This window comes from Vibrio sp. 10N.222.49.C12 (genome assembly GCF_041475025.1).
Classification (GTDB): Bacteria; Pseudomonadota; Gammaproteobacteria; order Enterobacterales; family Vibrionaceae; genus Vibrio; species Vibrio crassostreae_C.
Map to the genome: position 1 here is coordinate 69,632 of NZ_JBFRVF010000019.1, position 41,559 is coordinate 111,190.

38 protein-coding genes, 1 tRNA gene and 2 pseudogenes (1 of these 41 running past the window's edge) are annotated in these 41,559 nt (G+C 44.1%); 17 read left to right on the top strand and 24 right to left on the bottom strand.

The window, feature by feature from the left end; all coding sequences use genetic code 11:
* From AB4583_RS06070 to AB4583_RS06080, 3 genes are all read right to left on the bottom strand, one after another.
* Nucleotides 1-1,228, bottom strand: the 5' portion of a protein-coding gene (locus tag AB4583_RS06070) for a PTS transporter subunit IIBC (RefSeq protein WP_017070319.1). 401 nt of this gene lie to the left of the window's left edge; the window shows 1,228 of its 1,629 coding nt (coding positions 1-1,228); the start codon lies at nucleotides 1,226-1,228; its stop codon lies beyond the left edge, outside the window.
* 59 nt (nucleotides 1,229-1,287) lie between these two features.
* Entirely contained in the window at nucleotides 1,288-3,021 is a 1,734-nt protein-coding gene (locus tag AB4583_RS06075; protein ID WP_102320046.1) for an alpha-glucosidase, read from the bottom strand.
* A gap of 68 nt (nucleotides 3,022-3,089) precedes the next feature.
* Complete coding sequence (locus AB4583_RS06080; protein ID WP_017070321.1) at nucleotides 3,090-4,055, bottom strand: LacI family DNA-binding transcriptional regulator; 966 nt, start codon at nucleotides 4,053-4,055, stop codon at nucleotides 3,090-3,092.
* Nucleotides 4,056-4,195: 140 nt separating this feature from the next.
* On the opposite strand from AB4583_RS06080, the pseudogene AB4583_RS06085 reads away from it, so the two are divergent.
* A pseudogene (locus AB4583_RS06085) lies at nucleotides 4,196-4,537 on the top strand (DDE-type integrase/transposase/recombinase); the annotation flags it as partial.
* Nucleotides 4,538-4,557: 20 nt separating this feature from the next.
* Here the strand turns inward: AB4583_RS06085 and AB4583_RS06090 are convergent.
* Nucleotides 4,558-4,806 (bottom strand): YkgJ family cysteine cluster protein, encoded by a 249-nt coding sequence (locus tag AB4583_RS06090; protein ID WP_248389634.1) that lies wholly within the window; start codon nucleotides 4,804-4,806, stop codon nucleotides 4,558-4,560.
* Nucleotides 4,807-4,965: 159 nt separating this feature from the next.
* Between AB4583_RS06090 and AB4583_RS06095 the strand changes: the two genes are divergently transcribed.
* Nucleotides 4,966-5,403 carry a YcgN family cysteine cluster protein gene (locus AB4583_RS06095; RefSeq protein WP_372050830.1) on the top strand — a complete coding sequence of 146 codons (438 nt, stop codon included), beginning with the start codon at nucleotides 4,966-4,968 and terminating at the stop codon, nucleotides 5,401-5,403.
* 106 nt (nucleotides 5,404-5,509) lie between these two features.
* On the opposite strand, the gene AB4583_RS06100 is transcribed toward AB4583_RS06095, so the two are convergent.
* The 6 genes from AB4583_RS06100 to gap form a co-directional block, all read right to left on the bottom strand.
* Nucleotides 5,510-7,396: a BCCT family transporter gene (locus AB4583_RS06100; RefSeq protein ID WP_017063436.1), complete on the bottom strand. Its 1,887-nt coding sequence runs from the start codon at nucleotides 7,394-7,396 to the stop codon at nucleotides 5,510-5,512.
* 122 nt (nucleotides 7,397-7,518) lie between these two features.
* The gene (locus AB4583_RS06105) at nucleotides 7,519-7,872 is read right to left on the bottom strand and encodes a hypothetical protein (RefSeq protein WP_017070323.1); all 354 of its coding nucleotides are present in this window, start codon (nucleotides 7,870-7,872) and stop codon (nucleotides 7,519-7,521) included.
* 276 nt (nucleotides 7,873-8,148) lie between these two features.
* Entirely contained in the window at nucleotides 8,149-9,102 is a 954-nt protein-coding gene (locus AB4583_RS06110; RefSeq protein WP_372050832.1) for a ChaN family lipoprotein, read from the bottom strand.
* A gap of 75 nt (nucleotides 9,103-9,177) precedes the next feature.
* On the bottom strand, nucleotides 9,178-9,993 hold the full coding sequence (gene rlmA, locus AB4583_RS06115; RefSeq protein ID WP_017059384.1) for a 23S rRNA (guanine(745)-N(1))-methyltransferase: 816 nt from the start codon (nucleotides 9,991-9,993) through the stop codon (nucleotides 9,178-9,180).
* 111 nt (nucleotides 9,994-10,104) lie between these two features.
* Nucleotides 10,105-10,989 carry a D-hexose-6-phosphate mutarotase gene (locus AB4583_RS06120; protein WP_372050834.1) on the bottom strand — a complete coding sequence of 295 codons (885 nt, stop codon included), beginning with the start codon at nucleotides 10,987-10,989 and terminating at the stop codon, nucleotides 10,105-10,107.
* A gap of 242 nt (nucleotides 10,990-11,231) precedes the next feature.
* Complete coding sequence (gene gap / locus AB4583_RS06125; RefSeq protein ID WP_017059382.1) at nucleotides 11,232-12,227, bottom strand: type I glyceraldehyde-3-phosphate dehydrogenase; 996 nt, start codon at nucleotides 12,225-12,227, stop codon at nucleotides 11,232-11,234.
* 319 nt (nucleotides 12,228-12,546) lie between these two features.
* On the opposite strand from gap, the gene msrB reads away from it, so the two are divergent.
* Nucleotides 12,547-12,984 carry a peptide-methionine (R)-S-oxide reductase MsrB gene (msrB, locus tag AB4583_RS06130; RefSeq protein WP_080582205.1) on the top strand — a complete coding sequence of 146 codons (438 nt, stop codon included), beginning with the start codon at nucleotides 12,547-12,549 and terminating at the stop codon, nucleotides 12,982-12,984.
* A gap of 175 nt (nucleotides 12,985-13,159) precedes the next feature.
* On the opposite strand, the gene AB4583_RS06135 is transcribed toward msrB, so the two are convergent.
* Nucleotides 13,160-13,966, bottom strand: coding sequence for a DUF2989 domain-containing protein (locus tag AB4583_RS06135; protein WP_017059380.1), 807 nt, complete (start codon nucleotides 13,964-13,966; stop codon nucleotides 13,160-13,162).
* 113 nt (nucleotides 13,967-14,079) lie between these two features.
* On the opposite strand from AB4583_RS06135, the gene AB4583_RS06140 reads away from it, so the two are divergent.
* The gene (locus AB4583_RS06140; protein WP_010437067.1) at nucleotides 14,080-14,361 is read left to right on the top strand and encodes a YeaC family protein; all 282 of its coding nucleotides are present in this window, start codon (nucleotides 14,080-14,082) and stop codon (nucleotides 14,359-14,361) included.
* Nucleotides 14,362-14,504: 143 nt separating this feature from the next.
* Here the strand turns inward: AB4583_RS06140 and ansA are convergent, their stop codons facing one another.
* Together ansA and sppA are read right to left on the bottom strand one after the other, a co-directional pair.
* Complete coding sequence (gene ansA, locus AB4583_RS06145; protein WP_017063439.1) at nucleotides 14,505-15,521, bottom strand: asparaginase; 1,017 nt, start codon at nucleotides 15,519-15,521, stop codon at nucleotides 14,505-14,507.
* A 118-nt stretch (nucleotides 15,522-15,639) separates the two neighbouring features.
* Nucleotides 15,640-17,490, bottom strand: a complete 1,851-nt coding sequence (gene sppA / locus AB4583_RS06150) for a signal peptide peptidase SppA (RefSeq protein WP_372116780.1) — start codon at nucleotides 17,488-17,490, stop codon at nucleotides 15,640-15,642.
* Nucleotides 17,491-17,769: 279 nt separating this feature from the next.
* Here sppA and AB4583_RS06155 point away from each other — a divergent pair, with 279 nt between their 5' ends.
* From AB4583_RS06155 to AB4583_RS06165, 3 genes are all read left to right on the top strand, one after another.
* Complete coding sequence (locus AB4583_RS06155) at nucleotides 17,770-19,779, top strand: FAD-dependent oxidoreductase (protein ID WP_372116800.1); 2,010 nt, start codon at nucleotides 17,770-17,772, stop codon at nucleotides 19,777-19,779.
* A 207-nt stretch (nucleotides 19,780-19,986) separates the two neighbouring features.
* Entirely contained in the window at nucleotides 19,987-20,535 is a 549-nt protein-coding gene (locus AB4583_RS06160) for an NAD(P)H nitroreductase (protein WP_017059376.1), read from the top strand.
* A 115-nt stretch (nucleotides 20,536-20,650) separates the two neighbouring features.
* Nucleotides 20,651-22,645, top strand: coding sequence for a DNA topoisomerase III (locus AB4583_RS06165; protein ID WP_017063444.1), 1,995 nt, complete (start codon nucleotides 20,651-20,653; stop codon nucleotides 22,643-22,645).
* A gap of 18 nt (nucleotides 22,646-22,663) precedes the next feature.
* Here the strand turns inward: AB4583_RS06165 and AB4583_RS06170 are convergent, their stop codons facing one another.
* Both AB4583_RS06170 and AB4583_RS06175 read right to left on the bottom strand, forming a co-directional pair.
* A complete protein-coding gene (locus AB4583_RS06170; RefSeq protein WP_017063445.1) occupies nucleotides 22,664-23,695 on the bottom strand; it encodes a DUF3080 domain-containing protein in 1,032 nt (343 codons plus the stop codon).
* Nucleotides 23,673-24,359, bottom strand: a complete 687-nt coding sequence (locus AB4583_RS06175) for an SDR family oxidoreductase (RefSeq protein WP_017063446.1) — start codon at nucleotides 24,357-24,359, stop codon at nucleotides 23,673-23,675. The genes AB4583_RS06170 and AB4583_RS06175 overlap by 23 nt, the downstream gene beginning before the upstream one ends.
* Before the next feature lie 262 nt (nucleotides 24,360-24,621).
* Between AB4583_RS06175 and AB4583_RS06180 the strand changes: the two genes are divergently transcribed.
* A complete protein-coding gene (locus AB4583_RS06180) occupies nucleotides 24,622-25,542 on the top strand; it encodes a histone deacetylase (protein ID WP_372116782.1) in 921 nt (306 codons plus the stop codon).
* Between the two features lie 193 nt (nucleotides 25,543-25,735).
* The gene (locus AB4583_RS06185; RefSeq protein ID WP_372116784.1) at nucleotides 25,736-27,862 is read left to right on the top strand and encodes a methyl-accepting chemotaxis protein; all 2,127 of its coding nucleotides are present in this window, start codon (nucleotides 25,736-25,738) and stop codon (nucleotides 27,860-27,862) included.
* Between the two features lie 75 nt (nucleotides 27,863-27,937).
* On the opposite strand, the gene AB4583_RS06190 is transcribed toward AB4583_RS06185, so the two are convergent.
* Both AB4583_RS06190 and AB4583_RS06195 read right to left on the bottom strand, forming a co-directional pair.
* Nucleotides 27,938-28,028: transfer RNA gene (locus AB4583_RS06190), tRNA-Ser, on the bottom strand.
* Between the two features lie 787 nt (nucleotides 28,029-28,815).
* A complete protein-coding gene (locus AB4583_RS06195) occupies nucleotides 28,816-28,956 on the bottom strand; it encodes an MbcA/ParS/Xre antitoxin family protein (RefSeq protein WP_081325182.1) in 141 nt (46 codons plus the stop codon).
* 326 nt (nucleotides 28,957-29,282) lie between these two features.
* On the opposite strand from AB4583_RS06195, the gene AB4583_RS06200 reads away from it, so the two are divergent.
* Entirely contained in the window at nucleotides 29,283-30,134 is an 852-nt protein-coding gene (locus AB4583_RS06200; RefSeq protein ID WP_017068687.1) for an SDR family oxidoreductase, read from the top strand.
* Nucleotides 30,135-30,234: 100 nt separating this feature from the next.
* Here AB4583_RS06200 and AB4583_RS06205 read toward each other — a convergent pair whose 3' ends face one another.
* Together AB4583_RS06205 and AB4583_RS06210 are read right to left on the bottom strand one after the other, a co-directional pair.
* A complete protein-coding gene (locus AB4583_RS06205) occupies nucleotides 30,235-31,230 on the bottom strand; it encodes an ABC transporter substrate-binding protein (RefSeq protein ID WP_102320038.1) in 996 nt (331 codons plus the stop codon).
* Between the two features lie 28 nt (nucleotides 31,231-31,258).
* Entirely contained in the window at nucleotides 31,259-31,480 is a 222-nt protein-coding gene (locus AB4583_RS06210; protein ID WP_372116786.1) for a LysR family transcriptional regulator, read from the bottom strand.
* Nucleotides 31,481-31,671: 191 nt separating this feature from the next.
* On the opposite strand from AB4583_RS06210, the gene AB4583_RS06215 reads away from it, so the two are divergent.
* The 3 genes from AB4583_RS06215 (at nucleotide 31,672) to AB4583_RS06225 (ending at nucleotide 33,271) form a co-directional block, all read left to right on the top strand.
* Complete coding sequence (locus AB4583_RS06215) at nucleotides 31,672-32,172, top strand: nuclear transport factor 2 family protein (protein WP_372116788.1); 501 nt, start codon at nucleotides 31,672-31,674, stop codon at nucleotides 32,170-32,172.
* Between the two features lie 296 nt (nucleotides 32,173-32,468).
* A complete protein-coding gene (locus AB4583_RS06220) occupies nucleotides 32,469-32,954 on the top strand; it encodes a DUF4405 domain-containing protein (protein ID WP_032546226.1) in 486 nt (161 codons plus the stop codon).
* On the top strand, nucleotides 32,954-33,271 hold the full coding sequence (locus tag AB4583_RS06225) for a hypothetical protein (protein WP_017068659.1): 318 nt from the start codon (nucleotides 32,954-32,956) through the stop codon (nucleotides 33,269-33,271). The genes AB4583_RS06220 and AB4583_RS06225 overlap by 1 nt, the downstream gene beginning before the upstream one ends.
* A gap of 222 nt (nucleotides 33,272-33,493) precedes the next feature.
* Here the strand turns inward: AB4583_RS06225 and AB4583_RS06230 are convergent, their stop codons facing one another.
* Nucleotides 33,494-34,405 carry a LysR family transcriptional regulator gene (locus AB4583_RS06230; protein ID WP_372116790.1) on the bottom strand — a complete coding sequence of 304 codons (912 nt, stop codon included), beginning with the start codon at nucleotides 34,403-34,405 and terminating at the stop codon, nucleotides 33,494-33,496.
* Nucleotides 34,406-34,549: 144 nt separating this feature from the next.
* Between AB4583_RS06230 and AB4583_RS06235 the strand changes: the two genes are divergently transcribed.
* The 4 genes and pseudogenes from AB4583_RS06235 to AB4583_RS06250 form a co-directional block, all read left to right on the top strand.
* Nucleotides 34,550-35,002, top strand: a complete 453-nt coding sequence (locus AB4583_RS06235) for a DoxX family protein (protein WP_017037256.1) — start codon at nucleotides 34,550-34,552, stop codon at nucleotides 35,000-35,002.
* Between the two features lie 89 nt (nucleotides 35,003-35,091).
* A complete protein-coding gene (locus tag AB4583_RS06240) occupies nucleotides 35,092-36,045 on the top strand; it encodes a glutathione S-transferase family protein (RefSeq protein ID WP_017039294.1) in 954 nt (317 codons plus the stop codon).
* On the top strand, nucleotides 36,042-36,836 hold the full coding sequence (locus AB4583_RS06245) for a class III extradiol ring-cleavage dioxygenase (protein ID WP_372116792.1): 795 nt from the start codon (nucleotides 36,042-36,044) through the stop codon (nucleotides 36,834-36,836). The genes AB4583_RS06240 and AB4583_RS06245 overlap by 4 nt, the downstream gene beginning before the upstream one ends.
* Nucleotides 36,837-36,974: 138 nt before the next feature.
* A pseudogene (locus AB4583_RS06250) lies at nucleotides 36,975-37,329 on the top strand (transposase); the annotation flags it as partial.
* Between the two features lie 320 nt (nucleotides 37,330-37,649).
* On the opposite strand, the gene AB4583_RS06255 reads toward AB4583_RS06250, so the two are convergent.
* The 4 genes from AB4583_RS06255 to AB4583_RS06270 form a co-directional block, all read right to left on the bottom strand.
* Nucleotides 37,650-38,681, bottom strand: coding sequence for a DUF2955 domain-containing protein (locus AB4583_RS06255; RefSeq protein WP_017059067.1), 1,032 nt, complete (start codon nucleotides 38,679-38,681; stop codon nucleotides 37,650-37,652).
* A 60-nt stretch (nucleotides 38,682-38,741) separates the two neighbouring features.
* On the bottom strand, nucleotides 38,742-39,803 hold the full coding sequence (locus AB4583_RS06260; protein WP_017068664.1) for an HlyD family secretion protein: 1,062 nt from the start codon (nucleotides 39,801-39,803) through the stop codon (nucleotides 38,742-38,744).
* Nucleotides 39,804-39,815: 12 nt separating this feature from the next.
* Nucleotides 39,816-40,283 carry a transcriptional regulator SlyA gene (slyA, locus tag AB4583_RS06265; protein ID WP_372052362.1) on the bottom strand — a complete coding sequence of 156 codons (468 nt, stop codon included), beginning with the start codon at nucleotides 40,281-40,283 and terminating at the stop codon, nucleotides 39,816-39,818.
* A 372-nt stretch (nucleotides 40,284-40,655) separates the two neighbouring features.
* On the bottom strand, nucleotides 40,656-41,429 hold the full coding sequence (locus AB4583_RS06270; RefSeq protein ID WP_372116794.1) for a transposase: 774 nt from the start codon (nucleotides 41,427-41,429) through the stop codon (nucleotides 40,656-40,658).
* Between the last annotated feature and the right edge of the window lie 130 nt (nucleotides 41,430-41,559).

Consider the following 41,559-nt stretch of genomic DNA (forward strand, 5'->3'; position numbering starts at 1 on the left):
TGCCCGCTGAAACCATCATAGGTATACGAGTGAGTAACTCAATCAAACCAAAGGCATGTACACGTAGGTCCATCACATCGACCAACGCAAATGCAACTCCTGTTAACACAGCATGTGCAACATACAAAACGGGAGCGATAAACATAAACATGAATTCAATAGGCTCAGTCACACCGGTTAATAACACAGCAAGACAGGCAGATAAGAACATTGGCTTATATTGTGCGCGCTTATCACTATCAACACAGTGATACATCGCAAGTCCAATACCAATCAATGAAGAGGCTGCGATAATAACTTGGCCTGCTTTAAAGCGTGCTGGGTGCACCGTATCTAACAGGTGTTGGTAAGTTGTCGGATCGCTTAATTTAAGATTATTTAAATCGCTGACCCAAGCAAGCCATAATGGATCTTGACCATAAACACTTGAGCCCGCATTCATCCCAGTCAAAAGCTCATAAGTACCACCCAACTCGGTGTAATTCATTGGAATAGTTAAAGTGTGGTGTAAACCAAATGGCAGTAATAAACGCTCTAACGTACCATACAAGAAAGGAGCAGTGATCGGCGCAGTGTCTTTAGAGGTAGCAATCCATTGACCAAAATCATTAAGCGCACCTTGAATTAAAGGCCATATTACAGATAAACCAAACGCAATAATCAGCGAATAGAAAATAACAACAAAAGGTACAAAACGCTTACCGTTGAAAAATGCTAATGCCTGAGGTAAGCGAGCGAAGTCATGATAGCGGTTAAATAAGTTGGCACCTAAATAGCCAGACATAATACCGATAAACACACCCATATTTAGGGCAGGAGCACCCAAAATATTCGTGAAGAATTGAGAGACAGGTAACTCAGAACCAAATAGGCTCATCACAACCGCTTCTGGGTCACTGAGCATAGCGTTATCCACGCCCAATATAACCCCAGTGATACGGTTGATTAAGATGAAGGCAATTAGCGCGGCAAATGCGCCACCTGCACGCTCTTTTGCCCACGAGCCACCAATCGCGACCGCAAATAATAGGTGAAGGTTAACAATGATCCCCCAACCTATGTTTTCCATTATAGCGCCTAGTGTTTCAATGGCACCAAACCCACCCGCATACATTGCGACCACTTTACCTAGTGATATCATGATACCAGCGGCAGGCATCACCGCGATAACAACGATAAGGGACTTCCCAAATCGTTGCCAAAAATCAAACGATAGTAACTTACTCATAAATAGTTCCTTGATTTAAATACAGGCTAACGTTATCAGCGCCTAGCCATAAATATAATTTAGTGCTTTCTTGCAAATATATACGCGGCATAAGCGGGGGCTATTTGCGTTGTTATAAAATCTGAGCGAACGTGTTCATTGTTAATATTCTGATTATCAAGCATTAACTCGCCTAATTGGGTGCAGTCGATATCAACAACGCTCTCTTGTGGACTTAAATTGGTAATAATGGTCCATGTCATATCTTGAGCAACACGTTGATAAACATAGATATTAGGATCGTTAGCTAGCAGTAATTGATAACGGCCAACCACTAAGCTTTCATGTGACTTGCGCAAAGCAATCAACTGCTTATAGAAACCTAAGATCGAATTTGGATCTTGCTGTTGTTGCTCAACATTGATATCTGCATACTGTTGATTCACCGAGAACCAAGGTTGCACCTCAGAAAAACCGGCAAAATCCTGGTCATTCCATTGCATTGGCAAGCGACTGTGGTCGCGGGATACTTGATTTAACAAGGCTAAGATATCGGCATCGCTCTGACCTTGTTGCGATAGCTTTTGAATTAAATTTCTCGCAGACACATCGTTAAATTCGTCAAGAGAAGTAAACTGATGATTTACCATACCAATCTCTTGGCCCTGATAAATAAATGGAGTTCCTTTCATCAAGAAATAACAACTCGCTAACGCGGTAGCACTGGCATACCTAGAGTTAGGATCGGCAAAAGTATCAATACTACGAGCTTGATCGTGGTTTTCTAAATAAAGCGCATTCCAGCCTTTACCTTCTAAGGCATCTTGCCAACGCGATAAAATGCGTTTGAACGCCACGAGATCGAAATTCTCGTTGCTTTGTTCTTCCGACCATAGCTTCATGTGTTCAAACTGAAAAATCATGTTAAAAACACCACCTTGATCGTGCTCGGTCGCTTCAGCAACCCAAGGCAATGCGTTGTCGGCCGTCACCCCATTGGCCTCACCAACGGTCACGATATCAAAAGGCGAAAACGCCTGCTCTTTTAACTCATACAGATGTTTTTCAATCCCTGCCACATTCATATGATAATCGAATGAAGAGACATAGTTTTCACCCTTTGGATTGGGTAAAGAGGGTAAACCAGCTTGTTTTTGAATATGGCTAATTGCATCGACACGGAAACCATCAATACCTCGTTCCAACCACCAATGAATCATTTTAAATAGTGCTTGTTTAACTTCAGGGTTTTCCCAATTAAGATCTGGCTGTTTTTTAGAAAATAGGTGCAAATAATATTGTGCAGTTTTGTCATCATATTCCCATGCACTACCATGAAAAATACTTTCCCAGTTATTTGGTTCGCAAGTCGGCTTTTCAGCTGTAGGCTCACAACCATCACGCCAAATATACCAATCACGCTTAGGGCTATCTTTGTTATCTCGCGATTCGATGAACCATGGATGCTCATCGCTAGTGTGGTTTATCACTAAATCCATAATAATGCGAATGCCACGTTCATGAGCAGCAGTGATTAATTTATCCACATCCTCAAGGGTTCCAAAGTCAGGATGAATCGCTTGATAGTCACTGATATCGTAACCGTTATCATCATTCGGTGATGCGTAGAATGGGCAGATCCATATTAAATCAATGCCCAAATCAGCAAGATAATCTAGCTTAGCAATGATCCCATTGATGTCACCAATACCGTCCTGGTTTGTATCATAAAAACTACGGGGATAAATTTGGTAGGCAGTTGCTTTCTTCCACCACGCGAGTGGTTTTGAGTGTAGATTATTAGCGAGTGTCATCGGTTATACTATGTATGTTATCGTTAACACATAGTGTTAAATGGAACCTATTTGGACTCAATACAATTTCAGAGAAACTGTGAACTTTCTCTCATTCTTATGTCGAATGTGCCTTCAACGGAACTGAAATCGCGCTTGAGCAATTTTTTGACAGCTTGGTAGCCCACTTGATAGTAGTTAAAAGCGACAGTAGTCAGGCTTGGGACTAACAAATCGCTGTAGTCATAGTCACCCATGCCTACAATCCATAAGTTATGACCAATCTTGAGTTGCTGTTCTTTGGCGCGACGATATAAACGAATAGCAATATTATCGGTGGCACAAAAGTAGACATGATTAGGCTGTAATTGAATTGCCTGGTAGCCGGCTTTGTCCTCCGAGTTGGCTAGAGCTTGTAGTGAAAAATTCAACTCAGGGACGGTGTCAGTAATGGTGGCTTGCATCAACTTAGTACGGCTGGAAAGCATACGCTCATCATAAATATAATGTACGGCTGCCAGCGGTGCCTGCTGTTGTTTTAACTGAGTGATGGTTTGGGAAACGAGTGCTTTAATTGCAGCATGGTCGGGGTAATATAAACAGCAATGGTGGGGTGTGTTTTTACCAATAAATAACACATTGTCTAAGGTTTGATAAAACGTCTCTTCGACACTGTGCTTTGAAGCAATAATAATAGTGCCCAATGCATTTAAGCCATTAAACTCTCTCACAGCTTGGCATTCTGACTCATGGTTAAACCCTGAGGCATGAAAAAGCATTCGTACTTGTGATTCATTGGCAGCCGCCAGTGCCCCTTTAATTACTAAACTAGTTGTATATGACTCAATGCGAGGAGCAACGAAACCAATAATATTAGATTGGCTACGAATGGAACGAGCAAATATATTAGGGGTATAATGATTTTCTTTGACGATAGCATCAATTTTAAGGCGATTTTCAGCCGAGACATAACCGTCATTAAAGTAACGTGACACGGTCATTGTTGAAATTCCAAGCTGTCTTGAAATCTCCGCCATGGTCATTTTTTTACTCATCACATTTTCCTTCCATAATGTATTATTGCCATATTATCCAATATATTGGCTGACAACAAAGTAAATAAAAACGCTACCTGATGATATACACATAGTACTTCAAGTTTATAAGATATTGTCCACTTCTTGACCTGAACTGAATACCCGTAGTTACGGCCTTGCTCGCTCAGGTCTTCAGTGCAACGACTGCTAATTTAAAAATGGGCAGGAGATATCACCGACGTAGCTACAAACAAATATTGGCTATAATTAGTTGCCATTATTGACCTTTATTCAAGGCAAGTTATTGGTTGGTTTATGGGTACGAGAATAAAGGCCTCATTGATCTGTGATGTCTTATCGATGGCTTTATTTCGCCGAGAGTTTCCTGAAACGGTTATTACTCATAGCGAGGTAGTCAGTATTGTTTGAAAGACTATTGAGGCCTCATAAGCACCTATAACCTAAAGCAAAGTATGAGTAGGAAAAGAAATTGCTGGGATATAGAAAAGGGCTAATACGCTTAGGTAATAGCTTCTAACTCGATCAGGTTATCAAGGGCTTCTTGGTCGGTTTTACCACAAATGACAGGGCAAGCTTTGAATTGGTGACATACCTTCGGGCGTGAAGGTTGACCAAATAATTTGCAGAGATCTTGCTCATTTAATTGGATGCAGCGTATCCCAGCAGGCTTACCATTAGGCATTCCAGGAATAGCAGATGTAATACTTGGAGCGATACAGCATGCTCCACAACCTAGGCGACATTCCATCAAATTAAACTCACTAAATAACAGGGTGCGCGATAGTAGCAAAAAATGATGAGAGTGACAGCTGTTGATTGAATCAAAGAATGAACAATTATTATCCTTGAACTTTTTATGGGCTAGCGGTATAACACGCACCCCAGTAAAAGAGTAAGAAGTAATCCTATGGCGAATCCATTTTGGCAAGAAAAGACACTAGAACAGATGACCGAGAATGAGTGGGAATCACTTTGCGACGGTTGTGGTAAGTGCTGCCTACATAAACTAATGGATGAAGATAGCGATGAAGTTTACTACACCAATGTGGCGTGTAGCTGGTTAAACGACAAAACATGTTCGTGTAAAGATTACCCGAACCGCTTCACTTCAGGTGAAGAGTGTTTGAAGCTGACTCGTGACAAGATCGATGAGTTTCACTGGCTACCAGACACTTGTGCTTACCGCCTTTTATCAGAATCTAAGCCGATTCCTGAATGGCACCCGTTGATCACCGGATCAAAAACAGAGATGCATGCAGCAGGTGAAAGCGTTCGTAACAAAGTGGTATACGAAATCGATGTTGTCGATTGGGAAGATCACATCTTGAACCACCCGAACCGCTAGTTAACGAAGACTAGTCAATCACCCGAATAAAAAAAAGGCTCACATTTCTGTGAGCCTTTGTCGTATTTAGGAGGGTCCAAATCAATGGACTGTGTCATGGCTAATGTCAAGCAAGCGGTAAGTCTGCAACCACCTGATTGAACGTGATACGAGCATTCTGAGCTTGCTCAGATAACTCGATCTTTTTCGCTTGTGCGGCACTAAGATTACTCTCGGCCTGCTCAAGTGCTTGTTGTAGGTTCTCTGGTAACTCGTGAGTTTCCATTTGTGAACCTTGTTCTAACACATAAGCGCGAATTTCTTTCTTCACTGCGGCAAGTTCTGTGTAAGCAACACGCTCAAGTTCTGCGGCTTCTTGTGCTGCATCTCTTTCTTTCTCAAACTGAGCCAACGCCATACCTTCAGCAGACCAAGGGTCCATGTCTGGCAGTTCTTCGATGTTGATCGTTGGCTCGATATACGCATCTTGATGGCGTAGGTCGAGGTTAGTCGCACGAACCGCTGAAATCATCAGCATCACAGAGATAGCAAGCAGTGGTAAGCCACCAACAATCGCCGCCGTTTGTAGCGTACTTAGACCGCCTAAGAACATTAGAATCGTTGGTAAGAACGACAGAGTAAATGCCCAGAACATACGGTTCCAGCGCATTGGCTCTTCGGTCACGTTGTTTTGTACAACAGACGCTAGGATGTATGAGATAGAGTCAAATGTTGTTGCCGTGAAAATGATACACAGCATTGTAAATACAGCGATAACCAGCGTGCTCATTGGCAATTGTGCAAGCATCGAGAAGATAGCTTTGGTTGCGCCTTCCGCATTCAAAATGGCAACGACATCTAGCTCACCAGAAAGCTGCAGTGATAGGCCGTAGTTACCTAAGATCATGAAGAACAGGAAACAACCTAGAGAACCAAAGAAGATCGACCCTGACACCATTTGTTTGATGGTTCTGCCGCGAGAGATACGCGCAACAAACAGACCCATACTCGGTGCAAATACTAGCCACCATGCCCAGTAGAAAATCGTCCAGTCTTGTGGGAAGTGAGTGTTTTCGAATGTACCGTAACCACCAAATGGTTCAGCCCACGTTGCCATCACGAAGAAGTTAGACAGTAGACGACCAATTGAGTCTAAGCCTGTTTCTAACATGAAGATTGTTGGACCCGCGATCAGAACGAAAGCCAGTAGACCCATCGCACCCCAGAAGTTGATGTTACTTAGGATCTTGATGCCTTTTTCCAATCCAGCATAAGATGAGTAAGCAAAAATCGCAGTACACACTAAAAGCACCATCACTTGCGTTAGGTTATTTTTAGGTAGACCAAATAGGTGATTTAGACCTTCAGTGATCAGAGGAGCGGCTAAACCTAATGTTGTTGCAGCGCCGCCTAATAGACCGAAAATGAATAGGATATCAACGATCTTTCCTGGTACGCCTTTACTACGGTGTTCACCAAGAACAGGCATTAATGCACTTGAGATCTTTAGAACAGGTTGTTTACGTACGTAGAAGAAGTAAGCGATAGGAATTGCCGGGATTAGGTAGATAGACCATGCGATTGGTCCCCAGTGGAATAGGCCGTAGGTCGCAGCCCAGCGTACTGCTTCTTCACTGCCAGGTTCTAGTTGGAAAGGCGGTGATTGGTAGTAGTAAGCCCACTCAATACAGCCCCAATACAAGATACTTGCACCGATACCGCCACAAAATAGCATGGCAGCCCATGATGCAGTTTTAAACTCAGGCTCTTCATCAGCTTCGCCTAGTTTAATTTGTCCCATATCACTGAATACTACGTACACCATAAATGCACAGGCTGCGAGACCTAGAGCAAGATACAGGAATCCGAGTTGATCAGTCATGAATGTTTTCGCAACCGCAATCCAGTCTGCGCCCTGTGCAGGGAACAAAATGAGCGGGAAAACTATCGTGAGTAGGAGTGCTATAGCACCAAAAAAGGTTGGCTTATCGATAAGCTCAAAAGTGTTTTTCACGAGTATTATTCCATTAAAATGAGAGCGGAATTATGGAATGAACTCGTTTTTTAGACCTAATCGGGTCTATTGTCGTAACGATAAATCGCTTTTATTCTAGAGAATGCGATAGGTTGGCAAGGCTAAATGAGTGCGAGAAGAATACCGCCTACGGTTGCCGCTGCGGACAGGTATTGCCCCGCTGAATAAGAACCATCATCTTCTTCTTCAATCTTATCTGGGTGATCCATACCCAAGGCACCATGAGCGAATGACTCAACTTTATCGGTAACTGTCGCGTTTTCTGCTTCGACTTTCTTCGCTTCTTTATCAATTTCTTTTAGGGCAGATAAGAGTGCTTTGCCTTCATCAGAAAGCCTAACCGTATTTTGCTCAACCTTAAGCGGTTTAGGCTTTTCAGCTTCGTTAGCTGAACTCTTAGCGTTCATCTGCGAAGGCGAATACAGCTGAGTATTACTCGTTCCTACTGGCGTCATATAGCTCTCCTTACCTATCCTTAAATATAGTATCGGCAGAGGTGTGAAAAACTTGTGCAATTAATCATCGATAGTGATGTTTTTTTATTCGCACATTACATTTTCGTCTGCTTGGTTAAATCGTCTATTTACTAAGCAAGTCTTGTGCCGATAAGAATGTTTGATTTTAGATAGAGTTAGGATGAATGACGGGAACGTGATCAAGTTGTGACGATGGGCTAATTATCTAGGATTAGCCCATCGACTCTTTAGCTTAGAAGAGTGGATCAACAGATCCTACTCACACTCTAGGCTAGCACTACGTTTTGACAGATGCTTGTATGCCTTCATTCGGTTCTCTTTCTTTACAAAGCGAGCCGGCGGCGAAAGCACTTCAAGCTGATAATCACCGCTATCCGATGAGATCGCTTCAACCGGGCTGATGATGGCGATTTTTAAATCAGGGTTACGACGTAGAATTGATGCCGCCGTCCCTAAACCACCCTCGGTGTGAAACTTGCCAGCCACGTGAATCACTTGTTTATCAGGGTTTGATGCTAGGTAATCCACAATCGACTCAGCCATGGTTTCGTCCCAGGTAACCTGAGCGGCAAACTGCTTTTCTGTTTGCTCTGGCGTACCGTGATGCATAGAAGCCATGAACTTTTCTTTGTAAGGGCTATCGCCAGTATCCACTTCGGCAGCAATCCATTGGCGTTGCTCGGTCGATAATTGGTCTAGGTAAGGCAATCCTTTACGGCCAATACACTGCACGAATGGCTTTGGTGCATTTGCCGCAATAACATCGACGTCGTTGGCTTTTGCGAACTCAACTAACGCGCGGTAATCACTTTCGTAATTTGGCCAAGCTGCCGCTTGAGACATGAGAATTTGTTCGCCAATTTCGCCGTTTAAGTATTGGTCAAGTGTGGCTTGGTGCTCTCGAGTGAACTGTTCCATTGAAAGCGCAATGTTTGATGTTGCGTTGCGGCGCGCTTTTAAGAAGTCGGTTTGGAAGCGGTGAATGGCAGAATGCGTGTGCCATTCGCCAATTAGAAACACATCAGCGTCAATCAGCTGCTCGGGTAATGCATCGAGAGAAAGTGTTTCGCCTTGTGGAGAAGCGAACTGGTAGTCATAGAATGTGGAAACGGATTCCGTTTGAGCCACTTTTTGAGAAGTGTCTTTTGCAGGTTGACTAGCACAAGCCGTGAGAAGAGTAGCTAATCCGATAAGAATAATACGTTGCATGAAATGCCTCCTTGAAGAACACGCATACTAAAGGAGGCAAGATAAGATTTCAATGCAAACGATAATCAATATCAATTAAATTTGTTTGCGGTACACTCGCAGCATAAAGTCAGCTTCACAGTTGAATTGCTCTGCCTCGGTGAGTTGTAGTTTAAACTCTTCACTCGCCTTCCAAGCAAACGGCGTCATCTGTAGCAGGTCGAATGCATCTGACCCCGATAGTTCCATCATATAGTTTAGTTGCTCTTGATGCTCAAGCGTAAAACCTTCGATCACTTCTGGATCTTCGTCGTGCAAGCGAACGCCATCATAAATTGCATCACGCAGTTGATACAGGTGTCGGCTAGCTGGTGTCACGGTGATCACCACACCATTATCTTTGATGGTGCGTTGTAACTCTTCAGCCTTGCAAGGCGCGTAAATGCGTAGAATTCCGTCTAAGCTGTTTTCAGCAAAGGGTAGGCGATGGCTTGATGCAACTGAGAAGTCGACAGCAGGGTAGCGTTTAGCGGCGTATTTGATAGCAATCTTAGAAATGTCTAGGCCAAAAGTAGCCCCTTTCTTTTCTTGAAGATTCACAGCAATTTCGTTGGTGTAATAACCTTCGCCACAACCAATATCCAATAGGCTAGGCGTCTCTTCTGGTAGATAGCGAGAACACAACGTCACCACCGCTTGGCGCATTGGGTCATAGTGGTTACCTTCAAGGAAGCGACGACGTGCCTGCATCATCTCTTTGTTGTCACCTGGATCTTTTGAGCGTTTGTGGTGCGCAGGCATCAAATTGACGTAGCCTTCTTTCGCTAGGTCGAACTGATGGTTCTTTTCACACTTAAACGTACGATCGTTTTGAGATAAAGGTTGGTGACACAAAGGGCATTGGTAAGTCATGGAGACCTCTAAAGGAGAATAGACAGCGCAAGTGTAACGAGCTAAAACCAAAAAGTAAAAGAGCGACATAAAGCCGCTCAAAAATCGTTTTTTATAACTGTATTTATACGGTTATTGGGCACTAATCACAGTGATCAGTTGGTGGTTTTCACCCGGCCGGAGTGTTTTACCGGCTTCTAGGCTTGGTGCGTGCAGTGTTGATTCAACACACAACATGGTTAGGTAACCGTCGTCTTGCATGTCACCCATACCCGCAGCCCCTTCAGCCCAAGGGTTCCACAGTACTGCTGAATTGTGACCGTGATTTTCAACGGTCAGTGTGCGATCAAATTTTTTGTCAGCAACACAGATTTGTGATTCTGGCTGAGTGTAAACGCGATCAATCGTGTCGGTCAGTACCAGTTCAGATCCACCTTGGCAGATCTTGCCACCTTGCAGGCTATCAATGTACTCAGCACCCATACCAGTGGTGGTTGTGTTGTGGATATCGCCGACGTTTAGGTAAGTGTGTAGTGCACCAGAGAAAGTCCATGGCTGAGAATCAGTGTTCTTCACGTCCAGCGTTACTTTTAGTTGTTCGCCGATCTCAACATTCAAGCGAGCATCAAACTGATGAGGCCATACTGCTAGCGTCTCTTCGCTTGGCTTCAGACCTAAGCTAACAATCACGCCAGCTTCGCTTTCACGGTGTTCAACCAATTGCCATTCACTTGAACGGGCAAAACCATGTGCTGGTGCTGCAATGCGACCAAACCAAGGCCAACATACTGGAATACCACCACGCAGAGCCGTTTTACCATCGAACTTAGCTTGTTGGCTCATCCAAATTAGGTCTTCTTGACCTTGCGGTTGGAATGACACCACATGGCCGCCAAACAGTGAAATCGCTGCGTTTGCTTTATCGTGGATAACGCGAACCAGTTTTACACCTTCGTGTTCAACGATAGTGACGTTGTCAGAAAGTACCGCCAGTGCAGGTAGAGTAGATAAATCCATTACATGATCCTTCTAAGGAAATTGAATTCAAATGCTGACTAGAGTGATGCTTGTGTTTTCATGAGTAACAAGCAGAGTCAGTATTAGAATTGAATTTTGCGTTTGGGCTATCTTGATGAGCTTAGACAGACGCGGTTTAAAAGATAGCAGGCATTAAAAAGGCGACACTAAGGTCGCCTTTTTCAAAGTCTGCTCAAAACAGTCTTCGCTAATGCTTATCTAAAGCGATTTCTAAAAAGAAATTACTTAGAGATGTGAGCGATTAGGTCTAGAACTTTGTTTGAGTAACCGATTTCGTTGTCGTACCAAGATACAACTTTAACGAATTTGTCAGTTAGAGCAACACCAGCTTTAGCATCGAATACTGAAGTTTGAACTTCACCGATGAAATCTTGTGATACTACTTGGTCTTCAGTGTAACCAAGAACGCCAGCCATTTCGCCTTCAGAAGCTTCTTTCATTGCAGCACAAATTTCTTCGTAAGATGCAGCTTCTTTTAGGTTAACTGTTAGGTCAACTACAGATACGTTAGCAGTTGGTACACGGAAAGCCATACCAGTTAGAAGGCCGTTTAGTTCTGGAAGAACAACGCCTACAGCTTTAGCAGCACCAGTTGAAGATGGGATGATGTTTTGAGAAGCACCACGGCCACCGCGCCAGTCTTTAGCAGAAGGGCCATCTACAGTTTTTTGAGTTGCTGTAGTAGCGTGAACTGTAGTCATAAGACCAGACTCAATGCCCCACTTATCGTTAAGTACTTTAGCGATAGGTGCAAGACAGTTAGTAGTACAAGAAGCGTTAGAAACGATGTCTTGACCAGCGTAAGATGCTTGGTTAACGCCCATTACGAACATTGGAGTTGCATCTTTAGAAGGACCAGTAAGAACTACTTTCTTAGCGCCAGCAGTGATGTGCTTACGTGCAGTCTCGTCAGTTAGGAAAAGACCAGTTGCTTCAGCAACTACGTCTACGTCGATAGCATCCCACTTAAGGTCTTCTGGGTTACGCTCAGCTGTAACACGTACAGTTTTACCGTTAACGATTAGGTTACCGCCTTCAACTTCAACAGTACCGTTGAAACGGCCGTGAGTTGAGTCGTACTTAAGCATGTATGCCATGTACTCTACGTCGATTAGATCGTTAATACCTACTACTTCGATGTCTGCACGCTCTTGAGCTGCGCGGAATACGAAACGGCCGATACGGCCAAAACCGTTAATACCTACTTTGATAGTCATTGTAGTTGCTCCACAACTTAATTTCTGATTAAAGATAACTGGTAGTAAAATTACAGAATCCAGTATACATCTGCAATAGATAATCCGACTTAACTTGTTTAATGTCAAAAAAAAGCGACGCTTTTCTTAACAATTGGGTGTAAGTGATTGAAAATTGACCATTGCAAGTGGCTCTGTACCCTTCCAGTTGGGTAAAATACCCCTAAATGATGATTCACTTATGAGTGTATATGTACAATGTTTCCTGGTGAGAAAGTATGTGCTACAAAACGACTCATATGCAAGCCTTTATAGAAAAAAGTAAATATAATAACTGAGAATGTGGAGAGATATTAACGTGATTCAAAAGGGAGGAAATATGATAAAGCCTGATGAATACTGGCGTGAGCGCCTAACGGACGACGAATTTTCAGTGTGTCGTGAGCGTGGTACTGAAGCCCCATATAGCGGCAAGTTACTGCACAACCATAAGACTGGCGTCTATAGCTGCACATGCTGTGAAAGCCCTTTGTTTCTGTCGGATAACAAATATGACTCTGGGTGTGGTTGGCCAAGCTTTGATGCCCCAGTGAATGATGAAGCAGTACGCTATATAGAAGATCTAAGTCACGGAATGAAGCGTGTAGAGATCCGTTGTACCGCCTGTGATAGCCATTTAGGTCACGTTTTTCCAGATGGCCCGAAGACCACAGGTGAACGGTTCTGTGTTAATTCAGTGTCGTTAATTTTCAACAAAAATGACGAAAGTACGAAATAACTTGTAACTATTGTCTAATCCTTACAGGTCGCATTTGTCGATTTAGGAATGCTGAAACGCCCAAGATTTCAGATTTAACTCTAGTACAAATAAAAACAGCTACCAAAAAGGTAGCTGTTTTTATTTGAAAGCAGGTGAATAAGAAGCTTAAGTAAGAACACTATAAATGAAGCGATCAGTAACTCGGGACGATTGAAGGGCTGTAAATTCCATCCTCAATCGCTTCGACGATGTTATCTGCGTCTTTATTTAGCTTCTTATAGGTTGCCTTGTCGAAATGGTACAACACCGTGAGCTCGGCTTCAGAAGCAATCGGCACGTCAAAGTCTTTGGCAACCATTGCCCAAACGTACGCTTTTTCCATATGTCCCAGGCTGTGGTTGATACTGGCCATCGACTTGAAGATTTCAGTGTTGGCTACCGAGCCATTAGAAAGCGTTAGCGCATTATTGAGTAGCTTAAGTGTCTTTATATGATTGCGGGTGGTATAGAAGGTTGCCAAGGCATATTGCATCTCAGCTGTGTTTAACGCTTCAGAGCCTTCTAGTTGTAGGAAACTGCGTCTGGCATTGGTGTCCCCAGTTTGCGACCACAAGAAGTAAAGCGTTTCCGGTGTATCAGATTTCGATAGCTCATCAACAATGCGCTCAGACTCTTCGATACTGTGCATTAAAGAGGTAAAGCGACGCTCTTGCAGCTTAGATTGATCGATCGTTTCGATCTGTGCCGCGAGCTCTAGGCACTTTTTGTAGGCAGTGACTAATTCGAATTCTTTAATTTTGTTGATTTCGGTGGGTTGCTTCTGAACTTCAAATCGATGCCAGATGAGGTCGGTACGTGCGACACGACATTGCCCATCGTTCATGTTCAATTGTTCACACTGAAGACCCGGATTGCTTTGGCACAGTTGATCGGTATTTTTGTTCCCTTCAAGACACCCAACCAGAGTGAAAGGCAATAGGCTAATCGCCAACCATTTCATAATTTTCATATTCCTTCACTTGTGATCAGATGCACTTATTATTGGTCAGGTTCTTGACTCAATTCTGTTACGGGTTATTTTCTGGTGAAAATTGTTAAAACTAAGGCTTTACCATGGATGCAGAACAACTTCTTAGCGCAATGACACCCGAGGTCTACGAACGTTTAACCTACGCAGTTGAAACGGGTAAATGGCCAGAAGGTACGGCGCTCTCAAAAGAACAGCGCGACTCGTGTATGCAAGCGGTTATGTTATACCAATCTAAACATAACTCTGAAGCTCAACATATGACAATTGCAGCTGGTGGTGAGATTAGCTTTAAATCTAAGTCTGAACTAAAGAAACAGTTTAAGTCAGATCAAGAAGACATTGTTAGGGTTAACCCGAATCATTAAGCTTAAATTACAACAAAGGGGTGGCAATGTGCCACCCCTTTTAGTTTAACTCGTTTATTTATAAGCAATAAAACGATTTAGTTCACGTTAAGCCGCCGTTACTTTCATAGAATAACTGGCTTTAACGTGAATCCTTGAACAGGTTATAAGCTCATCTCACCGCGCAATACTTGTTGCATCTGAGCCTTCACTTCTTCGTAGCCTAGGTTTTGGCTTAATAGATAATGCAACTTCGCCAGCGCCGCTTCTGGTGTCATATCGTAACCACTCACCACGCCCGCTTCTGCTAGTGCACAACCTGTCGCGTAACCACCCATGTTGACTTTACCAGCCAAACATTGAGTTAGGTTCACCACAATAACACCGCGCTCTGAGGCATCTTTCAGGTGCTGAAGCAGTTCTGGGTTTTGTGGTGCGTTACCCACACCGAAAGTAAGCAGAATCATCGCGTTAACAGGTTGTAATAGCGTGTTACGGATAACTTCGTGTGAGATGCCTGGGTACATTGTGATTACGCCGATAGGTTGCGGAGTAATGTTATGAACCTTGAAAGCACCTTTAGGTTGTTCGTTTACCTTTACGTTATTGCTAAGTTGGATATTGATACCCGCTTCTAGCAATGGATTCAGGTTTGGAGACGTAAACGCATTGAAGCCATCTGCGTGTGATTTTGTGCTGCGGTTACCACGCATCAACTTGTTGTTGAAGAACAGTGTCACTTCGTTGATAGGGTAGTTTGCGGCAATGTGAAGCGCATTCAGCAGGTTTGCTTGTCCGTCTGAACGAAGCTCTGCTAGTGGGATCTGAGAGCCCGTAACAATCACAGGTTTGCCGAGGTTTTCAAGCATGAAAGACAGTGCAGAGGCAGTGTAAGCCATAGTGTCTGTGCCATGCAGGATAACGAAACCATCGTACTTATCGTAGTTCGCGCGAATGTCATCAGCGATAGTCTGCCAATCAAGTGGCGTCATATCTGAAGAGTCCATTAATGGAGAGTATTCGTGAATGGTGTACTTAGGCATCTCTGGGCGATGGAATTCAGGCATGCCAGCTAGCTGCTTATCCATGAAACCTGCGACTGGAACATAGCCGTGGTCAATAGACTTCTGCATGCCAATTGTGCCGCCGGTGTACGCGATATAGATGTGTTTTCTTTCCATGGCGATTAATACTTAGTGTGATGTAGGGAACAGGGGGGCGATTATAGCGAATTATCATGCAATAAAAAGAGGCACCTCACACAGAGGTACCCCTTAGTCATTGAGTTATTGGCTCAACTTATTGAACTTGGCAATTTAAGCAGAAAGCGTATCGGCCTTGTGGGTCGTTAAAGTTGCCTAACAGCTGGCTATCTTGAGCTAACTGCTGAGTAACAGGCTGTAAACTGCTTGGTATCATCGATTGAATATCTAGGCCTATCGACATCTGAACTTGGTTCATAAATTCTTGAATAAATTGTTCAGTGGCCGAAAGTGGCTCTTCTACCCAGTAGATGTTGTAGCTTTCAAGCTCTGCAAGTGAAGCCGCAGCTGCAACCGCATCATCGAAATCACCAATCTCATCGACTAAGCCTTTCTGAATCGCATCTTGACCTGTCCAAACTCGACCTTGAGCAATCTTGTCGACAGCATCGACTTCCAGACCGCGATTTTCTCCAACTAGGCTGATGAATCGGCGGTATCCGTTTTCAATGCCCATTTGGAACGCGTCTTTCGCGCCATCGCTAAGTCCAGTTGTAATACCAAGACCTGAGAAAGGTGAGGTGCCAACGCCATCAGTGTAAACACCAATATCGTTCAACCCTTTTTCGAAGGTGGTGATAACACTGAAGATACCAATTGAACCCGTTAGTGTGGTTGGCTGAGCTAGGATCTTATCCGCACCCATCGAGATCCAGTAACCACCCGAAGCAGCAAGGCTCGACATCGACACAACAACCGGTTTACCCGCTTGCTTGATCGCTTCTATTTCATTACGGATAACTTCAGAAGCAAAGGCACTGCCACCTGGGCTATCGACACGAAGTACAACCGCTTTCACTTTATCGTCGTTACGTGCTTGGCGCAGTAGGGCTGCTGTGGTATCGCCGCCAACGGTGCCACGTGGTTGCTTGCCATCCATAATTGCGCCGCTCGCTACAATCACGGCAACGTCGTGTGATTCACTAGTCATGTTTGGAAGCATGGTTGTACGGTATTCGTAGTAACCAAACGCGTTGTAGCTGTCTTGGCCGTCACTGCCGAAAACATCGGCAAGCTCTAGTCGAACTTGCTGGCGTGTCGCTAGCTCATCCACTAAGCCAAGTTTCTCGGCCAGTTTTGCAATGTCACCGTCCACAGACTCAAGTTCTTTCAAGAAGGTGTCCATGCTTGGGTTCAGTGTCTTAGCGTCTATTTGACGGTTGTTGCTGACGTCATCAACGTACGCACCCCATAGTTGGCTTAACCAACGAGAAGCGGACTCTTTCGCTGCGTTTGACATGTCATCACGAATGAAAGGCTCAATAGCTGACTTATAAGTGCCCACACGGAACACGTGCGTATTTACGTCTAGTTTCTCTAACAACGTTTTGTAGTAAAGCGAGTAAGCGCTATAGCCTTTAAGAAGAACCCCACCATCTGGTGATAGGAAGACCTTAGTTGCGTAGCTGGCTAGGTAGTATTGGCTTTGGTTGTAAAAGTCACCCACCGCATAAATCGGTTTGCCTGTTGCTTTGAACTCATTCAATGCTTTAGCAATGTAGCGTAGCTTGGTCAGGTTGGTTTCTGGCAGCTCTTTGAGAGCTAAAACGATACCAGTAACCTTGTCATCGTCTTTTGCGTAGCGAATCGTTTCAACGATATCAAACAGGATGTTCTCTTTTGGAAGGTCTTTGCCAAGTAGTGAACCTGTGACCGAATCCATCGGATTGATATAGCGGCTTTGCTCTACGATAGGGCCAGACAGGTTAAGTACTAACGCTGATTCCTGTGGAACCGTCGGTTGGGCAGTATCTGAATGGAAGTACACAAAGTAGATGATGGCGATACTGAGTAAAAAGACTAGGTTAACCAGCGCAAGACGTATAAACGTAATGAGCTTCCAAATCCCTTTAAAGATCATGCCTATAAATTTGAATATTTTTTTCATTCTGTCTCCGCAGTGAGATCACGTCGCTTTAACAAGCCGTAGTACCATTAATCTCAATAATATGAACTGCTTAGTATCCTACGATAATTCCCAAGCTCAAACTACACCAAGAATTGTTAATCGATATATATTCTCATTAAGTGTAGTCAAATTAAGGGCTTCTGAACGATTAATACGTGCAGCATTATGATCGGTGTTACAAAAATGTAAACAGTTGTTTGAACTTTTGGTAATTGAACTATAATGTGGTCAGACCACAAGGATAAAATAATAGAAGTGATGTCTGCCATGTACCCACATTTACTTGAACCACTCGATCTTGGATTTACCCAGTTACGTAACCGTGTATTGATGGGATCAATGCATACAGGTTTAGAAGAAAATAAAGAAGGTCTCCACAAACTCGCCGCGTTTTATGAAGAGCGAGCAAAAGGAGGCGTTGGCCTTATTGTTACCGGTGGTTTCTCTCCTAATTTACGTGGCAGATTAACCCCATTTAGTGCTGAATTCAGTAAACTGAAGCATGCAAAAGCTCACCAAGTTGTTACCGAGGCCGTGCACAAGCATGGCGGTAAGATTGCCCTTCAGTTGCTGCATGCTGGCCGCTATGCCATGCACCCATTCGCGCAAAGTGCTTCGGGTATTAAAGCGCCAATCGCTAAGTTCGCACCGAGTGAGATGAGCCCTCGTCAGATCAAAAAGACCATCGGTGCCTTTGCCAATAGTGCAGAGCTAGCTCAGGTTGCTGGCTATGACGGAATTGAGATCATGGGCTCTGAAGGCTACTTGATTAACCAATTTATCTGTAAACGTACCAACATGCGTTATGACGAATGGGGCGGTTCTTATGAGAAGCGCATGCGTTTCCCGCTAGAGATCGTTAAATCGATTCGCGAAGCGGTGGGTAAAGATTTCATCATTATTTTCCGCTTATCGATGCTGGATTTGGTTGAGCAAGGCAGCACGTTCGAAGATGTTGTACTTTTGGCTCAGAAGCTAGAAGAAGCGGGCGTGACCATTATCAATACTGGTATTGGTTGGCATGAAGCTCGTGTCCCGACTATTGCGACACAAGTTCCAAGAGGAGCATTCTCTTGGGTGACGGAAAAAGTTAAACCATACGTGTCGATCCCAGTGGTGACATGTAACCGTATCAACACGCCAGAAGAGGCCGAACGTATTCTTAGCTCTGGGCAGGCTGATATGGTGTCTATGGCGCGTCCATTTTTGGCAGACCCGGATTTTGTTAATAAAGCAGCTCAAGACCAAGCTCAGTTCATCAATACCTGTATCGGTTGTAACCAAGCTTGCCTTGATAACGTGTTTAAAGGTAAACGTGCGAGCTGTTTGGTGAACCCACGCGCTTGTTACGAGACTGAAATTGTTGTTCAGCCAGCGCAAGCGACTAAGACCATTGCGGTTGTCGGCGCAGGCCCAGCCGGTTTAGCCTGTGCAACGACTTTAGCTCAGCGTGGGCATAAGGTTGACTTGATTGAGAAAAATGACCGTATCGGCGGTCAGTTTAGATTGGCAATGCAGATTCCGGGTAAAGAAGAATTCAGAGAAACGATTCGCTACTTTGCTAACCAAATCGACGCATCAGGCGTGAACCTGAAACTGGATACTGAGGCAACGTTTGAGATGTTGTTGAAGTACGATGAAGTCGTGATGGCGGCTGGCGTAGAGCCAAGAAAGCTCGATATTGAGGGCATTGAACAAGAAAACGTGGTCGATTACCAAACCTTGATTCGTGAAAAGACACCAGTAGGCGAAAAGGTCGCGATTGTTGGTGCTGGTGGTATTGGTGTCGATGTGGCAACCATGCTGACAGAACCGACTTCACACAGCCTAGACGATTGGCTGCATGAGTGGGGCATCGATAAGAATATGGAACACCCAGGCGGACTTTACCCTTACCCTGATTCATTCAGCGATAAAACGGTGTGGGTGATGCAGCGTAAAGCGGGTCGTGTTGGTAAAGGTCCGGGCAAAACTACAGGCTGGATTCACAAACGCACACTAGAAAAACGCGGTGTTAATCTACTGGGTGGCGTGAGCTACAACAAGATTGATGACCAAGGTCTGCATATCAGCGTTGGTAAGAAAGAGCAGGTGCTGGATGCTGACTCGGTTATCGTATGTGCAGGTCAGGTGTCAGTTCGTCCATTCGAAGACATGTGGCAAGAGTTTGGTGGCAAACTGCATGTGATAGGCGGCGCCGATTACGCGGGTGAATTGGATGCAGTACGCGCAATTCGTCAAGGTGTTGAGCTAGCGATTAAGTTATAGAATCAGCTATCAAACTGTAATCTTATCAGTAGATATTGTTACTTAATTTGCTGAGTTAGATTTTGAACAAGGCTCCTAAGTCATAGATTTAGGAGCCTTTATTGTTTCTAATCTAGCCTAAATGGACAGCCGTTGAGATTTATTATCGTTTGTATTCTGTGCTAAAGTTCAAGTATACAAATAATAAAGAAATAGTAAGGACTTCAAATGGATGCTTTGGATCTATTGCTCAACAGACGCTCAATCGCAAAACTCTCTGATCCGGCACCTGAAGGTGTGGCGTTAGAAAACATCATCAAAGCAGGGCTGCGTGCTCCAGACCACGGTGCACTAACACCATGGCGCTTTGTTATCGCGCAAGGTTCAGGCCTACAAAAGCTTTCAGACATCTTGGTGCGCGCCGCTGAAGCGGATGACAGCGAAGAAGCGGTTATCGAGAAAGTAAAAAAAGCGCCGTTCCGAGCTCCGATGGTGATTACTGTGATTGCCAAAGTAACTGAGCACGAGAAAGTGCCTGCTATCGAACAACATCTGTCTGCGGGTTGTGCTGCACAGGCGATGCAAATGGCCGCAGTCGCACAAGGTTTCCAAGGCTTTTGGCGCTCAGGTAAATGGATGTTCCACCCAGAAGTACACCAAGCATTTGGCCTAGAAGGCGACGATGAAATTGTTGGCTTCCTATACCTAGGCACTCCAGGCTGTACACCAATGAAAGTGCCAGAGCGCGACTTCTCTAAGTTCGTTGAGTTTTTATAAAGAAAGCTGAAGCTTGAATAGTGGAATGCTAACTGTATAAACAACCAGTTTTTCTTGATTTATTAGAGCCACATTAGATAATGTGGCTCTAATTGTTTGTAGCATCTGGAAAAACATGTCTCGCCTTATTATTGCTGAAAAACCAAGCCTCGGCCGCGCGATCGCCGCTGCACTACCTAATCCACAAAAGAAAGACCAAGGGTTTATCAAATGTGGCAATGGGGATGTGGTGACTTGGTGTATTGGACACTTATTGGAGCAGGTTGAGCCGGATGCTTATGACGACCGTTATAAGAAGTGGAATTTAGCCGATCTTCCTATCGTGCCGGAGCAATGGCAGCTAAGACCGCGTAAGACTTCAAGCAAACAGCTCACGGTGATCCGAAAGCTATTGAAGGACGCCACTCAAATTGTTCACGCCGGAGACCCGGATAGAGAAGGGCAGTTGCTGGTTGATGAAGTGATTGATTACTGCAAAGTCTCTAAGGCTAAGAAAGAGTCGATGGACAGGCTACTGATCAGCGACTTGAACTTACCTGCCGTAAAACGTGCACTTTCTCAAATGCGCAGCAACCGTGACTTTATTCCGCTTTCTATTTCCGCATTAGCGCGCTCTAGAGCCGATTGGCTGTATGGCATGAACATGACTCGTGCTTATACCTTACTCGGTCAAAAGGCTGGCTACCAAGGTGTGTTGTCGGTCGGGCGAGTACAAACGCCTGTACTTGGTTTGGTGGTAAGGCGCGATGAAGAGATCGAAAACTTTATTCCGAAAGATTACTTCACTTTGCACGCTTTGATCCCTTATCAAAATCACGGCCAGAGCTTTGATATTCGTGCGCGTTGGAAGCCAAGCGAAGCATGTAAACCATGGCAAGATGAAGAAGGGCGCGTGCTCAATCGAAAGCTGGTTGAGAATGTGGCTAACCGAATTGCGAATCAACCCGCGACGGTGACGGAATCAGAGCAAAAGCAAAGTAAACAAGCTGCGCCACTGCCTTACTCGCTGTCAGCCTTGCAGATTGATGCGTCTAAGCGTTTTGGTATGAGTGCTCAACAGGTGTTAGATACGTGTCAGTCATTGTACGAGAAACACAAACTCATCACTTACCCACGTTCTGATAGCCGTTATCTACCTAAAGAGCACTACTCGCAGCGAGAATCGATCGTTGATGCTATCGCTAACAATGCGAAAGAGCTGCAAAGTGGCGCTCAAGGTGCGGACCTTTCTCTTAAATCAAAAGCATGGAACGACAGTAAGGTCGATGCTCACCACGCGATTATTCCTACTCCGAAGAAGTCATCGGTGAACGGCCTGTCTGCCAACGAGATGAAAATCTATCAGCAAATCGCTCGTCAGTATCTAATGCAGTTTTACCCACCTGCGGTTTTTGCTGATGCTAAGCTGGTCTTTGATATCGCTGGTGGCGTGTTCATCGCAAAAGGGCGTCAGCTTATCAACCCGGGTTGGAAGGTGTTGATGGGTAAAACGGATACCGAAGAAAAAGGGGATGGCACGGATACGGTTCCTCCATTGGATAAAGGTACGGTGTTGACGTGCCGTGAAGGCGTGATTGGTGATAAGAAAACTGAGCCACCAAAACACTTCACGGAAGCGACATTGCTTCAAGCGATGACAGGTATCGCGCGTTTTGTTGCGAACAAAGATCTCAAAGCCATTTTGAAAGAAACCGATGGCCTTGGCACAGAAGCAACCCGTGCGGGTATTCTAGATACTCTATTCAAAAGGCAGCTGCTAACGCGCCAAGGTAAGAGTATTCACAGTAGCCCTGCGGGCAGAGGCTTGATTCATGCCTTACCTGAGGATTCTACCTTCCCAGACATGACGGCACATTGGGAGCACCAGCTGCAAGGCATGGCAGAACGAAATCAAGCGTATCAGCCTTTCATGCAAGCGTTAGAAAGCAAGATTGATGGTTTAATGGGTAAAGTAAAAACGGGAGAAGTTCCTGAATCACTCCGCCACCTTCCTAAAGTCGAGAGACCTGCCTTCAAACGCCGTAAAGGCGGTGGGGCGAAGAAGTCTTACGCCAAGACAGGTACGTATGCTAAGAAAGGTACTTCCGCTAAAAAGAGCACTAAAAGCTAAGACTTATTGAGGTTAGGATTAGCGACCGACTTTACGGCCACAACGTTTAAACAGTTGCTGCCAATAGTCAACATGGCGACGAGTGGATGATCGAAAGGCTTGATGTGCATCTTGGATGGGAAAGTAATAACTGTGCAGTTCAGGTTGCGCGTCAAACATTCCTAGTTGCGGGGCTATGTGCTGATAGTAGCCATCCAGTTGCGCCATGTAAGGCTGAACCTTACCTATGTATTGTTGCTCGAACACATTGTTGAGATAGCGGAACTTAGTGGTGTCTCGTTGTTTACCACAGATGATCTTGTCATCAAAAGTTGTCAGCTGTTTGGTGATGGTATCAAGCTCAACTGACGCCCGAGCGAGCGAGTAGTATAAATCCCCAAGGGTCGAACTCTTCTCTAATACTTCTTGAACCTCAGTGGTTTTGCCGGAAACGAGCGATGTGTTTAACGCTTGATTGATGTGTTCTAACGCATCACTGGTTTGTCGTACCTGATCGCCTATATCAGCGCGTAACCACTGACTACCCCGCATTTGTGACTGCATAGCATCGCTGGCATAGATGAGATTCCATTGATGCAGTGGAAACTGTGCGAGTTTCTGTTGCTCAATTTCTCTTAGTAATTCTACGATCTCTGGGTCTAATTCATTACTGGATAAACATTTGCCCACGCCTTCAAGTAGCGCGACTTGATAATCGTAATTACGAAACTCATCCGCGACCTTGCCCAGAACCGAATTTCTTTCTGCAATCAGATTGAACAATCCACACTGACGAAGCTGGTAGCTGTCGATGAGGCCGATAGAGAGTGAGGGCACGTCAAGCAGCAGTTCTCGTTTTCTCGGTAGGCTTTCAAATTCCCATTCCTCTATTATCTCGTCAGCATCTTGTACTCTGGCTATCTTTGTTTGATAGTCGTCGAACAAGTCGCCGGGGCCATCACTGAAACAGCCAGCTAGCATCACTGTTAGACAAAACAGCGTTGAGTGCTTAACTAGGTTTGAGAGATGCCCTGCATTCATCTGTGGATTACCAGTCAATTTCGCTGCCATCGAAATTGAAGAAGTGACCACTCACTTCGGTATTCGCTGACTCGATGACTTCAATCAGGCCGGAAGCTGAAGTGTCGGTGTCGATCAGAGCATTAGGGCCACCCATTTCAGTCTGCACCCAACCTGGATGCAGTGCTAACACCGTAAAGCCATCATCGGTTAAGTCGTTGCTTAGGCTCTTCACCACGGAGTTTAGAGCGGCTTTAGAGGAGCGATAGATGTAACCGCCGCCTGAGGTGTTCTCTGACATACTGCCGACTCTAGAGGATAAACAAGCGACCTTTTTGATATCGCTGTCTTTGAGTAAAGGCAATAGCGTTTCGACAAGCTTTAGTGGAGCGATGGTGTTGACTTCGAATACACGACGCCACTCTTCAACATCGGTATTACCCAGCCCGTAGCCTTTAGGGCCATAGTAGCCAGCGTTGTTGATCAAGATATCAATCGACTTTATTTGCGAAGGGAGTTGGCTTACTGCTTGGTAATCGGTTATCTCTAATTGAATACAGGTAAGGTTGGTGTTGTGGTCTGCGAGTGAGAGCAGTTCTTTTGCTGAATTGTCATCACGATAAGTCGCGTACACCTTGTGATTACTTTCCAAGTATTGTCGAGTCAGGCTTAAGCCAATGCCGCGGTTCGCTCCAGTAATAAAAATAACGCTCATGGTGATTCCTTTTCAGTTCAATTAGTTAAGTTTGATGGCTTAACACGAGAAAATCAACGCTCCACCAACTGGCCATTAGCATTCCTACAAAAATCATTACTGCTGCCGCTGAGCCACAGATCACCCCAAAGATGAGTATTACGTTTTTCATTATGGTCTCTACTTTATAATTAATAACAATGATAACCATTATCATTAATTAAGGTTGTCGCCAAGTTTGAGGCTGTTATGATTTTGAGAAAGATACGCAATTAGCCTGATTATGATTCCTTTAATTTACCACCCAATCTATTCACAGTTACCTTTACCAGAAGGTCATCGCTACCCAATCAACAAATATCAGTTGTTGCATAGTGCTGTTGAGGCGCTGATGAATAGCGAACCTCGATGGAAGTGCAAGTTTGAAGTGTGCCAACCAACGCCGGTTTCGGTTGAGCAAGTAAAACAGGTACATGATAGCGAATATGTTGATTTGCTCGTGTCTGGTAAGTTACCTGCAGCAAAGATGAGACGTATCGGTTTCCCGTGGAGCGAGCAACTTATCGAAAGAACACTCTACTCAAGTGGTGGAACCTGCTTGGCCGCTGAAATGGCAATAGAGAGTGGTTTAGCGATTCATTTGAGTGGTGGTTATCATCATGCGCATCATGATTTTGGCAGTGGCTTTTGTTTGTTGAACGATTTGGTTTTAGCGGCAAAACACGCGCTGACCTTTGAACATATCGATAAAGTGCTGATCGTTGATAGCGACGTTCATCATGGTGATGGCACAGCAACTCTTTGCCAAGACAACGACGACATCATTACTCTGTCGTTCCACTGCGATAAAAACTTCCCTGCACGAAAGCCGCTATCCGATTTAGATGTGCCATTAAGTCGTGAAACAGAAGATGAAGAGTTCCTACGTTGTTTTGAACAAGTCACTAAGTTAGCGATTGCTCACCATCAACCTGATCTGATTATTTATGATGCGGGGATAGATATTCATCAAGACGATGAACTGGGTTATTTGAATGTCTCGACACAAGGGATATTTGAGCGCGACTGTTTCATGATTGAATTAGCGAAATCAGAGTCTATTCCGATGGCCTGCGTAGTCGGTGGCGGATATCGAACTCAACATCAAGATTTGGTGCCGATTCACATGCAGCTGTTAAAAGCGGCCTATCATGTTCACGGTTAACCTCTCAAATTAGCGGCTGATAGTTCATTGAAATGATGGTGTGAAATAAGCGCCTTTTGCACCATAAAAGACACGCTTGCACCATTGTGACTCATATAAAGTACTTTTTTATTAATTAGTTACGTATTTGTGTGGTTAATTGTGGTCTGTAAATTGCTTGACCCATGTGTCTATAAAAACACAAGGGATAAAAATGAACCTGACGGACAAGGAACGTAGTTGGCTTAATTGGTTTGGCGCAACAGGAAAACTGGCTATGCGCAGAGCTTGTTTCCTCAATCGAAGTAGGACGGAGGAGCTTGAACAAGCTTTTGAAAGTATTGCTCACACGCGAGTTCAACTTCTGCATAACTGGGTCAAGAATCAATGGGACTTTTTAGAAGACTCTGCTGTTTATTTGGCAAGTCGAACGGAAGAGCAAGCACAGGGGACGTTATCTAGCCTTCTTAAACGCAGTACGGATTTTTCTGAGTTGGCGATCGTCGATGCTAAGGGGATAGCACAAGCATCGAGTTATCATGAGCATGTAGGGGTTAACCTTGGAGACAAGAAGGCTTTAGTTGAAGGGGCTTCAAAGCGTTATCTGCATGGGCCGTATATGGATCAGCGCACGTTGAACGTAGGGGCTTCGAGTTCATCGTTTCATGACCAAGTAACGCTGATGTTTTATGTCCCCTTTTCTCGGGATGAAGGGGCGCCGCAATTCCTATGTGGTCGTGTTCCAAATGATGTTATTGGTGACATTATTCAAAGAGAAGCGGGGCATATTTATAGCGAGTCGGGTGATAACTATATCTTTATGGTCGACTCCATTCATGATCCTAATACTCAGCCGGGTGTTGCGCTCTCTCGTTCTCGCTTTGAAGATAATACCTTTTCACACGGCGAGAACTTAAAGCAAGGGATTCATACTGATTGGGGAACGGTTAAGATCCAGCACCACACCGAATTTGAGATTCGCTTTACAGACCCAGCCACTAATCAGCTTCACCCAGGCGTAAGAGAAACCATTAAAAATGGCAGTAACCTGTTTATAGGTTATCCGGGGTATTCCGACTATCGCCACATACCGGTTATTGGTAAAGGTATCACCTTTCAATTGGATGGTTCACCAGATACCTTTGGCATGATGTGTGAGTCCGATTTAGAAGAGGTCTACAGAGACCGAAGCCTAAGTTATACCTTATCTAAACACTTCATCAGCTGCATGCTACTGCCTCTATTTATTCCATTACTGTTTGCCAACCTTTATACACTCACACCTTTTATGCAGAGTGGCATTATGTTCGCTTGCGCGTTGATCTCATTGGGCTTATTCCGTTTAGTTAGCGCCAAACCACTAGCGAAGAAGATTCACGAAATGACCGGGGTAATGCAGACCTTAGCCGAAGGTGATGGCAACTTAAGTCGGAGGCTTGATCCCACAACATTCAGTCATAATGAACTTGGCAACCTAGGGCGTTGGACTAATAGTTTTATCGACAATTTAGATAACACGGTGAGTGAGTTGATCCATGCGAGTCACGAAGTTAGAGAGGTTTCGGAATCGATGTTTCGTCGCAGTGTCGTGATGAAGCAAACCAGTGATGATGCATCACAAGCGTTAAGCAATATGCTTCAGTTGAGTCAGTATCAACAGAGCGAAATTACTCATGCGAGTGTCTCAGCAACGCAAATGGACACGGTGATGAAACAAGCCGTCCTGAGCGCAGAGAAGGAGTACAATCAGTCCGTCGAAGGCATGGAGATTGTTCGCAATATCGTAGAAAGCTCGGCGCATAGCGTGAATGAGGTGAATAATGAAATGACTAAGGTGTCTGACATTATAGATATCATTACTGACATTACCGCGCAGACTAACCTTTTGGCCTTGAATGCGGCCATTGAGTCGGCAAGAGCAGGTGAACACGGGAGAGGGTTCTCTGTCGTCGCTTCTGAAGTAAGAACTCTGGCTGACCGAACTTCACAAGCTGCTAACCATATTAGTGACCTAATGAAAGAGCTGCATAGTAAGTCTCGCAGTGCTGTTGAGTCCATGGAGCGAGGTGTCGAGAATGTGAGTAAAGGAAACTTAACAGTCGACTCAAATGCTCGCAGTGAGCAAATTCAATCAGCGGTGAGTGACCTCTTTACCACGATGTCTAACTTAGATGAAAACAGTCAGAAAAATGGACAAACGGCAGATAAAGCCCAACGTTCAATATCTGACTTACAACTGTCTACTAAGCAACTCGCACGTCGAGTGTCCTTGATGGGCAATGCATTGAGCCGTTTAGACCAATTGATTGGGCGTTTTGAAGTGAGCCGAAAGGTGGCGTAGTGGAAAATACGTAAGTTCTTTACGCAAACGCCAGATACAAAAAAGCCGCTGATTTCTCAGCGGCTTTCTTTAAAGTGGTGGAGGGATAGGGATTTGAACCCTAGAACCGCTATTAACGGTTGCCGGTTTTCAAGACCGGTGCTTTCGACCACTCAGCCATCCCTCCAATGGCGCGTATAATATAAGGGTGGCTTTCGCTTGTAAATACCCTTATTAACTGACTGCTTTTTTTATGAACGCTTTTTGGTGTTTTTGTTCTGAATGATTATTTATTGTTCGGTTTATTAAGAAGCCGACAAAATCTAATATTCAATAAGCCAAGTATTCCCAACTTTTGTTATACGTGAAGTGTTTCTGTGCTATTAAAAAAGAAAGTATCTAATTGGCTTGCAGGTAAAGTTATGAGGGGAGTGGCTTAGGCGCATGAACTTTTAGTTTAGAACGGTGAGATCGGAATTTAAAACTTGGTATAAAGTGAATGGGTTTGAAACTGGGACTGTAGAGAGTTTTGTTAGATGAGCTTTATATTTTAAAAAGCTTCAGATGCAAAAAAGCCGCTGATTTCTCAGCGGCTTTCTTTAAAGTGGTGGAGGGATAGGGATTTGAACCCTATCTAGCCTGAACTCTTTTAAAAACATCCTTAACTTTTTCAGGATGTTACCCGATAACTAGAAAAATCGGATTGAACAAATGTGATTCACATACATCAAATCACAAACCAGATCGTTAATCAAATACTATTTGGCCAATAGTGCAGTGAAGAGGTTTATTTTCGACGTTCTGAAATCACCTTCTTCAGTACATACAACAATGCTAAAACCATCCCAGTAAAAATACCTCCTCCTACACCAATAAGAATGGCAATGTTGCTTTGAATAAAATCGACCATATGTCTTTACTCCTGAATTAGTAGTGCTTAAGCTGAATTTATCCATACCAAGTGTCTGCTATTGCTAAGAGAAGTCACCAAGCTTAATTCGTTGTATCGCTTCAACGACTCGATTAGCTCCACAAGGCGTAGTGAGAGCATCTAGAGGCGTCTCATGGTTGAGGAAATATTTAGGGGTGCAGAGCCATTCCTCCGCCATATCCATATCACTGGCACGCTTTTGGGCAAACACTTATCTGAACCTAATCACATCACAGTTTCTATTTGCGAGCGGACAGTCTACGCACACAATCAAAATCAAACATTTTTTAAAGTTCAATCGGCTAAATTAATACTTTTTTGGGGGTTACGAGCCTGTAATTTAATTATGTTTCTACAGCGACCAAAACCACACAACGATGAGACTCTAGAGAGTTTCCTTATTCGGGTCGCGAACAAAAACGGCTATGAAGACGTACACTGTTTTTGTAATGATCTAGTATATTACTAAATGTACGAAGATAACTGCTAGATGACCAAGAGGGACAAAGGATGAAGATTGCTGTTACTGCCGCAAGTGGGAAGTTGGGCTCTGCTATTGTAGAAGCCACCGTCAAATTAACCTCGAAAAATCAAGTCGTTGCTCTAGCAAGAACACCAGAGCGCGCTTTCGGCTTGGGTGTCGAAGTGCGTCCGGGCGATTATGAGGATGCTGAGCAGCTAGAACAGTCATTGCAAGGTGTGGATGTTGTGTTGCTAGTGTCTGGTATGGATGCTCCGGATAAACGTATTGGACAGCATCGTAATGTGATTGAAGCTGCCAAAAAGGCTGGCGTGAGAAAGATTGTTTATACCAGCGTACAAGGGGCCGAGGAGAACACGGCATTTTCCCCTGTTATTCAAAGTAATCGTCAAACAGAGCGAGATGTTCGTGAGAGCGGACTTGAATGGGTGAACGGCCGTAATGGCATCTATATCGAACCTGACATCGAATACATTGATAGTTATAAGAAAGCGGGGGGCATCTTTAACTGCGCAGGTGAAGGCCAGTGTGGTTATACAACCCGAGAAGAGCTAGGTTACGCTTACGCCCGCATGCTTGTTGAAGATATACATAACGGCAATACCTACAATCTACACGGCGATGCCATTACTCAAGCACAGCTCACTGATTACATGAATAGTGCGTTTGGGACGAACCTTACATTCACGTCGATGAGCGTTGAAGAGTATCGACTAGACAGAGTGGCTGAGTTGGGTGACTTTATTGGAACGGTTATCGCTGGTATTTATCAAGGCATCCTTGAAGGGAAGTCAGATAACCCGAGTCATTTCGAACAAGCTGCAGGACGCAAGCATGTTAGCTGGCAAGATTACTTTTCAGAGCTTAAATCTCATCAATAGTTTCTGAACGCCCTCATTTATGGCGTTCAAAAGATAGAAAGTCTGGCAATTGACCAGACTTTCTCGTTGTTGGAATAACCTTTATTAGCTTTGATAAGCCTTATAGGGCTTCTTCTACCTTGGTGGCGACACTTGCTGATACCCAAGGCTTCCATACCTGTGGTGAGCTTTCTAGAAAGTAATACATGGCTTCTTCGGCGTCGGCTTGGTTGTCTTCCATCCAGGCTAACAACTCGCTCATTTGTTTATTGGTAAAACCACGTTTTTCAAAGTATTGGTAAGCAAGATGCTCATTATTAGCAAAGGCTTCTGTGGTGATAGTGTGAACCGGTGCTGGTGGATACATGGTCACTTTAGGAGATTCACAATCGGGTTGTGTCGTACAGTTACGGAATTCCTCAATGTCGGTACCACTTCCGAAATCAACTTTAACCATATCGTATTTACCCAACACAGGTGTTGGTGACCAATAGTAACCAAACCATGGTTTCTCACGCTCATAAGCTTTGGCAATGGTTCCTGCTAGTGCAGCACCTGAACCCGGGTCCACCATTTCAAATCCATGTTTATCTAAACCCATAGCATTAAATAAGTGTTCGGAAGTAATCTGACATGTCCATCCTGCCGGGCAGCTATAGAATGCGAACTTTTCATCGTCTTCTGGGTGTGCGAATAGATTAGCGTGTTTGATGACACCTTCGATTGTCGTCATCTCTGGATATTGTTCAACAAGATAGTTAGGTATCCAGAAACCTTCTTCACCGCCGTTTACTAAAGACTTGCCTGCGTAACGTAGCCGCTTATCCGCCACACCCTTATCTAACGCTTCTTTGATGCCGTTAGTCCAAAGCTCAGGCGCAACATCAGGTTGACCCTTTTCAATCATTGACGTGCCCGTAGGGACGCTATCACCGGGGATTAAATCCGCTGCACAGCCGTAGCCGTTATTCAAAATGAATTGGTCGACATGAGCAATAAGGCTCGCCGAGTTCCAGTTCATGTCTGCAATGGTGATCTCTCCGCATTCGTCAGCACTAGCGTGTACAGAAAACGCAGCAAGTACTGCGATGGAAAGCATGGATTTGTTATTCTGCATTGACGTAATTCCTTTTCTTGTCAGAAGCTTATTCGCTATAGAAACAGAAATGTTCGACGTAGAAAAGAGACTGAGATCTAAATTTAAACGATTTGTGATCCGCACCAGCAGCCCTAGACATTGAGTTAGTGAGCTGGAATCCAGATGATTGACGTACAAGTAACTCATCATCTAGCTCTTCACAAATTTTCTGCATGCTTTTTGAAATCGCACTGATTGTTTTACCCATGCGCCTTGCAGTTCTGGACAAGAAATCATTTTAGGCTCGGTTGTGCTCTTAAAATTTGACTGATCAGCTTTATTGCAAAGCCTATTGCCCAAATTCCCTTATCTACCACAGTACCATCAAGCTCAATACATTTGATTCAGCTCTATTCGACTTCTACTTTTACAGAGGGAGTCGTTTGCTTCATCCTACGTTCAAATAAACGGAGAGACGTAATGTTAAAAACAATTTTAGTGATATATTTCAGCTTATTCGCAGTAATTCAAGCAAGTTACGCAACAGACATGGATAAATCTAAGGCAGAACAATCTGCAAAAACCCTAGAGGTTGCCCAAGCTTTTCTGCGGGCTGCTGGATCTGGGGATATGGAAAAGCTAAGTACTCTAATGGCTGACGATTTTGTTTGGCATAATGAAGGAGATGATTCTATTCCTTGGATTGGTAACTGGGAGTCTAAAGAAACAGTTTTAAATACCTTCTTGCCTCGCTTTGGTGCTGGATTAAAAACAACGAGCTGGACTACAGATTATAGTTTTGCCAACGGTGATCAAGCCGTCTTTATGGGGACCATGAGTGCCACAGCAAACAACACTGGCGCTGACACTGGAAAATTTAGTTGGGCTGTGCGCGTTCAAGTCGTCGATGGGAAAGTAAAGAGTTGGAACTGGTTTGAAGACAGCTTTGCTGTCTCAAAAGCCTATCACACAGAGAAATAACAACTCTAAACATGTTTGATTTTACTAAGAATTGACTTAACACTGAGAGGCTACCTCTCAGTGTGTAAACACATTTCAGGACGGGACATAAACTGGTAAAAAGCCCGATTCTTAAGGCATGAAAAGTCGCTTAATTTGATACTCAATCTATTTGGAGCCGATCACAAATGCCGTGCTATCAAGACGCGCGGCATTTCTAACTGTAAATGACTGTAAAATCAGTTGAATCAAGGTGCCAACTTGATAGTTTATAAGCATGAATTTTTATGGCTTAACAACCTATCAGGCAATTGATCATGCAAACCCGTACATGGAAAGACAGTTTGGTAAAGACTCAGTATGTCATGGACATCCTATTGCTGATCGGCTTTATCTTAGTCTGTATCCCCAAAGCAACAGGTGTAGCAGCTCACGAATGGCTGAGCCTTTTGTTTATTATTCCTTTGATTATCCACTTACTACTGCATTGGAACTGGATGGTATCTCTTCCAAAAAATTTCATCCACAAACAATCTGCTAAAGATCGATTCAATGCGGTTTGGGATGCTTTGTTCTACTTGGTCATGCTGATGGCAACACTCAGCGGATTCTTAGTTTCCGAAGCTTTGCTACCTCAGCTAGGTATGCCAGTAGAGATACTGCCTGTTTGGTCCAAGCTACATCATGACCTAGGAAACCTAGTGATGCCAATGCTTGGTATCCATCTCGCTCTGCACTGGCAGTGGATAAAAGGTGTGAGCAGAAAAATGAGACAGAAACACAACACTAAGGCAGGTGTATAATGAAATATCTCGTTTATCGTTGGAAGCAGCGCTCTGCTATTGTCTTAATCATCTCGCTTATCATCTGCGCAGTAATGTGGACCCTAGAGCTATCAACTTGGGCAGGAACAATAAATAGTGCAGCAACCGAGCTTGCACTCGAAGAAGGAAAACGAAACCTATCTGGGTTAGCGGTTTTCGGCGTCTCATTTGTTAAGCTTACTGTGCTGACCATGGTGCCCGCCTTTTTGTGTTATGGCGTGTTAAAGCTCTCTGCTTTTGTCTTCAAAAAACGTACACACGACAACCAAAACAAGCCTACTCGGCCAGTCCACTAGTCAAGCAATGTCTCAGCCAGTGCGTCTAACATTCGACGCGCGCGCTGTCAGTGAACTAGCTGGGGCAGGTCTGCCTTACGATGATCTACCCAGTCAGCACGGAGTTGGACATTTATGAGTCAGTGATTCTGCTAAATTAGCATTTAAAGGATTAACTCAGGTATTGCAAACCTCTAACTACGTGGGCAAGTTCACTTAGCCACTACAGGAGCCGTTCAAGTCTTAAAAAACATCATCCCAATACGGTAAATCACCATAATAGTCACTGAGAAACTCAATAAAAACACTCAACTTAGTCGCAATCAGCTTACGGTGCGGATACACCGCATGTAGCGCCATGGGTTCTGGCTCAAACTCTTTTAGAATAACGTTAAGTTGGCCCTTCTTTACTGCGTCAGACACGATAAAAGTGGGTTGAAAAACATAACCCTCTCCCGCTATAGCGGACTCAACGAGGATATCGCCGTTGTTGCAGGATATACCGGAACTCTCCTCTTTTGACGAGCGCTTCAGCGCATTCATAAGTGGGGACTCGGATTGACTGTAATCCATGTAGCTGTAGCTTAGCAGATGCTCTGGAATAAGCTGTTCCGGATGCTCTGGCGTTCCATGCCGTTCAAGATAGTCTGGGGAAGCACACATAACCAACCGAACCGGAGCAACACGCTTTGCAATTAAGGATGAGCTTTTTAATTGCCCGATCCGTAACGCTAAATCAAAGCCCTCCTCAACCACATCGACTTTCCGATCGTTGAGTTGCAAATCGATACCCACAGCCGGATTGAGCTGCTTAAAATCCCGAATAAGTGAAGCGAGATGCTTGGTAGCAAAAGTCACAGGAGCACTGATACGCAGTAAACCTTGCGCCTCATTCTTTAACTGCCCCATGCTCCCTTCCATGTCTTGAATACTTTCCAAAATGTGCTGAACGTGTTGCACACATCGCTCGCCCGCTTCTGTAAGGTGTACTTTTCTCGTCGTGCGGTTAAGCAGGCGTACCCCGAGTTGTTCCTCCAAATGAGATACGTACTTACTGACCAACTGATTTGACGTTCCCAGTTTCTCTGCTGCCTTGGTAAAACTGCCTTCTCTAGAGACCGTGAGAAACGCCTTCATGGTGTCAATCCTATCCATTAAACAAATCCTTTTAATAAGTCAATTACCAACAATACATTGGAAATCATTCAATGATAATGCCATTTATCATCTAAAGGAGAAAGATTAATCTTATTCCCAAGTTAAGACTTACTTGAATAAATCAACTCTGAGGGAAATACCATGAACAAGCACATTTTTAACAAAGTAATTCAATCCAATGCTGGCTTTGCGGCACTAGTACTGAGAGTTCCGGTAGGAATCATTTTGGCTGCACATGGTGCGCAAAAGCTGTTTGGCTGGTTTGGTGGCTATGGACTTGAAGGTACTGGCCAATGGATGGCAAGCATTGGGCTAGCACCCGGTTACCTAATGGCATTGATGGCTGGCAGTGCAGAATTCTTCGGAGGTTTAGCCTTGATATTTGGCCTTTTGACTCGCCCAGCAGCACTGGTCAATGCATTTGCCATGTTAGTGGCAATCTTCAGCGTTCACATCAGCCATGGCTTATTTATCAGCAATAACGGTTACGAGTTTGCTTTGGCGTTATTCGCTGCCACTTTAGCGCTAGCCATTCAAGGTGGCGGAAAGTTTGCCATTGATAACCGCTTACTTGGTGCAACCAAAACCGCTTAATAAAAGCTATTGGACTCGAAACAAATTAGACAAACAACAGACGCCCATGGCGTACGCTCGCAAGGGGCTCTTCGAAATAAGGAAAGATTATGTTGGTAAATGGTAAGTGGGAACGCAAGTGGGATCCCGTTCAAGAGAAAGACAGTGAAGGCCGCTTCATCCGCCAAAGCAGCGCATTCACAAATCGCATTGACGATGCACAGTCAGCAGTCGATAAAGGTTTGCGACTCTATGCTGCTTACATTTGTCCTTGGGCAACACGCACATTAATTGCTCGCTCGTTGTTTAACTTAGAAGATGTAATTGACGTAAAAATCTTAGACCCAGTACTAACAGATTTCGGTTGGCAATTTGGGGGTGAATCTGATTCAACGGTAGGCTCTACAGAGAGTGGCATTGAGGGAGTGGAATACGCTCACCATCTTTATACGATGACTGATGACCAATACACTGGTCGAGCGACTGTGCCTGTACTTTGGGATTGTGGTGATAACAAAATCATCAACAACGAGTCTGCTGATATTCTTCATATTTTGAACGAAGACTTAAGACCGATTCATAATTCAAACATCAATTTGTACCCGACTGAGTTGCAATCACAAATTGAAGAGTTTAATGCCAGTATCTACGACAGCTTAAACAATGGCGTGTATCGCGCAGGATTCGCTTCAAGCCAGAAAGCTTACGACGAAGCCATGGTTGATATTTTCGCTCGCTTAGAAGAACTGGAAACACATTTTGCGAATAACGATTTTGCCGTTGGCAACCAACTAACCGAAAGCGACATTCGGTTATTCGTTACCTTGATCCGATTTGATGTGGCCTACCATGGCCTATTTAAAACTAACATCAAAGCCATCTCTGACTACCCTGCGTTGTCAGCGTATTTGGACCGCTTATTACAAATCGAAGCCTTTGCGAAAAACACTCGTGTCGATCATATTAAAGCGGGCTATTACTCGGTAACTGCGCTAAATCCATCTGGCATAATTCCTCAGGGGCCGTACTTGGATTGGTTTAAATATTTACCGGAGGGAGTATGAAACTAGCACCTCTGATGTTCGTTGGTCACGGTTCTCCGATGTTTGCGTTAGGCGCAAGCATCGAGGCTCAACAACAGGCGACCGATAATTTAACCCATCAAGTAGCTAAATTTGATGATGTGGAAGCTATATTAGTGATATCACCACATTGGGTTGCCCGCGGTAATGTCGTTATCACCAACGACCAACCAGAAACCATTCACGACTTTGGTGGCTTTCCACCTGAATTGTACGAATTGAACTATCCTGCGATGGGCTCACACATTGTTGGTAATAAAGTCATCGACTTATTAACCAACAATGGTTTCGAAACTAAGGCGGACAATTACCGAGGCTGGGATCACGGTGTTTGGGTACCGCTGTATCACCTGCGCCCAAATGCAGACAAGCCAATAGTGCAATTGTCGCTGAATGTTGATCTGTCACCAGATGAACTAGAAAAGCTCGGTAATACCTTGAAACAATTGCGTAAGCAGAATATTGCGGTTATCTGCTCAGGTAGCCTGACGCACAATTTATATGACATTCGAATGAGTCACGAGCGCGTCGCAGAATATGCAAACAAATTCCAAAATTGGGCACGGAAAATCGCTCTTGAAGGCAATTTAGCGGAGGCAAAACAGCCTCACGTTAAGTCTGTTCACTATGCGAAGTCACATCCTACCTCTGAGCATTATTTGCCGTTAGTTATTGCTATGGGAGCAAAAGATGACGCTGATAATCTTACGGTGTTGGAAAGTCCAATCTTGCATCACTCCATTTCAATGGAGAGTTATGTTTGGTCTCAGTGAGCAATAACATTACTTTAGTTTAGAAAAACAGCATCAACCAAGATAAGTATAAACTGCAAGGCTAACATGATGTATGGAATCCACTCCCTCCTTAGCAATCTAGACTTAGGAGTGTGAGAAAAAACCGAGGGTTCCAATATGTTGACTAAAAATGTTATCGCTATCGACTTAGCAAAAAATGTTCTTCAAGCCTGCCATATCAGCATTCATGGTGAGCTAATGTCCAATAAACCTCTGAGTCGCCAGAAGATGAAAGAGTTCTTGGCAAAGGCTAAGCCTTCGATTGTCGCCATGGAAGGTTGTTGCGGTTGCCATTACTGGGGGCAATTAGCAGAAAAACTTGGGCATGAAGTCCGAATCATTAACCCTAAGAAGGTGAAAGGATACCTAGAAGGTCATAAAACGGATCATAATGATGCTCTCGCCATCGCTAACGCCGCTATACAAATTGGTATCAAGTACAGTCGTCCAAAGTCATTGGAACAACAAGCTATCGCCGGTTCAGTGGCGCACGACTTTCAAGCAATAGAACTCATTTCATTGAGGGCATTTTTGCGTTACATGCTACCGCCAGCATACCTTTGGGCAGAAATGAGTTTCGGAAAAGTAAACATTAGCAAATCATGAATAACTACAGGTATGGCAAAGAGGAAAAAGTTTCAACGGTGTCTCCAATTGCTTTATTGAAATACTAGTACCTGATCCCGTACTGGAATCAGGTGATTGTTATGAGAGACAAAAGACAAGACCCTATTGTTTCTAATGCTGAGTCACAAGCAGTTTTTTTCCATGCTCGATTAATCATTATCAGCATTACTGATAACTTAAGCGCGTTGCAGCAAATCGGTTAAGTAAAGTGTGCATGATGTAACACAGTAATAAAGTCGCTACGATGGCAACCAAAATACTGCTAATACGGTAAAGTGCACTATATATCAGATCGCTACCTGGGGTGAGGTATTGGCCAAATAAAATCCCCAGCGTGGTCATCGCTCCAAAGCCAACCCCAGCGCCGACGTTTTCTTTGACGTGTACTTGGCTAAATAGCATTAACCCAAACCATAAAACCGGCACGACTAAGATCAACAGCCCTGACCAATCATAAAGAAACAACTGGGCTAACACACCGAATGTCACTCCAAGAAAGGTACCTATCGCACGTTTAAGGGCATAATTTAATACCCCAGTAAAATGCATCGGATAAAGTAATAAAATTGTGGCAGCTTGCGCCGACATAGAGTCTTGCAGATTAAATATCTGGAACACTACAAAAGATGCTGTGGCGATAGTTGCCCCCAGTAATACTTCATGTCGCATTCGATTTACTGATTTTGCTGGTGGTTTTTGCAATTTTCTGGGTTCAACATCAGGGATTAACGAGACCATGATATAGGCGATAATGATTGCCAGTATTGTGGCGCCGAGATTAGCGCCGATGAGACCGTTTAGATCAGTATCAGGGTAACTGGCAAAATTAAGCATGATGCTCAGATTAAGTAAACTATTGGCACCATAAAGAAAAAAACTGCCGCGGGTCATGGCGGTAAAAAAGCCAACAAACACCCCAAAAATAATCAGGGTCATTAAGACTGGATGGCCACCAAATAAACCACCGATAACGCCTACCACTAATCCAGCTGTGACAGAAGACGCCAACACCTGCCGCGCGACATGGGCGGTGAACACAGGTGCTAGCCCTAGCAATACCATAGGGGTAACAGTATAAAACACCCCGTTACTAAAGCCGAACAGTTTGCACACAGTAAAGCCAATCGTGCCAGCAGTGGCAATACGTAGACATTGACGTAAATCATTGGCTGTCATGGGATTAAATCTTAGTAACATGATTGTTGCCTTGTGTCGCTGTAATATATTTAAAATAGCGCATCTATCAAATGTTTGATGTTAATAGATATAGTGCAGCATACTGATGGCTTTAATCTGCCCATGAGCTAATAAGTTCAGCAAACTATTTTCTGGCATTATCTGCACCGTCGCCCGTGCCCCCGTTGGCAATGTTCTCATGACTTCGTCATTATCTAATTGTAAATGCAATCTCATTCTTTGGGCGTCACGGACCCAGCGATCAGATTGTTGCGGAGTCGCTAAACTGCCATTGGCATCGAACTGTCCGGCGCTAACCCCAGCATCAATACTGCTGACGTGGGCGCGATATAAACGGCCTGGTTCACCGTCAAACGCAACAAGGGCTTTAGATGAAATTGAGACATCTCGTAATGCCTTTTCTCTAAAATCAGCAATAATATCCACATCATCAGAAACAAGAGCCAGCAGTGGCTGGCCAATGGCCGCAAAGCCGCCGACCATGATTTGCAAGTTAGTAACTGTGCCGTCTTGATCCGCATGAACTTGGGTATAAGACAGGTTTAATTTGGCTTGGGCTAAGCGATTTTCGGCCTGACGTACTTTTAAGTTATTGTTACCGTAAACACCGCGGCTCACTTCTAATTGCTTTAAACGGGCTTGGGTTGCCAGCAAATTTGCTTCAGCCGCAGCGGCATCGCTGTCAGCTTGATCGCGTTGCTGTTGGGATACGCCATTAGTTTTGTACAGTGCATCAAGACGCTTTGCTTCGCTGCGTTTTTGTTGTGATGTGGTTTGGCTGGCATTGACATCAGCTTGCGCCGCTAACAAAGAGGCATCTAGCTCAGCGTTATCTTGCTGGACTTGCTCTAAAGCCAACTGCGCTTCATCTACCGCTAACTTATACGGTCTAGGATCTACTTTAAACAGTAATTCACCCTTGCTAACAACTTGGTTATTAGTGACAGCAATAGTTTTAATGCGGCCATTAACTTGTGGGGTAACCTTAGTCACAACCCGAGTTGCCATAGCCTGCGGCGTTAATGGCATAGTCGCATCAGCAAACATAAAGTAACCAAATACCAGCATAAAGCCTGCTAAGGCAATTTTTGTTAGCCGCGAAAATTGTTGATCTGGTGTCATATTTGTATTCACTTACTTGTCTGTCATTTTAGCTAATTTGGTTAACGCATTATTACCAATCAGATTAATTACTCTTTCAAACTCAGTAAGTTCTTCAGCGTTTATGCCTAAGAGCAATTGGCTACGGATATTGATAATTGTTACTTCAACTTTCGTTATTAAATCGAGTCCAGCAGGAGTCAAATTGACAAGTCTGGCGCGTTTATCATGGGGGCAACAGTGGCGTTCAATGAGCCCTTGCTGTTCTAATTGGGCTAAGGTGCGCATTAAAGAGGCCAGTTCAATTTCTAAGGCATTGGCTAATACTTTTTGACTGAGGTTGTCGCCTAATCGCCACAGTTTCCATAAGGCTGTCCAGCGTGGGTAAGTTAACTCTAAAGGGGCAAGTTCAATGTCAACAGAGGTGCGCCATAAGCGATGCAGACGCCCCAATTGTTCTGCCAGTGATAGCTCTTTCATATGGTCGAATTCTTTTTGCATCATGGTTCCCATTTACTTAGCGTGCTAACTATTATACTTGGTTAGCACGCTAAGTAAATTGTTTTATACTATCAAAATCGCCTCATAAGCCTAAATCCCCTTAAAGTAATGAAAAAAAAGAATAAAAATGGAAGTGAAATAGGACATCCGATCTTTTACCAATAAATTTTAACCCAGCCAACCCAATCGCTGAGCCAGAAACACAGTAGATGACAAAAAATATTAGCTAACGCGCCCATTCAGTCACAAAATAAACGGAAGCGGAATTTTAAAGAAAAATATGTAGGATTTTTGAGATTTACAGGTGGCGTTGTTGAACAATCCCTCCCTAAGAGCGTAGTAACCCCAAGGGCTGCGAGCAATTAAGCCACTTCATTTCTTACGGGCATACCTAACAACGGGGGGGGGGCAGGTCTTGCCTTTTGCCACTATACGGCTGACTCGTGAATAATGTAAGTCGAAGTGATTCCCTATTTGCTTTTGCGTATAGCCACCGCTATTAAATGCAGCAATAATGGCATCATTTCTACTAGGCGCTGAGTCTTGGTACTCCTTTAGCGAAAGAGGTTTAGCACGTCGCTGTTTTGCCGGAACCTCTTTGATATCTCCCTCTGCTAAATTCAAATTAGGAAGATGACTGTTCACAAACTCATCACTGCCTAGGTACACCTGCTGCTTTAATCCTGTCCATAGTGGCTTACCAACCCCCTCGAAAACGAATTGCTTGTATTTCTCAACAGCCTTATTTCTCTGGCGGCCAAATTGAAACAAGGTTTGATCAACCGCTAGCCAGTCTGGTGACTCTTTTAAACCAGTAACAAAAGGCCAACTGATCCACTCATATTCGTTCGGTGTATCCACTATATTTGCACGAACGGGGTTAAGTAAAATGTAACGTCCCACTTCCAATAGATAAGCGTCTTTGTCGACTAAAATGGCTTTAAAGCGACCTTGGTATAGATGACCGACTCGGTTATGTTTTCTATTGAACTTTTGGGTATACACACCATTAAGCTGACGCATTCCCTTACTTAAGTTCCCATCAGGAGTTTCGACGAGTAGATGGTAATGATTGGTCATTAAACAGTAGCTATGCACGACCCAATTGAATCGCTCTTGTTTATTTAGATAGAAAAAAGGCTTCATTTATGATCAGATAATCGTCGCCAAACAAACTACCTACATCAATAGTGAAGCCGATGACGATTATCTCCTTACAGAAGCAATTTAAGCAATTCTTTAATGCTGACACCCTCCAAAAAATGGCGAAAAGTAC

Bases quoted from the DNA above. Each gene is read 5' to 3' on its own strand.
- AB4583_RS06075 (WP_102320046.1), bottom strand. From the start codon at position 3,021: ATGACACTCGCTAATAATCTACACTCAAAACCACTCGCGTGGTGGAAG.
- AB4583_RS06080 (WP_017070321.1), bottom strand. From the start codon at position 4,055: ATGAGTAAAAAAATGACCATGGCGGAGATTTCAAGACAGCTTGGAATT.
- AB4583_RS06090 (WP_248389634.1), bottom strand. From the start codon at position 4,806: ATGGAATGTCGCCTAGGTTGTGGAGCATGCTGTATCGCTCCAAGTATT.
- AB4583_RS06095 (WP_372050830.1), top strand. From the start codon at position 4,966: ATGGCGAATCCATTTTGGCAAGAAAAGACACTAGAACAGATGACCGAG.
- AB4583_RS06105 (WP_017070323.1), bottom strand. From the start codon at position 7,872: ATGACGCCAGTAGGAACGAGTAATACTCAGCTGTATTCGCCTTCGCAG.
- AB4583_RS06110 (WP_372050832.1), bottom strand. From the start codon at position 9,102: ATGCAACGTATTATTCTTATCGGATTAGCTACTCTTCTCACGGCTTGT.
- rlmA (WP_017059384.1), bottom strand. From the start codon at position 9,993: ATGACTTACCAATGCCCTTTGTGTCACCAACCTTTATCTCAAAACGAT.
- AB4583_RS06120 (WP_372050834.1), bottom strand. From the start codon at position 10,989: ATGGATTTATCTACTCTACCTGCACTGGCGGTACTTTCTGACAACGTC.
- gap (WP_017059382.1), bottom strand. From the start codon at position 12,227: ATGACTATCAAAGTAGGTATTAACGGTTTTGGCCGTATCGGCCGTTTC.
- msrB (WP_080582205.1), top strand. From the start codon at position 12,547: ATGTGGAGAGATATTAACGTGATTCAAAAGGGAGGAAATATGATAAAG.
- AB4583_RS06135 (WP_017059380.1), bottom strand. From the start codon at position 13,966: ATGAAATGGTTGGCGATTAGCCTATTGCCTTTCACTCTGGTTGGGTGT.
- AB4583_RS06140 (WP_010437067.1), top strand. From the start codon at position 14,080: ATGGATGCAGAACAACTTCTTAGCGCAATGACACCCGAGGTCTACGAA.
- ansA (WP_017063439.1), bottom strand. From the start codon at position 15,521: ATGGAAAGAAAACACATCTATATCGCGTACACCGGCGGCACAATTGGC.
- sppA (WP_372116780.1), bottom strand. From the start codon at position 17,490: ATGAAAAAAATATTCAAATTTATAGGCATGATCTTTAAAGGGATTTGG.
- AB4583_RS06155 (WP_372116800.1), top strand. From the start codon at position 17,770: ATGTCTGCCATGTACCCACATTTACTTGAACCACTCGATCTTGGATTT.
- AB4583_RS06160 (WP_017059376.1), top strand. From the start codon at position 19,987: ATGGATGCTTTGGATCTATTGCTCAACAGACGCTCAATCGCAAAACTC.
- AB4583_RS06165 (WP_017063444.1), top strand. From the start codon at position 20,651: ATGTCTCGCCTTATTATTGCTGAAAAACCAAGCCTCGGCCGCGCGATC.
- AB4583_RS06170 (WP_017063445.1), bottom strand. From the start codon at position 23,695: ATGGCAGCGAAATTGACTGGTAATCCACAGATGAATGCAGGGCATCTC.
- AB4583_RS06175 (WP_017063446.1), bottom strand. From the start codon at position 24,359: ATGAGCGTTATTTTTATTACTGGAGCGAACCGCGGCATTGGCTTAAGC.
- AB4583_RS06180 (WP_372116782.1), top strand. From the start codon at position 24,622: ATGATTCCTTTAATTTACCACCCAATCTATTCACAGTTACCTTTACCA.
- AB4583_RS06185 (WP_372116784.1), top strand. From the start codon at position 25,736: ATGAACCTGACGGACAAGGAACGTAGTTGGCTTAATTGGTTTGGCGCA.
- AB4583_RS06195 (WP_081325182.1), bottom strand. From the start codon at position 28,956: ATGGATATGGCGGAGGAATGGCTCTGCACCCCTAAATATTTCCTCAAC.
- AB4583_RS06200 (WP_017068687.1), top strand. From the start codon at position 29,283: ATGAAGATTGCTGTTACTGCCGCAAGTGGGAAGTTGGGCTCTGCTATT.
- AB4583_RS06205 (WP_102320038.1), bottom strand. From the start codon at position 31,230: ATGCAGAATAACAAATCCATGCTTTCCATCGCAGTACTTGCTGCGTTT.
- AB4583_RS06215 (WP_372116788.1), top strand. From the start codon at position 31,672: ATGTTAAAAACAATTTTAGTGATATATTTCAGCTTATTCGCAGTAATT.
- AB4583_RS06220 (WP_032546226.1), top strand. From the start codon at position 32,469: ATGCAAACCCGTACATGGAAAGACAGTTTGGTAAAGACTCAGTATGTC.
- AB4583_RS06225 (WP_017068659.1), top strand. From the start codon at position 32,954: ATGAAATATCTCGTTTATCGTTGGAAGCAGCGCTCTGCTATTGTCTTA.
- AB4583_RS06230 (WP_372116790.1), bottom strand. From the start codon at position 34,405: ATGGATAGGATTGACACCATGAAGGCGTTTCTCACGGTCTCTAGAGAA.
- AB4583_RS06235 (WP_017037256.1), top strand. From the start codon at position 34,550: ATGAACAAGCACATTTTTAACAAAGTAATTCAATCCAATGCTGGCTTT.
- AB4583_RS06240 (WP_017039294.1), top strand. From the start codon at position 35,092: ATGTTGGTAAATGGTAAGTGGGAACGCAAGTGGGATCCCGTTCAAGAG.
- AB4583_RS06245 (WP_372116792.1), top strand. From the start codon at position 36,042: ATGAAACTAGCACCTCTGATGTTCGTTGGTCACGGTTCTCCGATGTTT.
- AB4583_RS06255 (WP_017059067.1), bottom strand. From the start codon at position 38,681: ATGTTACTAAGATTTAATCCCATGACAGCCAATGATTTACGTCAATGT.
- AB4583_RS06260 (WP_017068664.1), bottom strand. From the start codon at position 39,803: ATGACACCAGATCAACAATTTTCGCGGCTAACAAAAATTGCCTTAGCA.
- slyA (WP_372052362.1), bottom strand. From the start codon at position 40,283: ATGCAAAAAGAATTCGACCATATGAAAGAGCTATCACTGGCAGAACAA.
- AB4583_RS06270 (WP_372116794.1), bottom strand. From the start codon at position 41,429: ATGAAGCCTTTTTTCTATCTAAATAAACAAGAGCGATTCAATTGGGTC.